Origin of the sequence: Pseudonocardia aurantiaca, assembly GCF_039526725.1 — a bacterium.
Taxonomy (GTDB): Bacteria; Actinomycetota; Actinomycetes; order Mycobacteriales; family Pseudonocardiaceae; genus Pseudonocardia; species Pseudonocardia aurantiaca.
This window is the reverse complement of the sequence record NZ_BAAAJG010000015.1, coordinates 1-55231: the sequence shown is the minus strand read 5'-3', so window position 1 is coordinate 55231 and position 55231 is coordinate 1. Positions and strand designations below refer to the sequence as shown.

The window sequence follows — 55231 nt, the reverse complement described above, 5'->3', positions numbered from 1 at the left end:
CGTTACTTGCTTCGGTTTGACACGAGGAGGTGCTCGTGCCGAGGACGGTCATCATCGGTGGCGGGGCGGCCGGTATCGGCGCCGCCGGCGGGGTGAAGGCCGTCGACAAGAACAACGAGGTGATCGTCTATACCGAGTTCGAGGACGTCGCCTACAGCCCGTGCGGCATCCCGTACGTACACGGCAAGGAGATCGACGACTTCCAGTCGCTGTTCCTGGCCGAGAAGGAGGCCTACGTCCGGGCCGGGATCGACATCCGCTACGAGACCCGGGTGAACGGGATCGACATCCACGACAAGGTCGTGCACGTCGAACGCGAGGGCACCGTGAGGTGGGACCGGCTGGTTCTCGCCACCGGGTTCGACTACGCCGACCCGGACGTGCCGGGCAGCGACCTGGACGGCCTGTACTACGTCAAGAACATCCGCCGCGCGATGGAGTGGGACAAGATCCTCGACACGGTCAAGCACGCCGTGGTCGTGCATGCCACCCCGCTGGGCGTGGAGATGGTCACGGCCCTGGCCCACCGCGGCATCGAGACCCATCTGATCGACCCCAACCCGTGGGCGCTCGCCGACGTCGCCGATCCCGACATCATGGCTCCGGTCGAGGAGTCCTGGCGCGAGATGGGCGCGACGCTGCACTTCAACACCGACCTCAAGGCCTTCCTCGGCGAGGGCCGGATCCGCGCCGTGCAGACCTCGGAGGGCGAGCTACCCGCCGACGTCGCGGTGATCGCCACGCACAAAGTCCCCAACAACGCCCTTGCCGCCGAGGCCGGGCTCGAACTCGGCTCGACCGGCGGCGTCGTCGTGGACCAGACGATGGCGACCTCGACGCCGGGGGTGTACGCCGCTGGCGACGTCGCCGAGCTGCCGCACGGGGTCAGCGGAATCGGCCTGCAAGGCCTGACCGGCAGCCACGCGTACGCCCAGGGGAAGGTCGCCGGGACGAACGCCGGCGGCGGCACGAAGAACTACCAACCGGTCTATATCCCGTGGGCCACCCCGGCAGGCAAGTGGATCATCGGCGGCGCTTCGTTCGGCGAGACGACGGCGACCGCACTGGGTATCCCGCACGTCGTGGGGCAGGCACAGGGGATCTCCCGGGCCCGCTACTTCCCGGGGGTCAAGCCGGTGAAGGTCAAGCTGATCGCCGAGCCGAAGTCGTTGAAACTGATCGGGGCGCAGATGGTCGGCGGCGAGGGAATCAAGGAGCGTGCCGACTTCCTGGCCACCGCGATCAAGTTCGGACTGACGATGCGCGACCTGGCCTCGATGGAGAACGTCTACTCCCCCGCGATCGGCGCGCTGAACGAGCCGATCGTGCTGGCGGCCACCAACGGTGTGGAAACCCACGGGACGGGCTGAGATGGCCTTCGCGCGGTGGCTGCGGACGAACTCCGAGCACTACCTGATGGTCTCCGCACAGGCCCGGGTCGCGCGGAAGCACGAGGGCGCCAACCGCCCGCGCACGGCGCACGGCCCGCGCGAGTGGTTCTGGCGGGGGCTCTTCGCGCCGATCTACCGGCTGCTGCCCTGGGCGCTTCGGCGCCGGATCATGGCGATGATGCCGGGCAGCCATCGCCGCTCCTGGCCGCCGCCCCCACGACCTACCCGCCCCGCGGTCTGACCCCGGCCGCGCAGGCCGGACGGGCTTCAAACCCTCCACTGAGGACAACATCAGAAGAGAAACCAGCGAGGTGAGCATCGATGCCGAAGACAATCACCACAGAGCTGCCCGCCGAAGGCGAGCGTCTGTTCGACGCAGAGGAGAAGATCTTCGAGGACATCAAGGCCACTCCTGGCGAGAAGGCCTTCGTCTTCATGCACACCGTGCCCTACGAGGGTTCGGTGGGCCTGGTCAACCTCCTGACGGCGACCCGGCTGATTCGCAAGGGCTTCGACGTATCGATCGTCCTGTACGGCCCCGGCGTGCTGATGGCGTCCGGGACCCGCGGTTACCCCGGCGTCGGCGACGAGGCCTTCCCCGGCCACCTGGCGATCAACAACCAGCTCAAGACGATCCTGAAGGAAGGCGGCCACGTCTACGCCTGTCGGTTCGCGATGGGTGCGCTGTACGGGTTCCGCGAGGACGACCTGATCCCGGGTGTGAAGGCGTTCAACCCGCTGGACGTGCTGGACGCCGCGCTCGCCGCGTGGCGGGCAGGCGCCTTCCAGCTCAACACCTGGACGGTCTGAAGCTGCGGCTCGTGGACGGCTGCCACTGCCACCGCAGTTGTCAGCCGTTCACAAGCCCCAGAGCCGGCGATGCTCGTGCGCCGCGCGGTCCCAGGTGAACCTGGGCAACAGGTCGCGGGCGGCCGACCGGAGCGACGCACGCAGCCCGGCGTCGGCCGCGACCCGCTCCAGCGCGCAGGCCAGGGCGACGTGGTCCCCGGCGGCCGGCAGCAACGCGGTCACGCCATCGGTGAGGTACTCGCGGAACACCGGCAGGTCGCTGGCGACGACGGGCAGGTCAGCACACATCGCCTCCAGCACCGCCATCCCCCAGCCCTCCTTGATCGACGGGAAGGCCAGGGCGTCGGCGGAGCGGTACCAGCCGTGCAGCTCGTCGTCGGAGACCGGGCCAAGGATGTGCACGTCGTCGCCCAGCCGCAGGCCGAGCTCGTCCAGCTCGGCGACCGCGGTGTCGCGGTAGGCGGTGTAGTCCTGGAACGACTCACCGCCGACCACGACCAGCACCGGCGACGGATCCATCCGCTCGCGCAGCCGCCCGAGGGCCCGGAACAGGTGCACCGAGCCTTTGCGCGGCTCGACGCCGCCGACCGACAGCAGCAGGAACCGGTCCGTTGCGCCGACGGTGTCCCGCAGCCGGGCGCGGCGCGCGGGATCGATCGGTCCGAACCGGGCCGGGTCGACGCCGTTGTGGATCACGGTCGCGTCCACGCGAAAGTCCGAGCGCAGGATGGAGCGCCATTGCTCGCTCACGACGACCAGCCCGTCCGGCTCGACGATCGCCTGATGTTGGCAGTTGATCAGGGCCGGCGTCGTGAAGTCGTCGACGTGGTGCACGGTGCGCAGCACGGTGATCGGCGCGCCGGCGTCACGCACTCGGGCCGCGGCGCGGCAGGAGATGCAGTCCTGGGTGTGCACGATGCGAAACCGCCGCGCGTTCTCGTCCAGCCAGTCCGCCATCGCGTCGATCGCGGCGAAGACCCGTTCCTCCAGCGTCTCGCCCCCCTGCGGGGCAGAGACGATCGTGTGCGGCACGTCGACCGGACGGAAGAACCCCTTCCCCGGATCACCGAGCGCAACGACGTGGACGCCGCAGCCCTGCCGGTGCAACGCCTGCGCCAGCGACAGCGTGTGCACGACCCCGCCGCGGGGCTTGGTCGAGTACGTCGTAAGGGCGACCCCGGGCTGCGGCCCCATTCCGCTCCCTCTATCACTCATCATGGATACTGCGTAAACTATAGTAGAAATACGAGGTTGCGGAGGTGGATATGGAGCGCAGGCGGGACGAGCAGCCGAACCTCGCATTCGCCCGCGTCCGCTGGCGCGCCGCCGAGGAGCGGATCTACCCGCTGGCGATGACCGACACCGACGCCTACATGGACGTTGTCGAGGCGGTCGGACGTGTGCTGGCCGCGCTGCGCACCCGATGCACCAGCGAGGCCGAGTTACTGCAGGCCGAGGCCGACGACGACGTGCTCGAGCTGGTCGGGACGGGATCCCGCGGGCCGCTGGCCGCCGACCGCACCAGCGTCGTCTCGGCGGCGTGCATGTTGCGCAGCGTCGAGCTCAAGGTCGGCAACTGAGGTTCGAACAGCGCTAGTGGTTCGAACAGCGCTGGCGGTTCCCACAGACGAGACGAGGTGGGCTGGACGTGACCAAGGCATTGGAGGAGCCACGCCGCGGCGCGGTTGACGGCGGCGCGCTGCCGCCCGGTGCGCTCGGCACGTTGGTGGCCGAGCTGCAGAGCGTCGGCTTGCGGGTCGAGGTTCCGATCGAGACCCGCCGCGGCGGCGCCGGCCCGTCGGACTCCGGGATGCTGTGGATCGACGGCGTGCCGGTCACCGTCCCGACCGAGGGCGCGCGGGCCGCCGAGTCGCCATATGTGCTGCGCGCCGAGGACGACTCGGACGGCATCTACCGCGACGGCGTCCGGCTGGCCACCGCGTCGCGCACCAAGCGCCCCCGCTACTACGACCTCCAGACCGCAGACGGCGTCCCCTACTGGAAGATCGCGCTGCTGCACCTGGACTCCCTGGCCAGCACCGTCGTGCAGACCTGCGCGTACTGGGGCAACGCCGACCAGTGCAAGTTCTGCGGCATCGAGGTCTCGTTGGCCTCCGGCCGCACGATCGTCCGCAAGACGCCGCAGCAGCTCGCCGAGGTCGCCGTTGCCGCCAAGGAGTTGGACAGCGCGGTCGACGCCACGCTGACCACCGGTAGTTCCAATGCCCCGGACCGCGGCGCCCGCTACGTCGCGCGCTGCGGCAACGCGATCAAAGAGGCGGCCGCGCTCCCGGTCGAGGTGCAGTTCGAGCCGCCGCGCGATCTGTCGGTGCTGGACGAGGTGCGCGACCTGGGCATCGACGCGGTCGGAATCCACGTCGAGACGTTCGACCCGGCGGTACTGGCGCACGTCGCGCCCGCAAAGGCGCGCACAGGCATCGACTACTACTTCCGCACATGGGAACGCGCCGTCGAGGTATTCGGGCGGGGCAAGGTGTCGACCTACGTCATCCTCGGCATGGGCGAGGACCCGGACCTGATCGTGCGCGGCTGCCGGCGGGCGATCGACATCGGCGTCTACCCGTTCGTGGTGCCGCTGCGCCCGGTCGCGGGCAGTCTGTTGGAGGATGCCGCGCCGCCCACCGGGGAGTACGCGGAGCGGATCTACCGCCGCGTCGTGCCGTACCTGGTCGCACGCGGGCTGGACGCGCGGGGCGCCGGCGCGGGCTGTGCCCGGTGCCAGGCCTGCTCGGCGATGAACCTGTTCAAGACACTGCAGATCGGCTCCCGGCCGCCGGACGCGGAGGGCACAGCATGAGATCGCAGCTGGCACTGGACATCGCGCACACCAGCATCCGGATCGCGGAATCCGACCTGGAGCTGGCCGAGCACCACCGGATCCGGCACGAGGTGTTCGTGCAGGAGCAGTGCATCTTTCCCGGCACCGACCTGGACGCCCGCGACGGGCAGCCAGGCGTGCTGCGGGTGCTCGGCTGCTACCGGGCGATTCCGGCCGGATCGGTGCGGTTGTACGAGCTCGACCCGGCCATCGGGCTGTGGCAGGGCGACCGGCTCGGGGTCCGGCCCGAGTTCCGCACGCACAACGTCGGCGCGCTGCTGGTCCGGTTCGCGGTCGCGACGGCGGGCGCTCGCGGCGGGTCGGAGATGGTCGCGCACATCCAGCCGCCGAACCTCCAGTTCTTCGAGCGCCTTGGCTGGCTGCGCGACGGCCCGGAGGAGAGCTACTGCGGGCACCCCCACGTTCCGGTGCGAATTTCCCTCTGAGGCTCCGACCACAAGGAGAGCCGATGGCGCCGACAGAAAAAGTTCGAGGCCAGGTAATCGACGCGCACAGCCATATCGGCGAGATGGAGGCGTGGAAGTTCTACAACCTCAGGGAACCGGTCAAGCCGACCGTCTACGAGTTCGCGAGCCCGAACGACTACATCAAGCACATGGACGGCGTCGGCGTCGAACGCGGACTCGTGCTGCCCAACTACGGCATCCCGGTCCAGGCGCAGCCGTTCTCGTTGAACGAGCTCGTGCTGGACGCCGTGCAGCACAGCGACCGGCTGGTCGGCGGGCTATGGGTGTCGTTCCTGCCGGTGAACGAGGAGCGCACGCTCCAGACGCTGAAACTGCTCGGCGAGCCCGGCATCGTCGCACTGAAGACGACGTTCCTGCTGGGCGGCAACCCCGACCCGAACACCTGGGACGAGGAGACCGAGCGGATCGCCGACGCGTGTTTCGACGCCGTCGAGCGCCACGACCTGGTGTTTCACTTCCACACCAGCGCGGGCGGCAACTCCGACATCAACAACTTCGTGCCGCTCATCGAGAAGTACGGCAAGCGCGTGAAGATCCACCTGGTGCACTTCGGCGGCGGGGTGAGCGGGCACATCAAGCTCGTCCCGCAGTTCCTGGACTGGGTGGAGCAGGGCTACAAGCTGTACTGCGACACAAGTTGGACGATCGGTTTCGGGCCGCGCTGGCTGATGACCGAGATCGAGCGGCGGGGTGTCGGCGCAGACCGGGTGCTGTTCGCCTCCGACGAGCCGTGGAGCGATTTCTGGGGGGAGTACTGGAAGATCTGGGGCGCCCCGGCGAGCGACGAACTCAAGGACCGGATCATGCACCGGAACTTCGAGGAGCTGTATCGGTCCTGAATCAGACCGCCACGAGTTGACCGGCACGCAACTCGAATCGGTAGGTCGGCGAGCACCCCAGGCTGGGCGAGAGCAGCAGGCTCAGCTCTGTCCGCCGGGCGGGAGTGTCACCGACGGTCAGCAGGCAGACCGCCCCGCGGCCGGTGAGCGGGTACCAGAACCACCCGCCCCGCTCCCCGACCAGCTCTCGGTCGACGTGCACCCACGCGCCGTCCACCTGCTCCTCGACGGTCAGGCGCACGCTCGCCGTCGGAATCGCGTCCTCGTCGGGCTCCCGGGTCGCGGTCACGGCCACCCGGAAGTCCCCCAGCCTCGCCTCGGCCATCTCACGCTCGTCGCCGCCGGCGACGACGGCCGACACCGGCTGCTGCGCGGTCCCGGCCTCCTCCGCGCGGCCGACTTCCCCCGCGAGCACGGACACCGTCGCCGCAGCAGCCACCAGTAGCCAAGCCAACACGCTGACCTTCACGGCGCACCCCCATGTGCCCTCGACCACCCGCCCCACGGGTGAGGTCGATAAGAACAGGACGCGCGAACCGCCAGGGGGTTGCGCCTAGGCCAGAGGGGATCCTCACTGCTGGGACTCGTCGTGGAAGGCCTGCTCGGCCCAGCTGGCAAAGGGGGTCCAGCCGATGTCGGGCAGCCGGCGACGCAGGGCCGCGAGGTTGACCTGACACGTAGGAACTCCCACATCGCCCGCATGTCAGCGCTGGTCCGATCGCGCTGATCGGGACCTCCTCGTGGCGGACCTCCCGGCCCACAGCGACAGTCAGCGCAGCCGCGGCAACCGCGACCACATCACGACCGGGATTTGGCCCTCCTTGGCCGGCGCCCGAACGGCTGTAATGCCCCGTTCACAGCTTCGACATCTTCTGTCCGGCGCGACGACAGGACGGTCCCGTATCGGGTCTGGAGGACATAGATCGAGAGTCGTCGACGCCACCAGGATTGAAGCCTCAGTCGGCTTCCTGGAGGTGCCATGGACGCAGGAACTCCTGCCTTGTCGGTCGATGGCCTCGGCAAGCAGTACGGGCGTCAACGGGTCCTCGAGAGCGTCTCGTTCAGCCTCCGCCGGGGCGAGGTGGCAGCGCTCCTCGGGGAGAACGGCGCCGGCAAATCCACCATGGCCAAGGTCCTCGCCGGAGCCATCTCCCCTGATCACGGCACTGTCGCCGTGGACGGGCGGCCGGTGACCTTCGCCAGTCCGCGATCGGCGCTCCTGCAGGGCATCTCCTTCATGCCCCAGGAGCTCATCTACGTTCCGCGCCTGACCGTGGCGGAGAACATCTGCCTGGGCCGGCTGCCGGGCCGGCTGGGGTCGACGAGTCCTCGCGCGATCCGGCGCCGGGCCCAGGACGAGGCCCAGACCTTCGACCTGGACCTGCCGCTGGACCGGTCGATGGACTCCCTCCCTCTCGCACAACAACAGCAGGTCGAGATCCTCAAGGCGCTGGCGCGGCGCTCCCGCATCCTGTTACTCGACGAGCCGACGGCCGCGCTGTCCTCACGCGACAGCGACCAGCTGCTGCAGCTCACGACGACACTCGCCGCCCGAGGCGTGGCGGTGCTCTACATCAGCCATCGGCTCGACGAGGTCTTCCGGGTCTGCGACACCGCGCACGTGTTGCGCAACGGGCGGCTCGTGTCGTCGTCACCGGTCCGCGACACCTCGCCCCGCGAGGTGATCGAGCACATGCTCGGCCGACCACCGGAGGAGATCGACTTCTCGAGCGAGGCACGACCCCAAAGCCGGCCCGTCCTTGAGCTCACCGGCTGGCATCGCGACCGGATCCCGGCCCTGCGGGACGTGTCTCTGGTCGTCGGCGAAGGAGAGATCGTCGGCCTGTACGGGGTCCGCGGTTCCGGCGCGGAGACGATCGCCGAGACGCTCGGTGGCCTGCACGCCGACGTCACCGGGGGCACCGTGGTCTCCGGACGTCCCCTGCGGCACCTCTCCACGCCGCTGGCAGCGCACCGCGCCGGCATCTCCTACGTCCCGGCCGATCGCAAGTCCCAGGGGCTGGTGGCCATCCTGCCCATCGTCCAGTCCCTGTCACTGGCGGTCCTGCGGTCCTTGACCCGGCTCGGCGTCGTCCGGCGACGACGGGAAGCAGCTGCCGCGGCGGGTCTCGCCGAGCAGGTGCAGCTTCGGGCCCGCAGCCTCACCCAGCCGGTGGGCGAGCTCTCTGGCGGCAACCAGCAGAAGGTGCTGGTCGGCAGCCGGTTGGCGGCCAAGCCGAAGGTACTCGTCCTCCAGGAGCCGACCCGGGGCGTGGACGTCGGTGCGCGCCTGGAGCTGCATCGCCTGCTGCGGGCGCTGGCCGACGAGGGCACCGGCCAGCTGCTCGTCACCTCCGACGTCGAGGAGGCCGTCGGCCTGAGCGACCGGCTACTGGTCGTCCGGGACGGCCGGATCGTGCACGAGATCACCCACCCCACCCATGCGTCCCAGCCCGAAGCGCTGCAGGCAGCAGGAGGTCCCGAATGAAGACCACGACCGGCGCACCGGTCGGCGACCCGGCTGTGGGCGCCCCCGGCGCGGGCCCTTCCCCACGCAGGCGGCTCGGGCTCAGCGAGGGCGCTCTGCAGACGCTGTTGCTGTTCGGCTTCCTCGTCCTGGTCGCCGCGTATTTCACCTCGCGGGACCCGGACTTCCTGACGTCGCGGAACGCGGTGAACATCCTCGTCAACGCCAGCGTCATCGGCATCGTGTCCCTCGGCCAGTTGTTCGCCCTCGTCTCGGGCGGCTTCGACCTGTCGGTGGGCGGCATCGTGCCGCTCGGCGGCGTCGGCTTCGCGCTGCTGGTGAACGCCGACTACGGCGTCCTCCCTGCTGTGGTGCTGGTCCTCGCCGCGGGCGGTGTCTGGGGGGTGGTCAACGGCCTGCTTATCGCCAAGGCCCGGATCAACCCGCTCATCGCGACGCTGGGCACGTTGTCGGTGACGGGCGGGCTCGCGCTCACCCTCGCCGACGGGGTGCAGGTCCCGTTCGTCGACGTCGCAGACGGCGTCCTCACCCGACGGCAGCTGTTCGACGTCAACAACCACGTGTGGATCTTCCTGGGCCTCGCCGTGGTCGTCTTCCTGGTCCTGCGCTACACCAGCTACGGCCGCCAGCTCTACGCCGTCGGCGGGAACAAGCAGGCCGCGCGGCTGGCCGGGATCCGGGTGGATGGCGTGACGGTGATCGTCTACGTCGTGTCCGGTGCCCTCGCCGCACTCGCCGGGGCGGTCCTGGCGAGCCAGCTGCTCACCGGGTCCGGTACGGCCGGGACCAACAGCGGGCTGCAGTCGATCACTGCGGTGATCTTGGGCGGCGCGGCGCTGTCCGGGGGCGTCGGCGGGGTCCCCGGCACTGTCATCGGCGTGCTCATCCTCGGTGCCCTGGCCAACGGTATGGCCATCCTCAGCGTCCCATCCTTCTACCAGACGATGGCCACCGGAGCCGTGCTCCTCGTCGCCGTTGGCATCAGCCAGTTCCGCAGCTCACGCCGCGCGGCGTCCTGACCGCTCGCGAGTACCGAGACCTCGTGTCCCTTCATCGAGAGGACCCCTGATGAGCCTGTCGACCCGCTTTCCCGCGGCTACCGCGGCTGCCGCGGCCGCCCTCCTGCTCCTAACCGCCTGCGGCGGCGGCTCCTCGGGAGCCGCCGGGCCGTCGGGTGACGCCTTCAAGATCAGCTTCGCCAACTTCACCGAAGCGGCGCCGCTGTTCCGCGTCATCCACACCAACCTGGACGACGTCATCTCCCGAGGCGACTCCGGCCTCGAACTCAAGTGGTACGACAATGCCGGCGACGCCGCGAAGATGTCGCAAAACGCGCAGCTCATGGTCCAGGACCAGCCGGACGCGATCGTCGTGTACCCGGTGTCCGCGGCGACCCAGGGCGTGTCCCAGATCCTGGCCGACGGAAGGATCCCCTGCGTGTCGGTCAACCTCGACACCGAGGCCTGCGACTTCCTCAACATCGACAACCGGGCGTTGGGCGAGCAGACCGCGGAGATCATCGGCCGGGCCGCCGCCGAGCGAGGATGGAACGCCTCGAACACGACCGTGCTCATCGGCCAGAACGCGGCGTCCGGTGAGCAGGTGAACGACTGCGTGCGGTACTTCTACTCGACCATCGCGCCGATCCTCGGCCTGGAGGAGGTCGACCCGACGACGATCACGCCCACCACGACGACGATCGGCGCGAACGCCATCCAGTTCGAGGGCGCCTCGACGCTGCAACCATCGTTCGAGGCCGTCACCAACCTGCTGCCCAGCATCCCGGCCGGCAACAACATCATCCTGTACACGGTCAACAACGACTCGACCACCGGCGCGCTGCGTGCTCTGGAGGACGCCGGCCGGGGTGGCGACGACGTCCTTCTCATCGGCGGGCTCGGCGGCGACGAGACCGGGATCACCGCGCTGCGCGAGGACCCGCGCTGGGTCGCCGAGGGCGACATCTTCGTCTCGTGGTGGGGCGCCTATGCCGCGGCGATGGCGAAGGCCGTGGCGGAGGGCGCCAAGCCGCCCGCCGACGTCACGCCCCTGCCGCAGATCGTGCTCGACAAGACGACCGTCGACGAGTACCACGCGCCGGGCAGCGCCGCGGTCTCGAAGCTGCCCCCTCTGGTGCCGGACAACGAGTTCCTCGACCAGAGTGGCGTCCTGCAGTACGTGCGTGGGGTGGCCGGCCTGTGATCGACGACGACCTGGCAGGGACGAAGGACGTCGTGGGGGCCATCGCCGAGCTCGCGGAGCGCTTCTCAGGACAGCTGGCGGTGTCGGCGGTGGACCTGTCCACGGGCGAGCGGGTGGACTGGCGACCGGACGTCGTGATGCCGACGGCGAGCGTGATCAAGGAGCCGATACTCCTCGCCCTGCTGCGGGCAGCGGAAGCGGGCCGGCTCGACCTCGACACCCGGGTCACGCTGCGGGAGAGTGAGCGCGTCGGGGGCTCGGGCGTCCTGAAGGTCTTCGGCGGCGGACTCCAGCCGACCGTCCGTGACGTCGCAACCCTGATGATCAACGTCAGCGACAACACCGCGACCAACAAGGTGCTCGACCTGCTCGGCGGCCCGGAACCGGTGAACGTCGCCATGGCGGAGTTGGGGCTGAACACGATCCGGCTGCACAACTTTGTGGACTTCGAGGTCATCGGCGAGGACGTGCGGCGCCTCGGTGAGGCCAGCGTCCGGGAACTCTGCGAACTGGGCCGGCTGATCGCCACCCGGCAGGCGTTCAGCCCGACGGTGAGCGCCACCGCCGAGGAGATCCTGTCCACCCAGCAGTACCTCGACCAGGCCATGCGGTACACGCTGGCCAACCCCTACGCGCGGGAGCTGGGACTGGCCGCGCCGCTCACGGTGGCGAGCAAGACCGGCTTCTTCACCGGTACGCGCGTCGACGCGGGCATCGTGCGGTTCGGCACAGGGGGCGGCTTCACCTACGCCATGGCCAACCACGAGGCCGCCGACACCTCGTTCCTCCCCGAGGCGGAGGGCTCGGTGCTGAACGGTCTGGTCGGCCGCCTCCTCGTCGAGCACTGGTGGCCGGCCGATGCCGGGCCGCCTCCGGTCGTGCCGACGGCGTACGAGGTCTTGCGGCAGGGGGCTCAGTGAGCACGCGGATCCTGTTCACCGGTGGCCTCCTGGTCGACGGAACGGGCGCCCCCGCCCGACCGGCCGACGTCCTCGTCGACGGGAGCCTGATCGCGCAGGTCACGGAGCCGGGCCGGCTCCGCGACGACGGCGCCACATCGCGCGAGCTTGGTGGCGCCGTGCTGTGCCCCGGTTTCATCGACGTGCACTCGCACGCCGACAACGCGCCACTGCTGGCCGAGGACGACCAGTCGAAGATCACCCAAGGCGTCACCACCGAGGTGGTCGGCAACTGCGGTTTCAGTCTCGCGCCGATCGACGACTCGCACCGCGAGGCCCTGCGCGGCCTCATGGGGCGCATCTTTCCGCCGGTGGATGCGCCCTGGAGCAGCCTGGCCGAGCTATTCGAGGCGACCGACGCCGCGGGCTACGTCACGAACTACGCACCGCTGGTGGGCCACCACGCGCTGCGCGTCGCTGCCATGGGAATGGCGGACGGCGCGCCGGACGATCAGCAGCTGGCCGCCATGCGCTACTCGGCCGAGGAGGCCTTCGGCGCGGGGGCTTTCGGGCTGTCGAGCGGGCTGATCTATCCACCCGGGCTGTTCGCCGAGGACGGCGAGATCCACGCGCTGGCGAAGACCCTTCCGCCCGGCAGCCCGTACGTGACGCACATGCGCGGCGAGGGACGCATGCTGCTGGACAGCGTCGCCGAGGCGATCCGGGTTGGCGAGGTCAGTGGCCGGCCGGTGCAGGTCTCCCATCTCAAGGCCGCCGGCCGGGCCGTCTGGGGCCGGATGGGTGAGGTCCTGCAACTGCTCGACGACGCCCGGGCGGGCGGCGTCGACGTGACCCACGACGTCTACCCCTACCTGGCCGGAAGCACGATGCTCACCGCGACCCTGCCCCCGTGGTTCCAGGAGGGCGGCAATCCCGCCCTGCTGCGTCGTCTGGGGGATCCGGCCGCGCTGTCGCAGTTGCGCCGCGACATCGAGTCCGATGACGGGACCTGGGAGAACCACGTTGCCGCCTGCGGCTGGGCCGGCATCGTCGTGGCATCGAGCCGCAGTCACGAGTACGACGGCAGGAGCCTGCAGCAGATCGCCGACGGGATGGGGGTGGAACCGTTCCAGGCGCTGGTCGACGTCCTCCGGGGCGAAGAGCTGGAAGCCAGCATGATCGTCTTCTCGATGCGCGAGGAGGACCTCGTGGAGGCCCTCCTGCACCCATTCACGATGATCGGCTCCGACGGCCTGCCGCCTGGCGGAGGCGGTCGCCCGCATCCCCGGATGTGGGGCACCTTCCCCCGGGTGCTGAGCCGGTACGTGCGGGAGACCGGCGTCCTCACCCTCGAGGAGGCGATCCGGAAGATGACGTCGCTTCCTGCCCGGCGGTTCGGGCTCGATGCGCGGGGCGAGGTGCGCCCGGGCGCGATCGCCGACCTGGTCGTGCTCGATCCGGGGACCGTCCACGACCAGGCCGACTACGACGACCCGATCCGCCCCGCAGTGGGGATTCTCGACGTGCTGGTCGGCGGCCGGCTGGTCGTCGACGGAGGAACCTACGTCGGAGAACGTGCCGGTGCCCGTCTGGTTCCGTCGCGGTGAGGACTGCCGGATCGGAGATCGCGGGGACGCTGGTCGACGGGGCGTCGCACGAAGCCGACGCGGCCGCCCGCGCGGCGGATGTGGAGATCCGCCCCGCCACTCTGGACGACATCGGCGGGGTACAGGACGTTCTCGCCAGCGTCTGGGGTCCGGCCCAGCGCGTGCAGGCCAACCTCCTGATGGCCATGGCGCACGCCGGGGCCACGGTGGCATCCGCCGTGCGCGACGGCCTCCCCGTCGGCGCCTGCGTGGGCTTCCTCGGCTGGAAGGGCGGCATGCACCTGCACTCGCACATGACCGCCGTCCGGCCCGGTGTCCGTGCATCAGGCGTGGGCTACGCACTCAAGCTGTGGCAGCGCGCCGTCTGTCTGGGCAACGGCATCGACGAGATCCGCTGGACCTACGACCCGCTCGTACGACGCAACGCCTACTTCAACCTCGCCAAGCTCGGGGCCAGGGTCGTGGACTACGGGCCCGACTTCTACGGGGAGATGGACGACATCGTCAACGCCGGGGACCGGAGCGACCGGTTCGAGGTGAGCTGGGCGCTCGGGTCCCCTACCGCTACCGCCGCTCTCGGCGGCCCCCCCGTGACCCCAGGCGCCGCCACCCGGTTCGTCCGCCTCCCGGAGGACTACGACAGGATGCGGCGGGAAGACCCGGCCGCGGCCGGGTCATGGCGCGAGCGGGTCCGCCGGGAGATCGCCGAGCTGTGGGACGCCGGGATGCGGCCGGTCTGGGCGAGTGGCGGCTATGCGTTCCAGCCGGAGACCGGCCCGCGCGGGGGCGAGAGTGACTGAACGCGCGCGGGCGGGCACCGACGAGCCCGGTGCCCTGCTCGATCATCTGGAGCGCCTGGTGATGGCCGAGTCGCCGAGCGAGGACCTGGCGCTCGTCCGGTCCTGCGCCGACGTCGTCGCCGACCTGGTGCGGGAGTTCCTGGGCGAGTCGCCGCAGCGCGTGGACGTCGAGGGACGCCCGCACCTGCTGCTGCGCTCGGGCGCGGAGCGCCCGGTGCTCCTGCTGGCGCACCTGGACACGGTCTGGCCGGCCGGGACCACGGCCCACTGGCCGTTCACCGTCGACGGCGACTGGGCCACCGGGCCCGGCGTCTTCGACATGAAGGCCGGGCTGCTACAGGGACTGCAGGCGATGCGCGCGTCCCGCGCCCGGGACGTCGATCTCCTCATCACTAGTGACGAGGAGATCGGCTCCCCCACGTCGCGTGGGCTCATCGAGCGCGAGGCAAGGCGGGCCCGGGCTGTCCTGGTGCTGGAGCCGAGCGCGGACGGCGCACCCAAGACCGCCCGCAAGGGCGTGTCGATGTACCGACTGCAGGTGCACGGTCGGGCCAGCCATGCCGGGCTCGAGCCGGAGGCCGGGATCAACGCGCTGGTGGAGCTCGCGGCGCAGGTCGCCGTCCTGGAGGGTCTCGCGGACCCCAGAGCCGGCACGACCGTGACCCCGACGGTGGCCCGGGCCGGGTCGACGGCCAACACCGTTCCCGCGGCTGCGGAGGTGGCCCTCGACGTCCGGGCCTGGAGCGCGGCGGAGCAGGACCGGGTGGACACCGCCCTGCGTTCCCTCACCCCGACACTCTCCGGTGCCACCCTCGACCTGCTCGGCGGGGTGAACCGACCGCCGCTGGAGGTCGCCGCATCGGCTTCTCTGATGGGCCTGGCGGCCCGATGCGCCGAGGAGTTGGGGTTCGCCCTGCCGGCGGGTCGCGCGGTCGGCGGCGCGTCGGACGGCAACTTCACCGCCGGTCTCGGCGTGCCGACCCTTGACGGGCTGGGCGCGGTCGGCCACGGGGCGCACGCACCCGGCGAGCGCGTTCTGGTGCCGGCGCTGGCGGAGCGGGCCGCGCTCGTCACCCGCCTGCTGGTGGTCCTGTCAGCGGCTGACGAACAGACGGAGGTCCACACGTGAAGATCGAGCTGGTCGAACTACGACGCATCGCCATACCTCTGGTCCGGCCGTTCCGCACCTCGTTCGGCACGCAGACCGAGCGGGACATCCTGCTGGTCCGCGTGGTGACCGACGTCGGTGAGGGTTGGGGCGAGTGCGTCGCGCTGTCGGACCCGGTGTACAGCAGCGAGTACGTGTCCGGTGCCCACCAGGTGTTGCGCGACTACCTGGTGCCCCAGGTGCTGACGGCACCGCTGAGCTCGACGCGGAGGCTGGCCGAGCGGACGTCCTCGGTAGTGGGCCACCGCATGGCGAAGGCGGCGCTGGAAACGGCCCTGCTCGACGCAGAGCTGCGGGCCGCCTCGATGTCCATGGCCACCTACCTCGGCGGCACCCGCGACCGCGTGGACTGCGGCGTGTCGGTCGGCATCGCGGCGTCGGTGCCCGCCCTGCTCGACGAGGTGCGCGGCTACGTCGAGGAGGGATACCGCAGGATCAAGTTGAAGGTCGAGCCGGGATGGGACATCGAGCCAGTGGCGGCCGTCCGTGCCGAGTTCGGCGAGGAACTGCTGCTGCAGGTCGACGCGAACACCGCCTACACCGCCGCCGACGTGCGACACCTGGCCCGCTTCGATGAGTTCGGCCTCCTGTTGATCGAGCAACCCTTCGACGAGGAGGACATCGAGTCGCACCGGGTGCTCGCCGAGGCGATCAGCACCCCGGTCTGCCTCGACGAGTCGGTGGTGTCTGCCGCCTCGGCCGCCGACGCCATCCGGCGCGGTGCCTGCACCGTGGTGAACATCAAGGCCGGGCGGGTCGGCGGTTACCTGGAGGCGGCGCGGGTGCACGACGTATGTGTGGCCCTGGCCGTCCCGGTCTGGTGCGGCGGCATGCTGGAGACCGGGCTCGGTCGTGCAGCCAATGTCGCCCTGGCGTCGTTGCCCGGCTTCACGCTTCCCGGCGACACGTCCGCGTCGAGCCGCTACTACCGGGAGGACATCACCGAGCCCTTCGTGCTGCAGGACGGCCGGCTCGCGGTGCCGCAGGGGCCGGGTATCGGTGTGCTGCCCCGGATGGACGTCCTGGACGCGGTGACGACGAGCCGGGAGGAACTCGCGGCGCGGTGAGCACTAGGTGGTCAGCGCGGTGGCAATGCCCGGAGCTGGATCGCCGCGACGATCCGCTCGGACGGGTCGGACAGGTCCAGGCCCACCCGCTCCTGCAGGCGGCGCAGCCGGTACCGGAACGTGTTCGGGTGGACGCCGAGGCGCGCGGCGGCGACGCGGACATCACCCAGGCAGTCGAGGTAGGCCGATAGGGTCGCGACCAGGTCGCCGCCACCGTCCGCCTCGACGAGGGCCTGGACCTTTCCTTCACGCAGTTCGACCCGCTCGCGCACCAGATCCACCAGGTCGAGCAGGGTGACCTGGCTGCGCACGTCGGCATGGGCGACCACGTGCCTCTCGACCATGCCGTGTCTGAGGACGCGCAACGCGCTGTCGGCCTGCCGCCGGGACACGACGATGTCCCGAGGGGTGGCAGCCAGGCATCCGACGGAGGCCAGCACTTGCAGCCCGGTCGCCCGCGCTGCGTGCCGGGCGGCGTCCGCCGCGATGCGCAGAGCGGTGGACACGTCGGGGGTACCGGGACCCGGGGCGGAGACGATGACGTACACCCGGGGCCCCTCCTCCACGACCACCACCCGGCGGCCGAGGGTGGCGCAGTAGGTCGTGACGGCACGGGCGAGACGGACGCGGGCGGGCACCGCCTCCTGCGCCTCCAGCACGATCACCCAGTGGGTGTCCTGCAGGCGGAGCCCGGCACTGGTCGCCAGCAGGTCCGCGGGCGTGCCCCCGGCGAGCAGCTCCCGACCCACGTCCTGGGTCCGCGACTGGTCGGCCTGCAGTTCCAGACGGTGGTACAGCAGGTGGAGGGCGGCCGTGCCCGCTGCCTCCTGGAGTATTGCTACGCAGTCCTCGCTGAGCGGGCCGCCGGATTCGGCCACCCAGAGCGAACCGAGGAACTCCCCCGCCGCTCGGATGCCCACGGTCCACCGCGGTCCCAGGCCCAGCTCGGGGACCGGTTCGGTCTTGACAACGTCGTCGGTGGACCGCAAGGCCTGCAGCACGCCGCGCTTCTGCAGCAGGCTCACGAACGAACGGGGCACCGCCCGGCCGAGGATCGTCTGCTTGCGGGGTTCGTCGACCTCGCCGTGGATGCTGGAGTACGCCAGCACCCGGTAGCTCGGGTCCTCGATGGTCACCGCGCCGCCCACTCGGACGGCGACGTCGGTCGCGAAGGCGAAGAGGTCGCCCAGGACCGGCCCGTCGGGGCGGGCGGAGGACGCCGGCCCACCGCTGACCACCGCGGCGCGCAGGATGGTCGCCAGGTGTACCCACGGGGTCGCCGGAGCAGCGAGCAGCGCCACATCCCACCCGTCGGCGCGCATCGCGAGAGCCGGGTCAAGACCGCGCGCGCCGCGCAGGACGACGCCCGGGAGATCGCGGCCGGCCGCGTACTCGACGACCAGGGCCACCGCTTCCGGGGTCGGCTCCACGCCCACCGCCAGCAGCAGCTCGCCGGGCCGGGAATCGGCTTCGATGACGTCGTCGTAGATGCAGACACCGGTGACGACGCGGGCCAGCGAGCCGGCCGAGGTGGTCAGCGGCCGGATCAGGCCCGGACCGACCCGGGCCAGGACGTGGCTGATCGTCATCCCGCCGGCCTGTACCGGCTGCACCCAGCCCGCTTCCTGGCCGGCAGGTGCCGCTTGCGGCGTCACGAACCGAATCATGCCAGGGGCAGATGCTGGACCTCATCCTCAGCGGCGGGACGGTGCTCGACGGCACCGGCAATCCCGGCTCCCGCGCCGCGGTGGGCGAGGCAGGACCTGCTTGACTTCGCGACGATGAACGCGGGCCTGGACGGCCGCAGCCGGGTTCTTGTTCAGCCGGGGGTCGGTCATGATCCGTCGATGAAGTCGTCCATCACCGTTGCGATGTTGTAGACCTTGCCGAGGCGGTCGTACAGCGTCGGGGGTTGATCGGGCTCCATCGCGCCCCGCCATGACATGCGATGGAGCCCGGATCACGTCAGCGCGACAAGAACTGAGCCCCGCCAAGTCTTCGCGGCCCGCATCACCGAGACAAGGCCCGACGGGCGGCTACGCCTCATCCTCGGTAGTGGAACGACGATGATCAGCTGTGTCCTCGGCAAACCGCGCAATCAGCTCAAGGCTTGACCGCATGTTCGAGCGGAGGTCGGCCTGCAGGTCGCGGACGCCGAACAGCACTCGCAACATCACATGCAGGCCTCGCGGTACCGGCCGTACGACCTCGTAGGACTCCACCACCATGGTGCCGTCCTGGTCGGGTTCGAACCGGTATCGCCACCGAATGCTGCCACCGCCACGTTCGGTCCGGCGGATCGCGAACTCCCGTCCCGGATCCGCGGTCTCGACAACCGGCGTGTTCGACCACGTGAACCAGCGCCGCTTGTTGCGGGCGACGAAGCGGGCCCCCACCGCCGCGCCTGATGCGCCGTCGAGCCACCGACACTCGATCACTTCCGGGCTCCAGTCGGGTGTCCGCGTGACGTCGGACACCAGGGCGTAGAGCAGCTGCGGGTCGGCAGCGACATGCCGGCGCACCTCGTCACGACTCAACCGCTGCATCGCTTCCCTCCCAGGGTGACCTTGTCCGCAGCCGGATCCCAATAGGCCATAGGATGACCTATATTCCATAGGCTTGTCTATGGTGTATTCATGCCTGACATCGAACGCGGACCAGCGACCGCCGGCCCAGAAGGACAGCACCGCCCGCCACTTGACGGGCCACGCGAGCGGCGCCGGCGGCAGACCCGCGAGGAAATCCTCGACGCTGCACTCGACGTCGTGACCGAGCAGGGTGTCGCAGCACTGAACCTGTCCGAGGTGGCCCGGCGGGTCGGCCTACGCCAGCCCTCCCTCTACCAGTACTTCGACTCGAGGCTGGCGGTCTACGACGCGCTGTTCGAGCGAGGCATGGCGCAGCACCTGGACCTCGTGCGCAGCGCGATCGCCGCGAACCCACCGGGGCTGGCCGCCCTGCGGGCGATCGCCGTCGGCACGGTGCGGTACTCGGTCGAGCATCCCGCATTCGCGCAGTTGATGTTCTTCCCGGCGATCCCCGGATTCGAACCCTCCGGGCAGGCCTATCAGCCAAGCCTGGAGGTGCAGAAGCTCACCACGGCTGCCGTCGCAGCCGCAGTGCAGCGCAGCGAACTACACCCAGCCGCGGCGACGGAGCAAGGCCTCGCCCTCTTCATCGCGCTCGCCGCCGGCATCGCGTCACTCCAGCTCGGCAACGACCGACACTCAGGCTTCGACGAAGGCCGATACAGCCCGCTCGTCGAACCCGCCCTGGACATGTTCGCCGCCTACTTCTCACCGAACAAACAACCGGACTGGAGGCCATCGAACCAGCACCAGACATAAATTCATCCAGGACTGGGTCCCGACGCTCTCGCGGTGAATACCGCCGACAGCCAGCGGGAACGCAACCAGCGCGGACGGCGGAAAGCGATCGGCATTCTGCTCGCGCGCCGGATCGGTGCTGTGCTCGTGACCGCATTGGCCGGGCCCGGGTCGACCCTCGCAAGAACGTCGACAGGTCGTCAGAGTGGGTGATCTGGAGGCTCCGGTTGTGGTCGAGGTAGCCCTGGGCATGCTGGTGACCCTGGAGTGCTCGGGCCCGTCGAGCACAGATGCCTCGCGGCCGACACGGGGCCCGAGCGGAAACCGAGCGGCTATTGCATAAGGGCAACACAGAGACCACCGGATGACGATCGCAAGATGGCTGCACCGAGCAGCCGCGGCCGCCGCCGTACATGCCGCAGGCGGATATGCTTCCCCGCGCGAGGGTCACCGCCACCGCCTTGACCGCGTCACGTCGCCGCCGACTTGACCTTGTTCTTGAACTGCTCCCACTTGTCCTTGTGCTCGGCCCGGCGCTGCTCGCGCAGCACCCGCCGGGCCTCGGCGTCGGCAGCATCCTGGGCGGCCTCGGCCGCCTGGATCTCGGCATAGACATCCGCTGCGGAGCGGCGGGTGACCGTGCCACCCAGCGGGGACATGGCGTCGTCGATGACCTCGATGGCCACCTCGCCGCCTCGGCGACGAGGACCGTGTGTCCGGGCTCGATCTGCTTGCTGATCGCGTCCAGCGCAACGTCTTGATCCTCCGCGCGGGTCGCCGCTCCGACGCCGCCGGCGAGCATGCCGGTGTAGCCGCCCAGCAACATGCCCAGCGGCCCGCCGAGCACCCCGATCAGCATGCCGATCAGGCTGCCGCCCGCGACTGCGACGCCGGAGGCGACGTCATCTCCTTCGGGCCGACGCACCGCGCCGTCGGGTCCCCGCTCCAGCAACGCGGCCGCCCGGACCTCCACCCGTCCCGCATCGCCCGCCTGCCGCAGCTGGCTCAGCGCCTGGTAGGCCTTGCTCTGGTCGGCGAAAGCGACGACCACGACGTTCTCATCCATCTCGATCTTCCTCTCGTGTGTGACGAGCAGGCTCGAGCCTCCGTGTGAGGAGTGAGCCTGTGGTTGTGAGGAGAAGCCTCGAGCGCGTCGCCGACCCACCGCGCCAGCCCGGCGTCAAGCACCCCTTAATCCGTACGCGCCGTGTGCCCCCGCGTTGGTCACGAGAGGTGTCGTGGCAGCCGCTCGGCACGGCCCGGTGCCAACGACGCTAGGGCGCGGCCGACGACATCGAATCCCCGAAATCCGTAGTCCACCACTCCACGTGATGTCCCCTCGCACGACCGCTGGCCGCGCCCAGGGCGTCTTCGGCTGGCGATGACGCGCGGAGCCAGGCTGGGGTCAGCGGTGTCCGCCGGGGAGCGGATGATCGGCGTCGGGGAGCGGGTGGAGGGCGCCGATGCCCTCGTTGACGACGCGGTGGGCGAGCTGGGTGCAGGAGCTCACCCCGAGCTTCCGGAACACCTTGCGCAGGTGGTATTCCACGGTGCTCGGGCTGACGAACAGCTGAGCGGCGATCTCCCGGTTCGCGTGTCCGCGGCTCGTCAGCGCGGCGATCTGCGCCTCCTGGAGGTGAGCCTCTCCGGGGTCCCGACCTCACGCTTACGGGCATGCTCACCGGTGGCACCAGCTCTAGGCCGGCCCGCTGGGCGAAGCAGCGGAGGCCCATCGCGTTGAACATCTCGAGGGCTGTACGCCGCACGAGCTGCGGACTCGCTGGACCGACCGCGTCGTCCTGGTCGATGACGACAACCCCGCAGATCCGCACCGCTTTCTACGCGTGTGAATTCGTGGCAGCACCGCAAACCCCCTACCCGCACGCCGACGACCTCTTCGCCCCGACGATCGAGAAGCTGCGCGCGGCGGGCTACGGAAGGTGGCTTTCGGTGCGGCGAACGTACCGAAAGCCACCTTCGGTACATCGGGGGCCGGCCGAGGACAATGCCCGCATGACCGCCATCGACGGGGTCACCCCTGCGCCGGCCGACACCGCCGCCGGACGCGACGACCCCACACCCTCCGGACACGTGATCGTCTACGGCGTGCGCGGCGTCGGGCTGCGCACCGTCGAGCACCTGCACGCCGTCGGCGTCGACACCGTCGCGGTCGCCGCCGGCCCCGACGACGCCGATCCCGTCGCGGACGCCCTCCTCACGCGCTGGGGTGTGCCGCAGGTGACCGGCCGCACGCGGGAGGCGCTCGCGGCCGCGCGGCTCGACACCGCCGCCGCGGTGATCTGTGTCCTCGACGACGACCTGCGCAGCATGGAGACCGCCCTGCTCGTCCGGCGGGTCCGGCCGGACGTGCGGCTGGTCGTCCGCATGGGCAACTCGGCCGTGGGTCGCGCGCTGGCCGAGGCCGCCGGGGAGGACAGCGTCCTCGACGTCGCCGCCCTCGCCGCACCCGCGGTCGTCGAGGCCTGCCGGGGCACCCGTCCCCGCCGGATGGTGCTGGCCGGGCAGACCTTTCTCGCCACGGACCTGATCGTCGACCGGCCCGCGACACTGCGCGAGCTCTTCGGCGAGCTGGCGCCGATCGCGGTGTCCCGGGACGGGACGGCGACGATCGTGTCGCCGGGTCGCGACACCGCCGTGCGGCCCGGTGACCGGGTGACGGCCATCGGCACACCCGCGGAGTTCGCGGCCCGGCACGTCCCCGACCTTCCGCCCGAGCCGGACGAGCGGGCCCGGCACGCCGCCGGCGCCCGCTCGGCCGGTGCAGCCCGCGCCGTCGAGCTGGAGCAGTACGGCGGGACCCCCAACCTCCGCACGCTGCTGCGCTCGCTGCGCGCCGAGGCCGACCGCCCGCTGCGGACGACGCTGCTGACGCTGCTGGGCCTGGTCGTGCTGTCGATCGTCGTGCTGCGGCTCGGGTACGTCAAGGCCGACGGCTCGCACATGACCGTGCTCGACGCCCTGTACTTCACCGTGGAGACGATCGCCACCGTCGGGTACGGCGACTTCTCCTTCGCCCAGCAGGCGACGTGGCTGCGCGCGTTCGCCATCGCGATGATGTTCTGCGGGGTCGGGCTGGTCGCCTGCCTGTTCGCGCTGTTCACCGACCTGCTGGTGAGCACCCGACTGACCCGGTCGTTCGGGCATCATCGGGCCGAGACGACCCAGGGCCACGTCATCGTCGTCGGGCTGGGGTCGATCGGGCTGCGGGTCGTCCACAACCTGCTGGACGACGGCAACCGCGTGGTCGTCGTCGAGCGCGACCCGGACAACCGCCACCTCGGCCAGGTCCGCGCCCGGGGCGTGCCCGTCGTGATCGGCCACGCCACCGACGCCGCCGTGCTCGCCGACCTCAACCTCGGCGCCGCGGTCGCCGTTGCCGTGCTCACGAGCAACGACCTGGTCAACATCGAGACCGGGCTGACGGTGCGCGACCAGCTCGGCGACCGTTGGCCGGACGTCCCGGTGGTGCTGCGGGTGTTCGACCGCGAGCTCGGCGCGGCGGTCCACGAAGGTTTCGGCTTCCGCTACGTGCGCTCGACGGAGGCGCTGGTGGCGCCGTGGTTCGTCGGCGCCGCGCTGGGCCTCGGTGTGCTCGGCACCTTCCACGTCGGCCAAGACGCCTTCCTCGTGGGCCGCCTGACCGTTGCCCCCGGCGGGGGCCTGGACGGGATTGCGATGCAGGCGCTGTCGGCCCGCACCCGCGTGATCGCGATCCGCCGCGCCCGCACCGGGGAGATCGAGAACCCGCCGCGCAGCGGCACCCGGTTCGCGGCGGGAGACGAGGCGTACCTCGTCGGGCCGTACGAGGAGCTGCTGGAGGTCTTGCGTCGCGACTAGAGCCTGTCCCGCGGATCATGGGACGGGGTCGTGGAGCCAGATCCTGATCGAGGCGGCGTCGATGGTTCCGCGGAACGTGTAGTCGCGTTTGTCGTAGCGGGTGGCCACCGCCCGGTGGGCTGAGCTTGTTGATGGCGCGTTCGACAACGTTGCGCTGCTTGTAGACCTCGCAGTCGAACCAGGTGGATGCCCACCCGGGGTACTCCATGTAGCGCACCTGCTCGCGGGGGGTGCCCGCGTCCTGCATCCAGCTGTCCCGGTACGGAAGGGCTCCGTCGTCGAGGTTGTGGATGCCGAGATCGCGGCTGGTGAAATCGGACTGTCCGACGGGCAGTGCCAACGGGTCGGGATCGCCCGGGCCCTGCTGGTACACTCCCGGGTTTGCTGCTCGACGAACCCACCGTCGGGCGCCCAGCCCACGGACACCGATATGATCATCCTGATACGGCATGCAGAGAAACCTCTGCACCCCTCCAGTAGCCCGCACGGCGTCAACCCTGACGGCCAGGAGGACCCGCACAGCCTCACCGTCACCGGCTGGATCCGCGCAGGTGCGCTTGTCGAGTTGTTCGTCCCCTCCCGCGGCGACTCACCCGCGGAGCTGAGAAAGCCCGACACCATCTACGCCTCTGCGCACGCCGGCGGTCACAGCAAACGCTCAATACAGACCGTCGGCCCGCTGGCGGCCCGCCTCGGCCTGGAGGTCGTCAAACGCTATGCCGTCGGTGACGAGGCCCACCTCGCAAAAGAGATCAGCACCCGCCCCGGCGTCACCCTTATCGCCTGGCACCACGAATCCCTCCACAGGATCGGCCACCACCTGGGCGAGGTGCACCCAAGCCCACCCGATTACTGGCCGCCCGACCGCTTCGACCTCATCTGGACCTTCACCCCCGACGGCCACGGGTGGCGCTTCGCCCAAATCCCGCAACTCCTGCTGCCCGGCGACCTGCCCTACCCCATCGCTGCCCGCCCGACCTTGGCCGAGACCTGACCACCGACACCAGATGAGCAGTGCACAACGTCCTACACACCGGCGCCTACCTCACCATGTTCGCCGGCACCGAGATCGTTCTCGACGGCGCGCTGCCCGCTCCGCGCGGTGCAGAAGCTGCTCAAGTGAGACGACCGCACCGTAGAGCTCGGCCGGGTCGACGGCGGCCTCCTCGGTGGGCGCACCTCCCACGGCCGCGGCGCGCGGGGGCCAGCGTGGCGAGGCGGAGTGGAGGATGCGCAGCGCGTGCGCGTCGTCGTCGGCGCGGTGGTCGGCGACGCCCGCGACCCGCGCGTGCAGGTCCCACCGGGTCGAACAGATCGGCCAGTGGGTTCGCCCGCTCCCAGCCGGTCTCGGTCAACGAGCTGTCGTCCTTGTTGCCCTGCGCGTCGACGCCCGGGTGGGAGCCATCCGGTTTCTCACCGTGCGGGATGACCATCACACGGGTGCCAGGGACACCGCCGGCCGACTCGGCCGGCGGCGACGGCGGGGGGGCCACCGGCGCAGCCGACCACCGCAGCCGACATGGCCAGCGCGACTAGTGCGACGACCGGCCGCAGCACCACCCGCCGTGCTCCTCGACCCGACGGGTCACACACCCTCCCGGACCTCATTCGTCTTCTGCAGTGGCGGCTGGATGACGCCATGCCCCGGCTGCAGCCGCACGTCGATGATCATGTGGCCTTCGATCAGGTCGATCTCGGTGATCTCCTGGTAGGCCACTCGCCCACCGAGCTTGCGCTCGAGCTCGGCTACCAGCGCCGCCTCGTTCGTGTACACCCCGTCGAGGTGAACGTCCATGCGCCTGGAGCGATCGCGCAGCGGCTTGCAGTCGACGCCGAGCACGACCAGCAACAACACGACGTTCATCGCCACGACCAACCCGCGGTCCTCCAAACCCAAACCGTTGAGCAGACCCAGAACCAGCGCGAGGAAGTAGTACCCCACCTCCTGCTGGCTCACGCGGCCCGCCTGCAGCCGAATGATCGAGAGGATCGCGAACAGGCCGAAGCCCACCGCGAGCTCTACCCGCACCTGGGTGAGCACCGACATCGTCACGAAGACGCCGATGTTCAGTGCGACGTAGGACAGGAGCAGGTCCGTGCGCCAATGGCGGCGGAAGTACAGGACGTAGGTCATCAGGAAGAGGGCCACCAGGTCGATAACGAGGGACGTCCCGATGCCGCCGTATCTGTTCAGTAGGTCCTGCATTGTCGACTCCCGAGGTAGGGTCCTTCACCCGCTGTAGAACCGGAGATCTGAGGGGCTGCTCCGCGCCATCTCCCTGGCCTGGCGTGATGCCCTGCGCGTACGCATCCGGCAGCCCTTGCCAGCTGGATCATTCGACCCTCGACCGACCGTCTTAGTGTTCTGCTTCATGTGTCGGAGTACCGTGTCAAAGGTGCTCCTGTGACATGTACACCTTCTCTCCCCCGTTTGAAAAGCGTGGGCCCGTCATTGACGGCGAGTTCAGGCAGCACGCGGTCGAGGTGGTGTTCCCACTCGGCGAAGGCGGCTGTGGCGGTCTCCCAGCCTGTGGGTGCCGAAAAACCATGTCACCGCCTCTCACCTCGGCTTCCGCCGCCCGTTCCGGACGCCGCGCGGTCCGCAGGCGAGCGAGTGAGCATGATCGGCTGTCATGGCGTTCCGTCTGATCTACCTGATGCTGGTGCGCGTGCTCGGCTTGTTCGTGCTGGTCACCCGATCAGACGCCACCAAGGACGTCGAGATCCTCGTACTCCGCCACGAGATCGCGGTCCTCCGCCGGCAGAGCGCGGCGCCGAAGCTCTCCTGGACCGACCGTGCCCTGCTCAGCGCATTGAGCAGGCTGCTGCCCGCCCAGTTGCGCCGGCTCCGGCTTGTCTCACCCCGAACCCTGCTGCGCTGGCACTCCCACCTCGTTCCACGACGATGAACCTATCCGCGACGACCAAGACGGCCACCGGTCCAGCAGAACGTCCGAACCGTGGTGCTGCGGATGGCGCGAGAGAACCCAACGTGGGGCTACCGACGCGTGCGCCGTGAGGCGCTGATTGTTCGAGTGGGGGTGAGAGACCTCGACCGCCGTCCTGTCGCAGCAGGTCGGTGTTCTCGGCACCCACACGGCAGACTTTCGGAGCCATGATGATCGCCAGACGGTCCACTCTAGATGTTTAGGGGGATCGTGTCCCCGGGGTCAGGAGCCCGGCCCCGGCCCCGGATGCGGCTCCCCGAGGCGACCGAACCGCCCGACGCCGACCCCCGCGATTCGCGCGCGCGCTCTTTTCCGGCGACTCGCGCTCACTTCTGCAGCGACTCGCGGGTGGTCGGCCGGCGGTGCTATCCGCGCGTTCTCGGGGATGCCTTCCATACTGAGCCCGTGTTCGGGCGAGGTTCGACGTCCGGAGCCCCGCCCGCTGGGCTTGCCTTGGACCGGGTCTTCGCGGCCAAGTTCCTGGTAGCGAGCGCGCCGTCACCGACCAGGTCCCACCCGCGTTCGCGCAGCCGTCTCACCTCGGGGCTGCGAGCGAGCTCGGCCGCCTGCCGTCGCAACGTCGTCAGCTGTCGGCGTCCCTCAGGTTGACCCGCGTAGTAGCCGATCCCGGCCGCGATCGCGTAGCCGATTATTCCCATGACGTTCCTCCTGGCTCCTGTACCGAGCTGAACTCGGTCGAAATCGACGCGGTCGGTGGAGCTGTCGGTGACGATCTGTGCATCGACGACCGCGCGGTGGTGGCCGCCCGGGTGCCGCGGCGACGCATGTCCGCGTTGCCGGAGGGCGGGTGGGCTAGTCGTCTCGTACCCGGCGTGTGCGGACCCACACGCGAACGTGGCAGAACCGTGGTGAGGTGTCGTTGCAGTTGGGCTGGGCAGCCCATGGGCTTCGGTGGCCGGACGAAGTCGCCCGCGCGGTGTGGCGACAAGCGGTGGGGCGGTCCGCGCCTCGCGCTCGTGCAGGAGTTCGGCGTGGAGGGGGAGTGGTCCCCCGGCGACGGGGCTTCCGATCCGCTGGGGTATCCGTCGTCGGTTCCGGGTGGCGGCCTGAAGGATCGGCCTAGGCAAGACGCGCTGGCGCCGTTTCGGCACAGCGCGGCCCGGTCGGGGGCGCAGCCGGGCGGCTCGCGCGTTCCTGTTACCGGCGGCTCAGGCCGGCCCTGCTCGGCTTGCTTCTGCCGGCACGGGCTGGATGGCTCCGAGATCGTCGGGCACCACGTCGTAGTCGGCGACGACCGCGATCACGGCCGCCGGGTCGAGGATCTCGTGCCGGTCGGTGCCGTCCACAGCGCCGGCGTGCCGGGCGGTGCGTCGTCGCCCGGAACGGGCCGGGCGTAGTAGGTCTGCAGGCCGGGATCCCACCCGACGAGCACCATCCCGATCGCCGGGTCGAGCGGGCGGAGGCTGTGCTGGCTCATCCCGTACCGCCCGCCGCCGCGCCGGGCGCTGCCGCACCGTCCATCATGGCGCCGTCCAGCACGGCACCGTCCAGCGCGGCTACGCCGGACAGCAGCCGGCCACCGGGAGTCGGCCGCAGCGGCCGAACGGTGGTCAGATCGCGGTCGGCGGACGCGGGGCGTCGGGCCAAGCGGGTGGCGGCGCCGGCATGAGCCTGTGGGTGCCCGGGTTCCGGACGTCGATGAGCTGCAAATCGGATTCCAGCCCGCGCAGCTCCGCGAGCTGCTCGATCGTGAGCCGGGAGCTGGCCTCGGCCAGCGGGCGGGCGGCCAGCGCCGCGGGCAGGTCGGCCAGCTGCCCGACCACCGCGTCGAAGCCGACCGGCCCAGCCGGACCGTGGCCTCCGCAGCGAGGTCGGGCTCGCCCACCAGCACGACGTCGCGATCCGGCGAGACAACATCGCCCGCCCACTCGGCGAAACGCCCCTGCAGCCCGATGTTCACCGCCCCGCGCAGGTGACCGGCGCCGAACTCCGCCGACTCGCGCGGATCGACCAACACAGCGCCAGCGGCGCGTCGAGCCAGCACCTCCTCCAAATCCAGCAGCGGGGAAGCCGCGTGCTCGTCCAACAGGGGATGCAGCTCGCGGTTGCGCCGGGCGTCGTAGGCAAATTACCCCGGGCGCACAGTGACCGGGCACGGCCCGCGCCGAGCCCCGGACGATGTCACGCTGCGTGACCGCCAACCGAACCTCAGCGGCGTGACTGTTGATCATAACCGAGTCCGACTACGCACCTCGTGTGCGAATTTTGTGCGAAGCCACGGATCTTGAAGGACGTTTCCCCAGGTCAGATGCCTGGGGCGGACGAGCTGGCCTGTAAGCCGGATCCTGTTCCCGGGCGCCTTGCGGCGCACCGTTCGGCGACCATCCATCTAGGCCTGCCGTCACCGGCAGGCTCGAGCGGTCTACCCGCAGGCTCGGACGGGCCGCCCTCGAACGCCTGCGCAGCTCCCGCCCCAGGGGACGGGAACCTCTTGACCTTGCTCCGGGTGGGGTTTACCAAGCCACCCCGGTCACCCGGGATGCTGGTGGTCTCTTACACCACCGTTTCACCCTTACCTCGCACTCGCGCGCGAGGCGGTCTGTTCTCTGTGGCACTTTCCCGCGGGTCGCCCCGGGTTGCCGTTGACAACCACCCTGCCCTACGGAGTCCGGACTTTCCTCGGCAGCGGTCCGTCCCCTCTTCCGGTAAGGACCGCCGACGCGGTCGCCCGGCCAGCTCGTCCGCGCCACCAGCCTACCGGCCGCCCACGCTGGTGATCCGGACGCGGTCACCAGTGGTGCGCCACGTCGATGACGATCCGCGAACCGGAACCCGGGCCCTCCAGCGTGAACACCCGGAACGGGAGGCGGGTGCGAGTGCCGACGCCGATCGTCGTGCCGCCCTCGAAGCTGCCGCCATAGATCACCGAACGCAGGGTTCGGAAGCCACTGACGTCGGCCAGCGGGCGCCCGGGGCTGACCGGCGGCGTGAGGGTGGCGTTGCCGCCATCGTCGTATGCCGGGTGGTGCAGCTGCACCCGCAGCTTCGCGCCGCCGGGCACCGGGAGGACATCGCCGGAGCCGTCCTGCTCGACCGTGTCCACGTACGCGACGCTGTAGCCGGCCGCCGGTCCGGGAAGGGTGAACACCACCCGGTCCCAGCAGCGGTCCGATCCCGTCCCAACGGCGGTGACCGGCGCGCGCCCAAGCACCCGCACGTCCTCAGGTGCGCTCCCCCACGATATCGAGCACACCGGCGCGGCAGCCGGGAGCACGGCAGGCACGAAGATCGCCGTCACCGGAAGGGCGACGCCGGCGAGCGCGAGCAGGACGGTCAGAGCACGACGCGCGGTGCTGGACACGGCGGCCTCCTCAGGGGGCGCGCCTTTTTCAAGGCGCATAACCTGAGGACGTCCGGGAAGCTCTCAGGTTGCGACGGCGCTCACACGTCGCGGTCGCGAGGATGCAGGTCAGCGCCGCAGCGCCAGCAGCAAGTGTCGCCCGCCGGGTCGCCCGCCGGCATCGCCCCGCACTCGGGGCACAGCCCGACGAGCCAGCACACCGGGTCGCCGCCGTCGGCGTTGTCGGACATCCCGCCATCCTGCCGTCGAGGTTGTGGGAGTGGCTGACACCATCAGGGGTGTTCCTCGCGGCCGTCTACGGGGGCTACTTCGGCGGGGCGCTCGGCGTGGTCCTCATCGCGACGCTGTCGCTCTTCGCCCACGACGGCTCGTGCGGCTCAACGCGCCAAGAGGCTGCTGTCGCTGGTGATCGCGACCGTCACCGTCGTGTTCTTCGCGTTGCGCGCCCCCGCGGACTGGCTCGCCGTGGCCGTGCTCGCTCGGCGCGCGGATCGCCCGGACGTCACCCGAGCCCGTGCTGCGCTGGTCCGTGGTGATCCTCGGCGTCACGGTCGGCGCGTACCTGATGGTGACCAACTGAGCGCGCCGTGCGCGCCCGCATGATCAGGGCGGCCACGTAGTAGGTGCACGGCGCGTCGGCCCGGTTGGCGTAGGCGTGCGTGGTGTCGGCGGGGAAATAGATCGAGTCGCCCGCCGCCAGGTCGTAGCCGGTATCGGCCAGGGTCAGGTGCAGCGTCCCGCAGAGCACCGTGACGAACTCGTGGGAACCGGGCGCGTAGGCGGGGTACTCGCCGGCGTCGCAGTGCGGCGGCAGCGTGGTGCGGATCCACTCGAAGTTCACGCCGGGCACGACCGGGGTCAGGATGGTCCGCTGCCATCCGCCGGGCTCGGCGACCGTGTCCTGCTCGCCGGCCCGTCGCATCACCACCCGGTCGGCCCCGACGGCGCTGATCAGGTGGGTGAGCGGCAGGTGCAGGCCGTCGGCGATCCGCGAGAGCACCACGACGGTCGGCGTCTTCTCTCCGCGCTCAATCGCCGACAGCATGCTGACGCTCACCCCGGCCTCGCGCGCGACGGCGCTGAGCGCGAGCCCCCGCTCCGTGCGGAGCGCGTGGAGGTGACGACCGAGTTCCCCGGGGTCGATCATTCCTCTATGGTAGTGATTGTGTGCTCTATAGAGGAAGCCTCTGTCCCCGACGCGGAGGAGGTCGCCCCGATCTTCGCGCACTACGCCACCACCAGTGTGGTCACGTTCGAGACCACCCCGCTGCCCGCCGAGTCGTGGGCGGAGCGGATCAGGTCGGTCCGCGCCGCAGGCCTGCCGTTCCTCGTGCTCGTGCGCGACGGTGAGGTTCGGGGGTTCGGCTACGCGGCGCCGTGGCGGCCGAAGCCCGCGTACCGGCACACCGTCGAGGTGACGATCTACCTCCACCCCGACGACACCGGCCGCGGCTACGGGCGACGCCTGCTGGCCGACCTTCTCGCCCGCTGCGCCGACGCCGGAGCCCGGCAGGCGATCGCAGTCATCGCCGACTCCGGCAGCCCGGCTTCCGAGCGGTTGCACCAGGCCGCGGGTTTCGCGGTGGTGGGGCGGCTGTCCCGGGTCGGCCACAAGCACGGCCGGTGGGTCGACACCATCCTCATGCAGCGCGAGCTGGCCGCCACCGGCTGAGCCCTCAGAGCGCCGCCGGATGGTGGCTGGTGTCGTTCACCAGGCGCACGCTCGCGCCGCCGTCCGGGTAGAAGTCCGCGATGGACAGCGCCGCCAGGTCCAGGTGCAGCCGGTACAGCACGCCGGGGCCGGCTTGCAGAGCATCGCGCAGCAGCATCTTGATCGGCGTCACGTGGCTGACCAGCACAACGGTCGCGCCGGGGTACTCACTCACCACGGCCGCTCGCTCCGCCTCCACACGCCTGCCGACCGCCGCGAAGCTCTCCCCGCCCGGCGGGGCGACCTCCTCCGAGCCCAGCCAGGCCGCGTGCAGCTCCGGGTCACGCGCCTTCGCCTCGGCGAAGGTCAGCCCCTCCCACGCGCCGAAGTCGGTCTCGATCAGGCCTTCCCGGACGGAGAGCGGGGCGCCGGTCGCCTCGGCGACGGCCTGCGCGGTCTCGCGGGCCCGCAGCAGCGGCGACGTCAGTACGGCCGCGATGCCGGGCATCCCCGCCAGCCGGGCGGCGGCGCCGACGGCCTGGGCGCGGCCCAGCGGCGTGAGCTCCGGGTCGCCGTGGCCGGAGTAGCGCCGCTCCACCGACAGCGGCGTCTGGCCGTGGCGCAGGAGCAGCAGCCGGGTCGGCGCGCCGACCTGCCCAGTCCAGCTCGCCGACGCGGGGGCGCCGGTCGTCACCGGGCCGCTTGCGCGTCCATCGCGCGGTTGGCCAGCGCGTCGGCGCGCGAGTTGCGCAGCCGCGGGATCCACTCGAACCGCACCGGCCCGATCTCCCGGACGAGCCGTCCCGCCTCCAGCGCCAGCGGCTGCATCGCCGGGTGCTTCACCTTCCAACGCCCCGACATCTGCTCTACGACGAGCTTGGAGTCCATCCGCACGTCCACCTCGGTGGCGCCCAGCTCGATCGCGGCCCGCAGCCCGGCGATGAGCCCTTGGTACTCGGCCACGTTGTTGGTGGTGACGCCGAGGCCCTCGGCGCGTTCGGCGAGCACCTCCTCGGTGGCCGGGTCGAGCACGACGGCGCCGTAACCCGCCGGCCCGGGGTTGCCCCGCGACCCACCGTCTGCCTCGACGACCACCTTCACAGACCCGACTCCTTCGTCCGCACGAGGATGACCCCGCACTCCTCGCAGTGCACCAGCTCGTCCGGCGCGGCCGCGCGCAGCTCCGCGATGGCCGTGCGGTCAAGCTCCAGCCGGCAGGCCTGGCAGCGCCGCTGCAGGAGCGGCGCCGCCCCGACCCCGCGCGACTCACGCCGCCGCTCGTACACGGTGAGGACGTCGGCGGGCACGGTCGCGACGACCTCCTCACGGGCCCGGCGGCGGCCCGCCTCGGCGGCGTCGATGTCGGCGATCGCGGTGTCGCGGCGCTCGGTGATCGCCGTGAGCTCCCGCTCGGCCGCGGCCAGCGCCCCCCGGGAGTGCTCGACGTCGACGCCGACGGCCTCCCGCTGCTCCATGATCTCGAGCTGCTCGTCCTCCAGCACGCTCTGCCGGCGGGCGAGGGTTTCCAGCTCGTGCTGGATGTCGGTGGCCTGCTTCGCGCCGATCCCGGCGCTGGCGAGCATCGTGTTGTCGCGCTCCGTGCGCGCCCGCACGCCCTCGACGTCGCGCTCGATGCGCCGGATGTCGCGGTCCAGGTCGCCCGCGGCCGTCTCCACCTCGACGAGCTTGTCCTTCCCGGCGCGCACGGCCGCCTCGGCCTCGGTGAGCGCGGCGTGCTCGGGCAGGGTGCGGCGGCGGTGGGCGAGCCGGGTCAGCTCGGCGTCAACCTCGGCCAGGTCGAGGAGCCGCCGCTGCACGGCTGGGTCGGCTTTCACTGGGTCATCCTTCTCAGGTCGGGCCTTGTCATGTGGCGAGCCTTCCGATGGTCGGTGCGACGCTCCACGGATCGGTGCGGCGGCCCGAAACGCGAACCTCGACGCTACCGCCCAGCGCCGCGCGCACAACGGCGGCCGCCTGCCCGCACCACGGCCACTCCGACGCCCAGTGCGCCACGTCTACGAGCGCAGGCGTCGGGCCGCCGACTGTGCCCGCAAGCAGGTGCTCGGCCGCGGGGTGGTGGCGCAGGTCCGCGGTGACGTACGCGTCGACCCCTGCCCCGATCGCCGCCCCCAGCGCGGAGTCACCCGCTCCCCCGCATACGGCGACCGTCGCGATCATTCGGTCGGGGTCACCCGCGGCCCGCACGCCCCACGTCGTCGGCGGGAGCGCCGCGGCCACCCGCTCGGCGAAAGCCGAGAGCGGTTCCGGTGCAGGCAGGCTCCCCACCCGGCCGAGGCCGGTGGTCGCGGGCAGGTCGGCGAGCTCCAGCACGTCGAACGCCGGTTCCTCGTACGGGTGCGCGGCCCGCAGCGCCGCCACCACGGCGGCCCGGCGCCCACGCGGGAGCACCATCTCCAGCCGCGTCTCGGCCACCCGCTCCAGCTTCCCGACCGTCCCGATCGTCGGGTTGGCGCCGGCCAGCGGCTTGAACTGCCCGGTGCCCGCGGTCGCGAACGAGCAGTGGCTGTAGTCGCCGATCGCCCCCGCTCCCGCCGCGGACAGGGCCTCGTGCACCTCCGTGATGGCGGGCCCGACCGGGATGAACGTGATGATCTTGTCGAGGGGTTCGGTGGTCGCGGGCACGAGCGGCCCGGTGACGTCGAGCCCGATCGCCTCGGCGAGCGCGTCGGAGACGCCGGGGTCAGCGGAGTCGGCGTTGGTGTGGGCCGTGTAGAGCGCGGTGCCGCCGCGGATCAGCCGGTGGAGCAGGGCGCCCTTCGGCGTGTCGGCCCCGACGCCGTGCACACCGCGCAGCAGCAGCGGGTGGTGCGTCACGAGCAGCTGCGCGGATCCGAGGGCCTCGTCGACGGTTTCGGGCACCGGGTCAACGGCGAAGAGCACCGACGACACCTGCTCGGCCGGGTCACCGCAGACCAGCCCCACCGCGTCCCAGTCGGCCGCGAGGGCAGGTGGGTAGGCGGCCTCCAGCGCGGCGATCACGTCCCCGAGGCTGGCCGTCATGCCGCCACCGCCGTGAGGGCGTCCGCGAGTGCCGCGACCAGCCTGGCCACCTGCAGCGCAGGCCGCACCGCCACCCGGACGTGGTCGGGCCCGAGCCCGGGGAAGGTGTCTCCCCTGCGGACCGCGATCCCGGCGTCCCGCAAGGCGGCCCGCACCGGGGCGCCGTGGCCGTCGGGCAGGCGAAGCAGCAGGTAGGGGGCCTGACCGGGCAGCACCGTGACGCCGGGGATGGCGGCGAGCCGTTCCGCCTGCTCGGCCCGGGCGAGCGCCAGCGCGTCGGCCGCAAGCCGCGACTCCTCGACGGCCGCCGGGGACGAGCAGGCGATGACGGCCTCCAGCGCGGGGGTGGAAACCGGCCACGGCGGGCGCGGCGCGGCGAGCCGGGCGAGCAGGTCCGGCGCGCCGAGGGCGTACCCGGCGCGCAGCCCGGCCAGCGCCCAGGTCTTGGTGAGGCTGCGGAACACCAGCAGCCCGGGCACGTCGGCGTCGCGGGCGAGCGTCTCCGGCTCGCCCGGTACCGCGTCGGCGAAGGCCTCGTCGACCACCAGGACGCGGCCCGGCGCGGCGAGCGCGCGGACGTCGGCGGCCGGGTGTAGTACGCCGGTGGGGTTGGTGGGGTTGCCGACGACCACGAGGTCGGCCGCCGCAGGCACCTCGTCTGGCCGCAGCCGGTGTCCGTCCGCCTCGCTGGTGAGGACCCGCACCACCGGGACGCCGGCGTCCCGCAGGGCAGCCTCGGGCTCGGTGAAGCCGGGATGCACGACGGCGGCGAGGCGCGGCTGCAGCGCCGGGAGCAGCGCGAACCCCTCGGCGCTCCCGGCGAGCACCAGCACCTCCTCGGGGCGTCGCCCGTGCCGTTCGGCAACGCCGTGGCGGGCACGGGCATCATGCGCGGCGGCCGGGTAGCGGCCGAGCCCATCGAGCGTGGCGACGAGCCGGTCCCGCAGCCAGGCGGGCGGCCCGCTCCCCTGCACGTTCACGGCGAAGTCCAGCAGGCCCGGCTCGGCATCGACGTCGCCGTGGTGGCGCAGCGAGTCCGCTTGATCCATGCGGAGAGCCTAGGACGTGGACAGAACGCGGACCCCGATCGCCACGACCCCGAGGGCCTCGCGTTCCGGCGGATAGATCCGCCGTAGGTTCGCGAGCTGCTCGTTCCGGCCTGTGGTGGGATCGAGCGCCGCGAACGACTCGTGGTCGACCAGCTCGGCGAAGGAGCGGTACCGGCGCACGGCTGTGACCTCGCTGTCCACCCGCAGCTCCGCGCAGCGGAACCGGATGGTGTCCCCGGCCGCGATCGCGTTCCGTTTCGCATCGGCCACGCGCACCTCCACCGTCTTGCGCCCGCTCGCGACGAGGTCGAAGTACCGCCGGAGGAACCGCATCTCGTGGACCGGCACGACCGCTCAGCCGGACGCGACGACCACGAGCAGCACGATGTGCACCACGACGCCGACCGTGAGCCCCGCGCACGCCACCACCAACCCGGCGATGGCCAGCCCGCGGTCGGAGACGAACCCGAGCTTCGCCAGTTCCAGGGCCTTCAGCGCGAGGACGACGCCGACGACGCCGCACGCGATCCCGGCGATCCCGAAGAGCGGCACCCACCCGAGCAGCAGCGCGATGAACCCGAAAGCGAACGCCGCCGGGCCGGTGTTCGTCACCGGCTTCCGCGGGTAGGGCCCGTAGACGGGCTGCGGCAGCTGGTAGGGCGGGTACTGCTGGTGGGGAGGCGGGTAGGCCGGGTGCTGGGGCGGATACGACTGGGCCGGGTAAGGCTGGGACGGGTAAGGCTGGGACGGATAGGGCTGCGTCGGGTACTGCGGAGGGGAGGCCGGACGGGTCGGCTCGTCGGGCTCGGTCATCTGGCTCCTCCAGGATCGGCGAGCGGCCCCGCAATCTCGGGTGATCACCGATCAGTGCCTCGCAGCCCCTGCCACGGCCGTTACCTGCAGCCGCCGGTACCCGGCGCGAATCGCGACCTCGCAAGGGGTCGGCCCCGCCGGGCGCGCGTTGGGAGGGGGGCATCGCGCGCCGGCGGCGCGGCCGACAGTATGCAAGACGCGATGATCAGGCTGAGCGTTACTCCAAATCGGACGATCCACGCAACGTGCCCCTGATCGCCCTGGCAGCGTCGGCGAGTTTCGCGGTCGAGCAAGGCCACGGGTCACGTGGTGTACCGCGCCCAGGGGTGGTGCACGCCCGGCAGCGACCGTTGCCGTCGGGCACGTGCGCGGCGGTGATGCGCTCGACGACATACGGCATGTCCGCGAGAGCCTGCGCGGCACCTGACCACTGGTCAGCCACGAGGCTCCTTTGACCCAGTTCGTCCCAGTGGATGCGCGCCGCTTCCAAGCGCTCGTCGAGGTGCTCGTCAGCTGGGTATGCGGTCAGGCCACAGAAGCACCACGGGGAGCCGTCAGCGGAGCGATAGAGCAGGTACCGGCCGTGTGGGCACAGTCGTAGCGGCTCGGCTAGAGGCACTCGACGATCGTCTCAAACGTCAACAAAGACAACAACGGAAGTATAGACAACAACATCAACAGAGAGTCACATCGGACTGCTTCGTCAACTACGGTCCGCTCATGGCCCTGCTGACGTCCGGACAGCTCGCGAAGGAGCTGGGCGTCACCCGTGCAGCCGTGAACAAATGGGCGCAGGAGGGCAAGATCACGCCCGAGGTGACGACTCCCGGCGGGCATCACCGGTGGGTGCTGGACGACGTGAAGCGGCAGCTGCGAGAGATGCAGCGGCGCGGCGGATGACCTCCGCGAGCAGGTGCCCTCGGTGCGGGCGTCCAGCCGTCGGTCAGACTGGTCCGGTGACCCCTGCCCACAAGAGGCTCACCGTCGTCTTCGTCTGCACCGGCAACATCTGCCGCTCCCCCATCGCGGAGAAGGTGTTCGTCCACGAGTTGGAGCACGCCGGCCTGGCCGATACCGTGCACGTCTCGAGCGCGGGCACCGGCGGCTGGCACATCGGTTCCCCCGCCGACGAACGCGCCGCCGCGCTGCTGCGGGCCGAGGGCTACCCGTTCGAGCACGCCGCCCGCCAGGTGGACGCCGAGCAGCTCGGTGCCGATCTCCTGGTGGCGCTCGACAACTCCCACCGCAGAGCGCTGAGGTCGATGGTCCCCGAGCCGGAGCGGGTGCGGCTGCTGCGCTCCTTCGACCCCGACTCCCCGCCCGGCGCCGAGGTGCCCGACCCCTACTACGGCAGCGACGACGGGTTCGCCGAGGTCCTGAAGATGATCCGGGCGGCAATACCGGGGATGCTCGAGTGGGTGCGTCAGAACCGGTGACGGTGCTCGGGCGTGTCGTCCGCACCAGCAGCGCGCTGGGCGGCGGCGCGGCCCGCGTCACGCTCGCGGACGGGCGCACGGTCGTCGTGAAGACCGGTGCGGAAGCCGCCCTCGCCGCGGAGGCGGCCGGGCTGCGCTGGCTGGGTGCGGCGGGCGGAACGCGCGTCCCGGCGGTGCTCGAACGGACCGCTGGGCGGCTCGTCACCGAGTTCGTACCGGGTGGCTCCCCCAGTACGGCCACAGCGGCGGAGCTGGGCCGCGGCCTGGCGCGGATGCACGCGGCGGGCGCGCCGGCGTTCGGCGCGCCGCCGCCCGACGGTCCCGCCGATGCCTTCATCGGCCGCGCCCCGATGCGCAACGCGACCGCCGCCGGCTGGCCCGAGTGGTACGCCGCGGACCGGCTGCTGCCCTACCTGCGCTCGGCTCGAGACGCCGGGAGCCTCACCGGCTCGGAGGCCGCCGCGATCGAGGCGGTCGCCGGGCGGATCGCGGATCTGGCCGGCCCGCCCGAGCCGCCCGCGCGGCTGCACGGCGACCTGTGGTCGGGCAACGTGCTCTGGTCGCCGGACGGCGCCGTGCTCATCGACCCGGCCGCGCACGGCGGGCACCGCGAGACCGACCTCGCGATGCTCTCGCTGTTCGGCTGCCCGCACCTCGGCGCCGTCCTCGACGCGTACACCGAGGCCGCGCCACTGGCGGACGGCTGGCGCGCCCGGGTCCCGTTGCATCAGCTGTTCCCGCTACTCGTGCACACGGTGCTGTTCGGCCGCGGGTACGCGGCGCAGGCCCTCGCCGCCGCGCGTGCCCTCTGATCCCGGCCGCAACTCGCACGCACTCACCCCGACTCGCGCGCACTCACACCCCGACTCGCGCGCACTCACACCCCGACTCGCGCGCTCTCAGGCCCCGACTCGCGGGGAAGGGCGGGGTCTTCCGCGAGTCGGGGGCTGAGTGCGCGCGAGTTGCTGTGGGTCAGCGCCAGTCGTCGAGCAGGCGGACGTCCTCGCGGTCGTAGCCGGGCTCGTTCGGGCGGTGCATCGTCACGCCGGGAGTCTCGGTGCGGAAGCCGACCGCGAGGAGCTGCCGGTAGGCCTCGTGGCGTGCGGTGTTCACCCCGAGCGTGAGCCGCGCGACACCGCGCTCCGCCGCGTAGCCGAGGCAGGCGTCGACCAGCGCGGCGAACGCGTCGGCGAGCCCGGGGCCCGGCCGGACCGCGGCGAACTTCACGTAGGCGATGCCGCCGCCGGCCTCCGTGCCCGGGCCGGCGTGGCACACGGCGAACCCGCGCGGGGCGTCCGGCTCACCGATCAGCACGACGTCACCGAGCCGCTGGTCCAGCACCGCCGCGATCTCGCCGCGCACGTCGAGACCCTCGTGGATCGTTCCGGTCACGTCCGCGCACGCGGCTACCAGCGCGGCCCGGTCGGCTGGGGCCGCGGCCGACATGCGCCACCCGAGGGCTGGTTCGGTGCCGGTGACCGAGCGGGACATGATCGCGGTGAGAAACCGCGGCCAGAACCCGAACCGCTGGTAGAGCCGGTGGTGCTGCGGGCTCTGGGCGAACGTGAAGAGACCCTGGTGGGCGGCGCCCCACCCGTCGAGGACGTCGACGGCCGCGGCCACCAGCCGCGCCCCCACGCCCGACCCCCACAGTTTCGGGACGACCGACAAGGGCCCGAAGTACGCGACGCTCCCCCACGACGCCATGAGGTTGGAACCCACGAGCTCCCCATCCGCGTACGCCGCAAGCGCCGTGGTGTGCGGGGCGAGGAGCCTGGTCGCGAGGAGCCGGGTGTCCGCCGGTAGGGCGACGCCGAGTACGGTGCCGAACGCCTCGCGGAAGACGCGGTCGGCCGCCGGGAGTTCGGACCCGTCGAGCCGCCGCACCTCGATCTCCATGCGCGGAGCATGCCCCGTGGCTGCTCCATACGGACGGCCGGGTTACCCCTTCCAGGGGTCGAGCCGCCCGGGCCGGGGTGACCAGTCAGGAGAGCTCCACCAGCTCCGCCAATGACTCACCCATCGCCTTGGCGAGCACATTGACGTCCGGCAGCGCGTCCCGGTCGGCGGTGAGCCCGTAGTGCACGCCCCCGTCGTATGAGGTGATCCCGACGGCGACCGCCTGCCCCCCGGCCAGCGGCACCACGGGGAACATGTCGAGCATCCGGCCGCCCATCGCGTAGAGCGGGCGCGGCGGCCCCGGCACGTTCGTGACGAGCACGTTGTAGAAGTTGCTCGAGTACTGGCTGGCCAGCCGCGCCCCGAGGCTGTGCACGAGCGGCGGCGCGAGGCCGACGAGCCCCACGAGGGCCCTCGCGCCGACCGCCTGCCCGCTGCGCTTGTGCACCTCCATCGCCTCGCGCACGGTTGCGAGCCGGACGATCGGGTCCTCCTCGGCGACGGGCAGGTCGACGAGGTAGGCGGAGATGGAGTTGCCGCTGCGCGTGCCGTTGCGTGCCCTGGCCCGCACACTCACCGGCACCATCGCCCGCACCGAGGTGTCGGTGGTCAGCGGCTCGCCGCAGCTGATGAGCCACTGCCTCAGTGCACCTGCGACGACCGCCAGGACCACGTCGTTGACGGTGCCGCCTTGCGTCTTGCGGACCGTCCGGTGGTCCGCGAGCGACGTGCGCAGCATCGCGTAGCGGCGCTGTTCGCCGGTGGCCGCGTTGAGCGGCTGCACCGGCCGCGTCATCGCCGCGCTGCGGCCGGCGGCGAGCACACCCTCGACCGTGCGGCTCACGGCCCCGGCGGCCTCGCGGATGTCGGCGAGCGCCCGCCCTGCCACGTCGAGCACCTCGCGCGGGCGGCACAGGGCGTGCGCCGCCGCCGACGCGGCGAGCTCCAGCCCGGACGGCTCCCTGGCCGGGTTCCACTCCTCGCCGGGTGTCTCCCGCGGCTCCGGGGCGAGGTCGAGCAGCACCGCGCCGATGTCCATCGACGCCAGCCCGTCGACCATCGCGTGGTGGGTCTTGGTGACCACCGCGAACCGGCCATCGGCCAGCCCTTCGACGATGTAGACCTCCCAGAGCGGGCGCGAGCGGTCGAGCTGCCGGGCCAGCAGCCTGCCCACCAGCTCCAGGAGCACCTCCTCGGTGCCGGGTGCCGGCAGCGCCGACCTGCGGACGTGGAAGGCCAGGTCGAAGTCCGGGTCGTCCACCCACACCGGCAGCCCGAGCCCCCCGGGCACCTCGCGGACCTTCTGCCGGTAGCGGGGCACCAGCGCAAGCCGGTGTCCGATGAGCTCCATGAAGGCGTCGGCGTCGAAGGGGGCGTCGGCGGGCGGTGCGAACGTCATGACCGCACCGACATGCATCGCGGCCGTCCGGTGCTCCGCGAACAGGAAGGAGGCATCGAGCGGCGAGAGACGGTCCGGCACAACCATCATTCTCTACCCGCGCCACCCCCGCAGCGGAAAGCCCGACGCGCCACGATCGGAGACCTTCACCCCTAGGACCTGGTGCAACTGGATGTTGTCGCGGTCGAACCCGAGCCGGCTCGCCGCCATGTAGAGCCGCCACACGCGCGCCCGCCCGACGCCGACCTCGGCGACGGCCTCAGTCCAGTGCTCCTCGAGGTTGGCGCACCACGCGGCGAGGGTGAGCGCGTAGTGCTCCCGGAGGTTCTCCTCGTGGCGGATCTCGAAGCCGGAGTCGTTCATCACGGAGATCAGGTGCCCGACCGGCTCGAGCTGCCCGTCCGGGAATACGTAGCGGGCGAAGAACGGGTCGAGCTCGCGGCGCCCCGGGGTGCGCGGCTGCGTGATGCAGTGGTTCAGCAGCCGCCCGCCCGGGCGCAGCCGCTCGGACAGGGACGCGAAGTAGTTCTGGAGCTGGTTCTTGCCGATGTGCTCGGTGAGCCCGATCGAGCTGATCGCGTCGAACTCCGACTCCGGCGCGTCGCGGTAGTCGAGGTGGCGCACCTCGGCGAGGTCGCCGAGGCCGCGGCGCTCGATCTCGGCCTGCGCCCACTCCGCCTGGTTGCGCGAGAGCGTCACCCCGAGCGCCTTCACCCCGTGCTCGGCCGCGGCGTGCATGACCATGCCGCCCCACCCGCACCCGACGTCGAGCAGCCGCATGCCGGGTTCAAGTCCGAGCTTCTGCGCCACCAGCTCGTGCTTGGCGGCCTGGGCTTCCTCCAGCGTGGCCGTGGCCGTCGGGTAGACGGCACACGTGTAGGCCATGGACGGGCCGAGGACCCACTCGTAGAACCGGTTGGAGACGTCGTAGTGGTGGGAGATCGCCTTCCGGTCTCGGGACTTGGAGTGCAGGCGGCCCGGCGGGCGGTACTCGAGGTCGGGGACGGGCTGCCGGTGGCGGAGCCAGACGGGCAGCAACCGGCGCGCCAGCCGGACCCGCTCGGGGCGGCTCAGGTCGTGCAGCGCCAGGTCGGCCATCGCGTGGAGCAGCTCGTAGACCTCGCCCTCGACCTCGATCTCGCCGGACACGTACGCCCTGGCGAGCCCCAGCGTGCCCGGCGCGGTGACGAGCCGGGCCAGCGCCCGCGGCGTGAGGACGCGCAGGGCTACCTCGGAGCTGTCCGGGCCCGCTTTGCTCCCGTCGTAGGCGACGACGCGGACCGGCACGTCTCGACCAAGAACGTCCGATATGAGCTGTGCGACATGCATCATGACCTCCCTGATCCGGTGACCTTGGTGAAGAGGTCGGGCAGCCGTCCGTGCGGGTCGTAACGCTCCTTGAGCGCACGGTAGGCAGGCCCGTTGTAGTGCTTCCAGAACTCACCCTCGTCGTAGTGAACCGTCGAGTACAGCGACTTGTGCCCGCCCAGGTCCGCCACCAGCTCCTCCACCCGGCGGTTGTTGGCGTCGGGGCCGCCCGGCTTCTCCGGGACCGTGCCCCAGAACCCGGCGTTGACGTACAGCTCGGCGGGTTCGAGCGGGTAGAGCGGCCAGCTCCGCTCGCCGCGCAGGCGCAGCGGGCAGAGCCAGATCGGGGCGAGCCCGATGTCGGTGTGGAAGGCGTCGAGGAACTCGGCAAGCCGCTCGACGGGGATCTCGACGTCCTGGATGACCGGCTCCTCCTGGGGGTTGCCGGTGAGGCGGCGGAGCCGGTTCGAGAACCCGTACCGCCGGTCGAGCGCGACGATCCGGCGGTAGACGTCCGAGCGCCGGTAGCGGCTCGGCCAGAACCTGCGCGTCAGCGGGTTCTGCACGCCGAGCGCGCGCGAGCACCAGAACCAGTCGGTGTCCCAGCGCCAGATGTAGTCGTGGACGGTCATGACGTCCTGCGTCCGCTCCCGGACGGACCGGTAGAAGATCTTCTGGCCGGTGTAGTCGCTGGGGCCGGGGCCGGGGTCGTCGGTGAACGTTCCCAGCGTCAGGTACTGCTCACCGGGCGCGAACACGACCCCGTCGACGAAGTCGGGGCCATCGGGGCCGCACACCTCGGTGATGACGGCCGCGAGCTGCGAGGTGGGCACCCGCCGGTGCTCCAGCCGCACGTAGGGGGCCACCGGCTGCAGCTCGATGCGCAGCCGCAGGGCGTAGCCCAGGCTGCCGTAGGAGTTCGGGAAGCCCGCGAACAGCTCGGCGTGCTCGCCGTCGGGGGTGGCCGTGACGACCTTTCCGTCGGGGGTGAGGACGTCCATCTCCAGCACCGACTCGTGCGGCAGGCCGTGGCGGAACGACGTGGACTCGATCCCGAGCCCGGTGACGGCCCCGCCGAGGGTGATCGTCTTGAGCTGCGGGACGACGAGCGGCATCAGACCGTGCGGGAGCGTCGCCGCGACGAGGTCCTCGTAGGTGGTCATCCCCTGGACGTCGGCGGTGCGGGCGCCCGCGTCCACGGAGATCACGCCGGTGAGCGCCGACGCGTCGATCCGCCCGGCATCGTCCCCGGGTGCGCTTCCGAACCGGAAGAGGTTGGACGTCGGCTTCGCGAGGCGGACGGGGGTGCCGGGGGGCACCGCGCGGTAGCGCGCCACCAGGTCCGTGACCGCTGCGGAATGCGCGGCCGGGGTCATGGTCATAGGCGGCGACGCTAGTCGGAGACCGGTGTACTGCCCAAGCATCAAGCGACAAACGTCCGTCACACGGCCCGGTCGGGGCATTCTGGTGTTACGCGGGGTTGCGGCCGGTTTCAGCCGTGGTCAGCGAGGAAGGCGTCGAGGGCGCACCAGGTGGTGGTGCGCGCGTCGCGACCCGTGAGCACGCCGAGGTGCCCGCCGGGGGCGGTGGCGAACCTCACCTCGGGGGCGCCGGTGAGCAGCCCCACCACCTTCTGGACGGCGGGCAGCGGCGCGATCACATCGCTGCGCCCGGCGACGACGAGCACCGGGCGGTCGACGGCCGACAGCGGGATGATCCGCCCGCCGAGCGCGAGCTTCCCGTCGGCGAGGTCGTTGCCCCGCAGCATCAGGTGGTAGATCTGTCCGAACACGCGTCCCGGGTAGCCGTGCATGTTGCCCATCAGGTGGTCGACGGCCTCGATCTGCGCGAGGGTGTCCCGGTTGTCCAGGCGCGAGAGCACCGTGAGCGGCTTGGTCACCAGCCGGTCCACGGCCGAGAGCTGGAACGCCGCGCTCACGACCGGTGCGGGGAAGCTCCCGATCGCCCGGTAGACCGAGGAGAGCGCGCGCCCGCCCGCCACGGCGGCGAGCGGGCGCAGCGGCGCCACGAAGGGCACCGCGGAGATGTCGACCGGGCTGCCGATCATGGTGAGGGTGCGCACCGGGAGCGGCTCGGCCGCGATGACGGCCCCGGCGACGGCGAGCGAGCAGAAGATCCCTGCGAGCGACCATCCGACGAGGTGGACGTCCGGCCCGGCGTCCTCGGCGGTGAGCCGGGTCGCCCACGGCACGACGTCGTCCACCCAGTGCTCCATGCCGAGCCTGCGGTCGGCGAACGACTTCGGCCCGTGGTCGACCAGGTAGACCGGGTGGCCCGTGGTCACGAGGTGCTCCACGAGCGAGCAGCCGCGGCGCAGGTCGTAGGCGAAGTCGGGGGCGCCGAGCGGCGGTACGAGCAGCACAGGCTCGCCCCCGGCAGGCGCGACCCCCTCCACCGGCCGATACCGGTAGAGCGTGCCGCACAAACCGTCGTCGATCAGGTCGCGTGGCATGCGGCGTAGGTCGGCGACGCCGCCGCGGACCATGTCCAGGAGGTTCACCGCGGCGGCGGACAAGTCCACGTCAGCGACCCTAGTGCGGCCCTCCCGGCCGATGTCGATCCGGCGGCGGACACGGACCGTAGTTACTCACCGGTATGTGAGGATGGCCGCATGGAGCGCGACATCTTCGACGCTGAGCACGACTCCTTCCGCGACCTCGCCCGCACGTTCATCGCGAAGGAGATCACGCCCTTCCACGGCCAGTGGGAGAAGGACGGTCAGGTCAGCCGGGACGTCTGGCGGGCGGCCGGGACGGCCGGGCTGCTCGGCACCGACGTGCCGGAGGAGTACGGGGGCGGCGGCGTCACCGACTTCCGCTACAACGCCGTGCTCACCGAGGAGCTCGCCCGCGCCGGTGCCAGCGGCGTCGGGTTCCCCCTGCAGAACGACGTGGTGGCGCCTTACCTGCTGCGCCTGGGCACCGACGAGCAGAAGTCCCGCTGGCTCCCCGGGTTCTGCTCGGGCGAGATCATCACCGCGATCGCGATGACCGAGCCCGGCACGGGCTCGGACCTGCAGGGCATCCAGACCTCCGCCCGCCGCGACGGGGACGACTGGGTGCTGGGCGGGAGCAAGACGTTCATCACCAATGGGGTCATGGCCGACCTGGTGATCGTCGTCGCCCGCACCGACCCCGACGCCGGAAGCCGCGGATTCAGCCTGCTCGTCGTCGAGCGCGGGATGCCCGGGTTCGAGCGCGGGCGGCGGCTGGAGAAGGTCGGGCTCAAGGCGCAGGACACCGCGGAGCTGTCGTTCACCGACGTGCGTGTGCCGGCGGCGAACGTGCTCGGCGAGCCGGGCACCGGGTTCGTCTCCCTCATGCAGAACCTCGCGCAGGAGCGGCTCTCGATCGCCGTCGGCTGTGCCGCGGGGGCGGCCGCTGCGCTCGACCTGACGCTCGCGTACACGAAGGAGCGCACGGCGTTCGGGCGTCCGGTGGCCGCGTTCCAGAACACCAGGTTCGAGCTCGCCGAGATCGACACTGAGGTGAGCGTGACCAGGGCGTTCGTCGACCGCTGCATCAGCGAGCACGTGGCGGGCCGGCTCTCGGTCACCGACGCCGCGAAGGCCAAGTGGTGGGCGAGCGACGTGCTCAAGCGGGTGGTGGACCGCTGCGTGCAGCTGCATGGCGGCTACGGCTACATGCTGGAGTACCCGATCGCGAAGGCCTTCGTCGACTCCCGCGTCCAGTCCATCTTCGGCGGCACCAACGAGATCATGAAGGAGATCATCGGTCGCACCCTCGTGGGCTGATCCGCGCGGGACACTAGGGCGTGTCCGGTGGATCTTGTTCGATGAGAGCCGTGATGCAGGTGGTTCCTGGCGGCGCCGCCGGATCGCCCTCATACCGGGCGTATCCGGGCGATCCGGCGGTGTCGACAGGGGCCGCCTGGGCGCGGCTATCGCGGACGAAGATCCGCCGGACACGCCCTAGTAGGCGACCGCTCAGATCACGAGGCTCGCGAGCCGCGCCCGTTCGGCGTCGACGTCGAAGTCCGGCTGGGGGAACTTCGGGTCCATCTCGGTCAGCGTCTCGTCCAGTAGCGCGGCCACCGCCCAGTTGCGGTACCACTTGCGGTCCGACGGCACCACGTACCAGGGCGCGGTGTCGGAGTCGCAGGCGCGCATCGCGTCGGCGTAGGCCTGCATGTACTCCCACCACTTCGCGCGGGCGTCCAGGTCGCCGGGGTTGTACTTCCAGCGTTTGGCCGGGTCGTCCAGCCGGGCGAGCAGCCGCTCCGCCTGCTCCTCGGGCGAGATGTGCAGCATGCACTTCAGCACGGTCACGCCCTTCTCGGTCAGCTCGGCCTCGAACGCGTTGATCTCGTCGTAGCGCCGCCGCCACACCTCCTCGGAAACCAGCGACTCGACCCGCGCGACGAGGACGTCTTCGTAGTGGGAGCGGTCGAAGATCCCGATGAAGCCGGGGCGGGGCACCTGGTTGCGAATGCGCCACAGGAAGTGGTGCGCGAGCTCTTCGGGGGTGGGCTTCTTGAAGGTTGCGATGTGCAGGCCCTGCGGGTTGACCAGGCCTCCGACGTGCCGGATCACGCCGCCCTTGCCGGACGTGTCCATGCCCTGCAGCACGAGCAGCACGGCGCGCCGCCCCCCGCCGGTGGCCTGGGCGTAGAGCGCCTCCTGGAGGTGGTCGAGCCGACTGCCGCGGTCGACCATGTCGTCGGCGGCCGCGGACTTGTCCTTCGGCCCGATCGGCCGGCCGCACGGGTCGATCGCCTTCAGGTCGGGCTCGGCGGGCACCCGGAACGTCTCGCGCACGGATTTCCCCATGCCGCGAGCCTAGGGCGGCGGGCCGGACCTGTCGTGAGGCGAGCGCGGCTCGTCAACCGGTCGGTTCGGAGCGCGGTCGGCGGCGATGGTCGCCAGGTCGAGCGCCAGCGTGAAGGGCTCCTCGATCCGCAGCACCGCGCCCTCGCCCGCGTGGGCGTACTCGTGGTACCGGCCGCCGATGATCATGTCGGCCACCGCGAACGGGACGTCGTGGTCGATCAGCAGCGAGTACGGGATGCGGCTGCGGGCGTAGAGCTGGGGCTTGAAGGTGCGGTCGACGGCCCCGTGGTCGGACCCGATGACCTCGACGACCATCAGCGCGGCCGCGGCGTCGAGCAGTTCCTCGGCCGGGCCGTCGCCTGCGCCGTCCGGTCCATCGGGTTTCGCCGACGTCACCACCAGGTCCGGCACGAGCACGCAGTCGGGCCCGAGGCGCAGGGGCACAGGGCCGATCACCCGGAGCCCCTTCGGCAGCGCCGCGTCGACGGCCGCGCGCACCCGCTGGATCACCCGGGCGCGGCGCTCCCCGGCCCCCGGCCCGACGAGCAGCGTGCCGTCGACGACCTCCACACGCCCGTCGTGGCGCAGCGCGAGGTAGGCGTCCTCGGCCCAGGGGCCGTCGTGACTCAACACGGCGCGGTCCACTGCTGCCGCCTCTCGTTCCGGGGTGCTCGCAGGCGACATGGTGACACGCCTGCATGCGAGCCCCTCAGGACGACCGGTGATGGCTTCCCACCGGCACCACCAAGGGGAGATCCAGGCGCGCCGGCGCTGCCCGCCCGACAGCTCGTCGACCGGCCGCTCGGCGAGGTCGGCGATGCCGGTCCACTCCAGCGCCCGCGCCACGGCCTCCTCGTCGTCGGCCGACCACTGCCGGTACCAGGCCTGGTGCGGGTGCCGTCCCCGCCGACGGGGCGGGGCGCCGGGCGCCTTTGCGCCGTGTCGCGCGGCCGACCGCGGCCGCCCGTGTTGGGATGGCGCGGTGCACGCGCTCCTGCCCCCGCCCGGCCCGCCTGCGGCGGAGTTGGACGACTCCATGCTCGCCGAGTTCTACGCCTACCCCGACGACCTCGCGGCGCCCTACGTTCGCGTCAACTTCGTGACGAGCGCCGACGGGGCCGCGAGCGTCGACGGCCGGTCGGCCGGGCTCGGGTCCGCGGCGGACCGCCGGGTGTTCCTCCTGCTGCGCGAACTGGCCGACGTCGTGCTGGCCGGCGCCGGGACCGTCCGCACCGAGGACTACCGGGGGGCACGCAAGGTCACCCGCGGTCGGGACACCCCGCCCCCGATCGCCGTCGTCACCGGCTCGGCCGACCTCGACCCCACCAGCAGGCTGTTCACCGACACGACGACCCCGCCGATCGTCCTCACCCTCGACTCGGCCCCGCAGGAGCGCCGCGACCGGCTCGCCGCCGCCGGCGCCGACGTCGTCGCGCTGGAGCGGCTCACCCCGGACCTGCTGCTGGCCGAGCTGGCCAGCCGCGGGCTGCACCGCGTGCTCTGCGAGGGCGGGCCGGTCCTCTTCGGCGACCTCGTGGCGGCCGACGCCGTCGACGAGCTGTGCCTCACGGTGGCCCCGCTGATCGCGGCGGGAACAGCGCCCCGCATCTGCGACGCCCGCCCCGGGACGCCCCCGCGTCCGCTGGAACTCGCCGGCGTCCTTCACGACGACGGGAACCTGCTGCTGCGCTACCGCCGCGCGGAAGCCGGTCCTACCCCTTTCGAGTGACTTCACGGGAGCATGGGACGGCAACGAACGTCCAACCCGCGGACACTCGAACCGCCACTCCGGATCGCGACGACGATCGATGACGACGGACGACCACGAAGGAGGGACCGTCGATGGCCGAGAGCACAGCAACACCGACGACCACCACGACCACCACGACCGCCGGCTCGCCTGCCCGGCTCGCCGACGACACCGCGCAGGGCAAGACGACGATCGCCGCCTCGGTGGTGCAGAAGATCGCCGGGATCGCCGCACGGGAGATCTCGGGGGTGCACTCGATGGGCGGCGGTGTGTCCCGCGCGTTCGGCGCGATCCGCGAGCGCATCCCCGGCGGCGGCACCGGCACCACCAATATCGCGGGCGTGCAGGTCGAAGTCGGTGAGAAGCAGGCGGCGATCGACCTGGACATCGTCGTCGAGTACGGCGCGTCGATCGTCGAGCTGGCGAGGGCCGTGCGCCGCAACGTCATCACCGCGGTGGAGCGGATGACCGGCCTCGAGGTGATCGAGGTCAACATCGCGGTCAACGACATCCACCTGCCCAACGCCGAGGGCGAGGAGGAGTTGCCGGTCATGCAGCCCCCGCGGGTCGAGTGACGGGAGAGAGGAACCAGCCGGGCCGAACGACGCAGGAGATCTCCGTGCCGACCGCGCCGCCCCGAACAGCGCCCCACGAGACGGCACCGCAGGAAACGGTGCCGCCCGGAACGGTGCCGCCCGGAACGGTGCCGCCCGGAACGGTGCCGCCCGGAACTGGGGCGCCCGCCACGGGGCCGAGCGCACCCCAGGCGGCCCCGGCCGACGACCCGGCCGCGCTCGCGGAGCGGGTCGCCGCCGCCGTGACGGCGCACCCGTCGGTGGCCCGGCTGCACGGTGGCCCCTTCGGGGTGATCGCCACGCACCTGCCCGGCCGCAGGCTCGTCGGCGTGCGGATCGGGGTCGGTGCCGAGCCCGTCGAGCTGGGTGTGGTGCTGCACGTGGACCGGCTGATCACGCAGGTCGTGCCCGTGCTGCGGCGTCAGGTCTCCCGCCTGTGCGGGGGCGCGGCCGTGGACATCACGGTCGCCGATCTCGAGCTCCCCGCCGAGCTCGCGGCCCTGCTGGAGCGGGCGCCGTGACCCGGGAGGAGCCGTGACCCCGGAGGAGCGGTCGGAGTTCCGTGCGTTCGTCCGCAAGCACCACCCGGACCGCGGCGGCGACCCGGAGGTGTTCGCGGCCGGGCTGGCCCGGTTCGGCATCGCGGACGCCGCAGTCCCACCTGCCGACACCCCTCGCCCCACGGATCCCGTGGATGTGGGCACGTTGCCGTTCCCGGTCCGGGTCGGCGTGGCCCTCATCCGCACCTGGCACCGCACCCGTTCCCGGCGGGTCGACCCGCCCGCGGACCATTCGTGAAGGAGAATCGGATGAACGCCACCCAGACCGGCCTGCTGGCGGGTCTCATCCTCGGCGTCGCCGGGGCGTTCGGCGGCTTCGGCGCGTTCCTCATCGTGCTCGTCCTCGGCGCGATCGGGCTCGTCGTCGGCCGGGTGCTCGACGGCCAGCTCGACATCAACGCCGTGCTCGGCAGGGGCCGGGACCGGTGAAGGGCCCACTGCGCGCCGCCGAGGACAGGGGCGTGCTGGACATCCACCCCTCGGTCCTCCGCAAGATCGTCGAGCACGCGGCGGACGAGGTGCCCGGCACGCTCCGCCACGAACGCCGCCTCGCAGGCATCGACGTGGGCGAGGCCGGGGCAAGCGCCCGCATCACCCTCGGCGCGGCGGACGCGGCCGCGCTCGACGTGCGGCTCGAGATCACCCTGCAGTACCCGGCGCCCGTCCGAAGCGTCGTCGAAGCGGTGCGGGAGCACGTGGGCGAGGAGCTCGTCCGCATCGCGGGGCACCGCGTGCGCACCCTGACCGTCACCGTGGCCGGCCTCCGCCCGGCCCGGCCCGCCGCCGTGGCCCGGCTCCACTAGCCGCGGCTCCCGTCCGACCGTCCGAGGAGGACCGACCGTGCGTGTGCTGCTCCGGGTGCTTGCCCCGCTGCTCGGCATCGCCCTCGCCGCCCTCGGCGTGCTCGTGGTGCTGGAGGTCGTCGCCGCTTGGGTGCAGCCCGGCCGGGCGCGCGGGCTCCTCGTGCCGTGGCCCGACTGGCGCCGCACCCTCGAGACGGTGACGTGGGCGCAGCCCCCCGTGGCCGGGATCGCGATCGGCGTCGCGGTGGCGGGACTGTTGCTCATGCTGGTCGGGCTGCTGGCCCGGCGCCCGGAGATCCCACTCACCGGGCCTGCGCCGGGGATCACGGTCACCACCTCACCGCGGGTGCTCGCCCGGTTCGTCGGGCGCCGGGTGCGCGGCACAGACGACATCGCCGGGGCGTCGGTCACCGCCTCGCGCCGCAGGGTCACGGTGACCGCACAGGCCTGGAACGACGCCGGCCCCGAGCTGCGCGACACGGTGCGGGCCCGCGTCGACGAGCTGCTCGACGACCTGCCGCTGCGCACCAAGCCCCGCGTGATCGTGACCGTTCAGGAGCGGAGGGGCCCGCGGTGACCACACCCACCACACCCACCACACCCACCACCGACGGCACCGGCAGGGAGGCCGGGTCGAAGGCGCTGGGCCGGCAGGCCAGAGCCGCGTTGGCTCGCTCCACGGCCGGCGACCGCTGGCTCGCGATTCTGCTCGGGCTCGTGCTGTTCGCCGCAGGCGCGCTCGTCGCGCTCCTGTCGTACGGCGTGTTCGGCACCGGGCGCGCCTCCCGCCCGCTGCTCGACCCCATGATTGTGGACGCGCTGCGGGCCGCCCCCGACCTCTTCAGGGGGATCGCGGTCGCGGTCGGGGTACTGCTCGTCATCGTCGGGCTGGCCTGGGCGGCGCATTCGGTGCGCCCGGAGGCGCGTCCGGACCTGGTGCTCCGGAGCGACCCGGACACCGCGATCGTCGTGAGCTCGAACGCCGCCGCGGAAGCCCTGAGCGGCCAGGCCACCGCGATCCCCGGGGTGCTGCGGGCCCGGGCCCGCATGGTCGGTGCCGACGACGCACCTGCCGTGCGCGTCACACTCTGGCTCGCAGACGACGCCGACGTCCGCGAGGTGCTCGCTCGTCTCGACGACGAGGTGCTCGCAACCGCACGCACGTCGCTCGGGATCGGCAGGCTGCCCGTGGCCGTGCGGCTGGAACTGGACCACTCCCCTACCGCACCCCGGGTTTCCTGACCTGTTCACTCCTTCCACACCGGCCGTGCGACAGGCTGGGAAGCGACCGGCCGCGAGTGCCGGTCGACAGGACGGGAGGGCACGTGGCACGAGCACCGCGGCACGCGGTCGTCGCCGCCCTGCTCTGCATGGCCGCCCTGCTCGGGGGCTGCACCGTCGGCCCGTCCGCGCGCCCGCCGGTGGCCGTGCGCGGCGAGAGCGTGCCTGCGCGCCCGACGCAGCAGCCGCTTCCCGAGCCGGCACCCGAGCTCCCGGCGCCGCAGAGCCAGCGGGCGACGATCCCGTTCTTCGAGTGCACCGAGGACACGCTCGTCACGCTGCCGACGCCGATCCCGCCCGACCGCACGATCCAGGTGCAGTGCGGGGAGCTCACGGTGCCGGCCGACCCCGACCAGCCGGGTCAGGGCGTCGTCACGCTCGGGGTGCTGCGGGTGAGCGCGGCGGGCGCGCCTGCGGACCGGCCGCCGCTGCTCGTGCTCGGCGACACCACCCGCGACCCGGCCGCCCGGCAGGCCGCGATACTGGCCGGGCAGGTGTCGCCCGCCCTGCTGGAGCACTACACGCTGATCGGGCTGGACCGCCGGGGCGCGGGCAGCGACATCCTCGACTGCGCCCCCGACGACGCACGAGCGGCGATCGTCGACGCCGACCCGGCGTCGGCGAGCGAGAGCGCCATGGGCGTGCTACTGGAGCAGGCCCGCGCGATCGTGCAGGAGTGCAATCTCACGCTCGACGGCGGGCTCGGCATCTACCGGACGGCCGCCACGGCGGCTGACGTCGACCTGCTGCGCGCGGCGCTCGGGGTGGATCGGCTCTCCGCGGTCGGGGTGGGCGACGGCGCGGCAGCGCTCGCGCAGTGGGCCCGCAGCGCGCCGCGGTCGGTCGGCAGGCTCGTGCTCGACGGCCCACCGAACCCGACCCTCGACGAGCCCGACCTCTCCGACTCCCGCGCGGCCGCCGCGGAGGCCACCTTCGGCGCGTTCAGCGTGGCCTGCACGGCCCAGCCGACCTGTCCACTGGGCGCCGACCCGCGCGCCGCCGTCACCGCGCTGGTCGCACAGCTGCGCGGCCGCCCGCTGGTGGGTGAGGACGGCACGCGGCTCACCGCGGGGGCGGCCCTGACGACGCTGCTCACGGGGCTCGGCGAGCCGCGCACCTGGCCGGCGCTCGCCTCGGCCCTCGCGGCGGCCGAGGCGGGTGACCCCGCACCGATGCTCACGCTGCTCGCCCCGGTCGTGGGCCCGCGGGGCCGCTACGACGGCATGCTCGCCACGAGCTGCAACGACACCCGGCGGCGGCTCGCCCCCGGTGAGATCGGCGCCCTCGCCCAGCGCTGGCGCACCTCGTACCCGATGTTCGGCGGCGTGTTCGCCGCGCGCCTGCTGGCCTGCGCCCCGTGGCCGACGGGCGGGCCGCCCCCGCCGTCGGGACAGGCTGATGGAGCGCCGCCGATCCTGGTGATCGGCACCGCGGCGGACCCGCGCGGTCCCCTCGACGGATCCCGCCGCACCGCCGATAGCCTCGCCACGGCGCGCTTCCTCAGCTGGCAGGGCGCAGGCACCGGCGCCTACCCGCGCACATCCTGTGTCAGCACCGTGGTGGAAGCGATGCTGATCGACGGGATGGTGCCCGAGTCGGGCACTCTCTGCCCGCCCTGACCGCCCACCCCGCACGTCAGCAGTAGTGCCGCTGGGCGAGTGACACGACCTTGGCCGCCTGGGCCCTCGTGAGGTCCGGCAGGACCGCGGGGAGCGTGCGGACCAGGGAGGTCTCGTCCGCGCCCTGGCCGAGCTGCTGGCAGATCGCCGCCGCGGCCTCGGTCTCGGCCTGCCCGCTGCGGCTGGTCGGGATGTCCGCGTCGCGCAGGGCGGTGAGGTAGGCGACGGCCTGCTCGCTGCGCGGGTCGACCGCAGCCGGTTGGGCCGGCTCAGCGGGCGAGACCGGGACGGCTGTGGTGGTCTCGGCGCTGCCGACGACGGCGGCGGGCGTGGGATCCTGCGCGGGAGCCGACCCGCCGGTGAGTGCCGCGACCAGCGCGACCACCGCCAGCGCGACCACCACGGCCACCGCCGCGAGCGCGGGCCGCGCTGGAAGGCGGGCGGCCCAGCCGACCGGCTCCCGGTCGTCGTCCTGGTCGCCGTCGTCGTCGAGGTGGTCCCGGCGGTCCTCGGGACTCTCGTCGTCCCCGGCATCCACCGGGCGGCGCACCCTCGTGGCGGCCGTGGCTTCGGCCGCGCCCGGCGACTGCTCACCCCCGGCGGGCTCGCGCAGCGCGTGCAGGCCGGTGAGCACCTCGGTGGAGTCGGCGTCGATCACCCCGGAGGCCTCGGCCGCGCGGCGGCGGGCGGCGCGCCCCCCGGCGACGGGCAGGCCGACCACGGTGGCGGCCTCGTCGGGAAGCCAGCCGCGCGGCGGGCCCTGCGGCCCGGGCGGGCCGGGCGGCCGGCGCCACGGGCCCGTGTGGCCGGTCGGGCCGGTGTGGCCGGGACCGGGTCCCTGGTGGCTCTGCTGGCCGTTCGGACCGTGCAGGCCGTTCGGACCGTGCAGGCCGTTCGGACCGTGCAGGCCGTTCGGACTGTGCTGGCCGTGCTGGCCGGTGCCATCGACCTCGGGCCAGGCCGCTCGGCGCGGGCCGGACGGCCATGGCCCCTGCGGCGGGCCTTGCCAGGGTGGCCCGGGATGTACCTGGCGGGCGTTGTACTGCGGGCCGATCTGCACCCGCGCGGTCTGCGCCGGACCCGGGCCGCCCGGCGAGCGTCCCTGACCCGACGGGGGCACCCGTCCGCCCGCGGCCGCCACGGCCCGCCGCTCCGCGTCCAGCGCGGCAGCGGCGTCCTCCGCGGCGCGAGCGGCGGCGTCGGCG

General features: G+C 71.9%; 59 protein-coding genes, 1 other RNA gene and 3 pseudogenes. 34 read left to right on the top strand and 29 right to left on the bottom strand.

What is annotated here, in order from left to right; translation table 11 throughout:
* Positions 1-35: 35 nt before the first annotated feature.
* From ABD143_RS22390 to ABD143_RS22380, 3 genes are all read left to right on the top strand, one after another.
* Positions 36-1370 (top strand): FAD-dependent oxidoreductase, encoded by a 1335-nt coding sequence (locus tag ABD143_RS22390; protein ID WP_343981718.1) that lies wholly within the window; start codon positions 36-38, stop codon positions 1368-1370.
* Between the two features lies 1 nt (position 1371).
* A complete protein-coding gene (locus ABD143_RS22385) occupies positions 1372-1632 on the top strand; it encodes a hypothetical protein (RefSeq protein ID WP_343981715.1) in 261 nt (86 codons plus the stop codon).
* Positions 1633-1712: 80 nt separating this feature from the next.
* A complete protein-coding gene (locus ABD143_RS22380; protein ID WP_343981712.1) occupies positions 1713-2201 on the top strand; it encodes an MSMEG_0572/Sll0783 family nitrogen starvation response protein in 489 nt (162 codons plus the stop codon).
* Between the two features lie 48 nt (positions 2202-2249).
* Here the strand turns inward: ABD143_RS22380 and ABD143_RS22375 are convergent, their stop codons facing one another.
* Positions 2250-3395, bottom strand: coding sequence for an MSMEG_0565 family glycosyltransferase (locus ABD143_RS22375; protein WP_343981709.1), 1146 nt, complete (start codon positions 3393-3395; stop codon positions 2250-2252).
* Positions 3396-3460: 65 nt separating this feature from the next.
* Between ABD143_RS22375 and ABD143_RS22370 the strand changes: the two genes are divergently transcribed.
* The 4 genes from ABD143_RS22370 to ABD143_RS22355 all read left to right on the top strand — a co-directional run bounded on the left by ABD143_RS22370 (position 3461) and on the right by ABD143_RS22355 (position 6367).
* Complete coding sequence (locus tag ABD143_RS22370) at positions 3461-3781, top strand: hypothetical protein (RefSeq protein ID WP_343981706.1); 321 nt, start codon at positions 3461-3463, stop codon at positions 3779-3781.
* 68 nt (positions 3782-3849) lie between these two features.
* Positions 3850-5019 (top strand): MSMEG_0568 family radical SAM protein, encoded by a 1170-nt coding sequence (locus tag ABD143_RS22365; protein ID WP_343981703.1) that lies wholly within the window; start codon positions 3850-3852, stop codon positions 5017-5019.
* Complete coding sequence (locus ABD143_RS22360) at positions 5016-5486, top strand: MSMEG_0567/Sll0786 family nitrogen starvation N-acetyltransferase (RefSeq protein WP_343981701.1); 471 nt, start codon at positions 5016-5018, stop codon at positions 5484-5486. The genes ABD143_RS22365 and ABD143_RS22360 overlap by 4 nt, the downstream gene beginning before the upstream one ends.
* A 23-nt stretch (positions 5487-5509) precedes the next feature.
* Complete coding sequence (locus tag ABD143_RS22355; protein WP_343981698.1) at positions 5510-6367, top strand: amidohydrolase family protein; 858 nt, start codon at positions 5510-5512, stop codon at positions 6365-6367.
* A 1-nt stretch (position 6368) separates the two neighbouring features.
* Here the strand turns inward: ABD143_RS22355 and ABD143_RS22350 are convergent, their stop codons facing one another.
* On the bottom strand, positions 6369-6836 hold the full coding sequence (locus ABD143_RS22350) for a hypothetical protein (protein WP_343981695.1): 468 nt from the start codon (positions 6834-6836) through the stop codon (positions 6369-6371).
* 510 nt (positions 6837-7346) lie between these two features.
* On the opposite strand from ABD143_RS22350, the gene ABD143_RS22345 reads away from it, so the two are divergent.
* The 8 genes from ABD143_RS22345 to menC are packed head-to-tail and all read left to right on the top strand — an operon-like array spanning position 7347 to position 16598.
* Entirely contained in the window at positions 7347-8855 is a 1509-nt protein-coding gene (locus ABD143_RS22345; protein WP_343981692.1) for a sugar ABC transporter ATP-binding protein, read from the top strand.
* On the top strand, positions 8852-9874 hold the full coding sequence (locus ABD143_RS22340) for an ABC transporter permease (protein ID WP_343981689.1): 1023 nt from the start codon (positions 8852-8854) through the stop codon (positions 9872-9874). The genes ABD143_RS22345 and ABD143_RS22340 overlap by 4 nt, the downstream gene beginning before the upstream one ends.
* A 49-nt stretch (positions 9875-9923) precedes the next feature.
* Positions 9924-11057 (top strand): sugar ABC transporter substrate-binding protein, encoded by a 1134-nt coding sequence (locus ABD143_RS22335; RefSeq protein WP_343981686.1) that lies wholly within the window; start codon positions 9924-9926, stop codon positions 11055-11057.
* Entirely contained in the window at positions 11054-11977 is a 924-nt protein-coding gene (locus ABD143_RS22330; RefSeq protein ID WP_343981683.1) for a serine hydrolase, read from the top strand. The genes ABD143_RS22335 and ABD143_RS22330 overlap by 4 nt, the downstream gene beginning before the upstream one ends.
* Positions 11974-13563, top strand: a complete 1590-nt coding sequence (locus tag ABD143_RS22325; protein WP_343981680.1) for an N-acyl-D-amino-acid deacylase family protein — start codon at positions 11974-11976, stop codon at positions 13561-13563. The genes ABD143_RS22330 and ABD143_RS22325 overlap by 4 nt, the downstream gene beginning before the upstream one ends.
* Positions 13560-14363: a GNAT family N-acetyltransferase gene (locus ABD143_RS22320; RefSeq protein ID WP_343981677.1), complete on the top strand. Its 804-nt coding sequence runs from the start codon at positions 13560-13562 to the stop codon at positions 14361-14363. Before ABD143_RS22325 ends, ABD143_RS22320 begins: the two co-directional genes overlap by 4 nt.
* Entirely contained in the window at positions 14356-15492 is a 1137-nt protein-coding gene (locus tag ABD143_RS22315) for a M20 family metallopeptidase (protein WP_343981674.1), read from the top strand. Before ABD143_RS22320 ends, ABD143_RS22315 begins: the two co-directional genes overlap by 8 nt.
* Positions 15489-16598, top strand: coding sequence for an o-succinylbenzoate synthase (menC, locus tag ABD143_RS22310; RefSeq protein ID WP_343981671.1), 1110 nt, complete (start codon positions 15489-15491; stop codon positions 16596-16598). The genes ABD143_RS22315 and menC overlap by 4 nt, the downstream gene beginning before the upstream one ends.
* Positions 16599-16609: 11 nt before the next feature.
* On the opposite strand, the gene ABD143_RS22305 is transcribed toward menC, so the two are convergent.
* Entirely contained in the window at positions 16610-18253 is a 1644-nt protein-coding gene (locus tag ABD143_RS22305) for a PucR family transcriptional regulator (protein ID WP_343981668.1), read from the bottom strand.
* Between the two features lie 381 nt (positions 18254-18634).
* A complete protein-coding gene (locus ABD143_RS22300) occupies positions 18635-19285 on the bottom strand; it encodes an SRPBCC family protein (RefSeq protein WP_343981665.1) in 651 nt (216 codons plus the stop codon).
* Between ABD143_RS22300 and ABD143_RS22295 the strand changes: the two genes are divergently transcribed.
* Complete coding sequence (locus ABD143_RS22295; RefSeq protein ID WP_343981661.1) at positions 19235-19945, top strand: TetR/AcrR family transcriptional regulator; 711 nt, start codon at positions 19235-19237, stop codon at positions 19943-19945. The two genes, ABD143_RS22300 and ABD143_RS22295, sit on opposite strands and share 51 nt — an antisense overlap.
* Positions 19946-20394: 449 nt before the next feature.
* On the opposite strand, the gene ABD143_RS22290 is transcribed toward ABD143_RS22295, so the two are convergent.
* Positions 20395-20610, bottom strand: a complete 216-nt coding sequence (locus tag ABD143_RS22290) for a hypothetical protein (protein WP_343981658.1) — start codon at positions 20608-20610, stop codon at positions 20395-20397.
* Positions 20611-20636: 26 nt separating this feature from the next.
* On the opposite strand from ABD143_RS22290, the gene ABD143_RS22285 reads away from it, so the two are divergent.
* The gene (locus ABD143_RS22285; RefSeq protein WP_343981655.1) at positions 20637-21038 is read left to right on the top strand and encodes a hypothetical protein; all 402 of its coding nucleotides are present in this window, start codon (positions 20637-20639) and stop codon (positions 21036-21038) included.
* A gap of 291 nt (positions 21039-21329) precedes the next feature.
* On the opposite strand, the gene ABD143_RS22280 is transcribed toward ABD143_RS22285, so the two are convergent.
* Positions 21330-21506, bottom strand: a complete 177-nt coding sequence (locus tag ABD143_RS22280; RefSeq protein WP_343982821.1) for a helix-turn-helix domain-containing protein — start codon at positions 21504-21506, stop codon at positions 21330-21332.
* A 431-nt stretch (positions 21507-21937) separates the two neighbouring features.
* Here ABD143_RS22280 and ABD143_RS22275 point away from each other — a divergent pair, with 431 nt between their 5' ends.
* Together ABD143_RS22275 and ABD143_RS22265 are read left to right on the top strand one after the other, a co-directional pair.
* Positions 21938-23782 carry a potassium channel family protein gene (locus ABD143_RS22275; protein ID WP_343981652.1) on the top strand — a complete coding sequence of 615 codons (1845 nt, stop codon included), beginning with the start codon at positions 21938-21940 and terminating at the stop codon, positions 23780-23782.
* Positions 23783-24068: 286 nt separating this feature from the next.
* The gene (locus tag ABD143_RS22265) at positions 24069-24776 is read left to right on the top strand and encodes a hypothetical protein (protein ID WP_343981649.1); all 708 of its coding nucleotides are present in this window, start codon (positions 24069-24071) and stop codon (positions 24774-24776) included.
* A 591-nt stretch (positions 24777-25367) separates the two neighbouring features.
* Here the strand turns inward: ABD143_RS22265 and ABD143_RS22260 are convergent.
* A complete protein-coding gene (locus tag ABD143_RS22260; protein WP_343981646.1) occupies positions 25368-25988 on the bottom strand; it encodes a DUF4956 domain-containing protein in 621 nt (206 codons plus the stop codon).
* A gap of 427 nt (positions 25989-26415) precedes the next feature.
* On the opposite strand from ABD143_RS22260, the gene ABD143_RS22255 reads away from it, so the two are divergent.
* Positions 26416-26691 (top strand): integrase, encoded by a 276-nt coding sequence (locus ABD143_RS22255; protein ID WP_343981643.1) that lies wholly within the window; start codon positions 26416-26418, stop codon positions 26689-26691.
* Positions 26692-27991: 1300 nt separating this feature from the next.
* Here the strand turns inward: ABD143_RS22255 and ABD143_RS22250 are convergent.
* The 7 genes and pseudogenes from ABD143_RS22250 to ABD143_RS22225 form a co-directional block, all read right to left on the bottom strand.
* Positions 27992-28168, bottom strand: a complete 177-nt coding sequence (locus ABD143_RS22250; protein ID WP_343981640.1) for a hypothetical protein — start codon at positions 28166-28168, stop codon at positions 27992-27994.
* Positions 28169-28301: 133 nt separating this feature from the next.
* Entirely contained in the window at positions 28302-28514 is a 213-nt protein-coding gene (locus ABD143_RS22245) for a rhodanese-like domain-containing protein (protein WP_343981637.1), read from the bottom strand.
* Positions 28515-28561: 47 nt separating this feature from the next.
* Positions 28562-28735: pseudogene (locus ABD143_RS38295) on the bottom strand (rhodanese-like domain-containing protein); the annotation flags it as partial.
* Between the two features lie 274 nt (positions 28736-29009).
* Positions 29010-29431, bottom strand: an RNA gene (gene rnpB, locus ABD143_RS22240) — RNase P RNA component class A.
* A gap of 48 nt (positions 29432-29479) precedes the next feature.
* Entirely contained in the window at positions 29480-30052 is a 573-nt protein-coding gene (locus tag ABD143_RS22235) for an AMIN-like domain-containing (lipo)protein (RefSeq protein WP_343981634.1), read from the bottom strand.
* An 80-nt stretch (positions 30053-30132) separates the two neighbouring features.
* On the bottom strand, positions 30133-30282 hold the full coding sequence (locus tag ABD143_RS22230) for a paraquat-inducible protein A (RefSeq protein ID WP_343981631.1): 150 nt from the start codon (positions 30280-30282) through the stop codon (positions 30133-30135).
* 272 nt (positions 30283-30554) lie between these two features.
* Positions 30555-31199, bottom strand: a complete 645-nt coding sequence (locus tag ABD143_RS22225) for a helix-turn-helix domain-containing protein (RefSeq protein ID WP_343981628.1) — start codon at positions 31197-31199, stop codon at positions 30555-30557.
* Positions 31200-31217: 18 nt separating this feature from the next.
* Between ABD143_RS22225 and ABD143_RS22220 the strand changes: the two genes are divergently transcribed.
* Positions 31218-31724: a GNAT family N-acetyltransferase gene (locus ABD143_RS22220; protein ID WP_343981625.1), complete on the top strand. Its 507-nt coding sequence runs from the start codon at positions 31218-31220 to the stop codon at positions 31722-31724.
* Positions 31725-31728: 4 nt separating this feature from the next.
* Here ABD143_RS22220 and ABD143_RS22215 read toward each other — a convergent pair.
* The 6 genes and pseudogenes from ABD143_RS22215 to ABD143_RS22190 form a co-directional block, all read right to left on the bottom strand.
* Positions 31729-32798: pseudogene (locus ABD143_RS22215) on the bottom strand (histidine phosphatase family protein).
* Between the two features lie 2 nt (positions 32799-32800).
* The gene (locus tag ABD143_RS22210; protein ID WP_343981622.1) at positions 32801-33538 is read right to left on the bottom strand and encodes a zinc ribbon domain-containing protein; all 738 of its coding nucleotides are present in this window, start codon (positions 33536-33538) and stop codon (positions 32801-32803) included.
* Between the two features lie 28 nt (positions 33539-33566).
* Positions 33567-34724 carry a Nif3-like dinuclear metal center hexameric protein gene (locus tag ABD143_RS22205; protein WP_343981620.1) on the bottom strand — a complete coding sequence of 386 codons (1158 nt, stop codon included), beginning with the start codon at positions 34722-34724 and terminating at the stop codon, positions 33567-33569.
* Complete coding sequence (gene cobC / locus ABD143_RS22200; protein WP_343981617.1) at positions 34721-35773, bottom strand: Rv2231c family histidinol phosphate aminotransferase CobC; 1053 nt, start codon at positions 35771-35773, stop codon at positions 34721-34723. The genes ABD143_RS22205 and cobC overlap by 4 nt, the downstream gene beginning before the upstream one ends.
* Positions 35774-35782: 9 nt before the next feature.
* Complete coding sequence (locus tag ABD143_RS22195; RefSeq protein ID WP_343981614.1) at positions 35783-36121, bottom strand: ASCH domain-containing protein; 339 nt, start codon at positions 36119-36121, stop codon at positions 35783-35785.
* 6 nt (positions 36122-36127) lie between these two features.
* Positions 36128-36586 carry a hypothetical protein gene (locus ABD143_RS22190; RefSeq protein ID WP_343981611.1) on the bottom strand — a complete coding sequence of 153 codons (459 nt, stop codon included), beginning with the start codon at positions 36584-36586 and terminating at the stop codon, positions 36128-36130.
* Between the two features lie 720 nt (positions 36587-37306).
* Between ABD143_RS22190 and ABD143_RS22185 the strand changes: the two genes are divergently transcribed.
* From ABD143_RS22185 to ABD143_RS22175, 3 genes are read left to right on the top strand one after another with little or no spacing between them, the layout of a single operon-like run.
* On the top strand, positions 37307-37486 hold the full coding sequence (locus tag ABD143_RS22185) for a MerR family DNA-binding transcriptional regulator (RefSeq protein WP_343981608.1): 180 nt from the start codon (positions 37307-37309) through the stop codon (positions 37484-37486).
* Between the two features lie 56 nt (positions 37487-37542).
* Positions 37543-38022 (top strand): low molecular weight protein-tyrosine-phosphatase, encoded by a 480-nt coding sequence (locus ABD143_RS22180; RefSeq protein ID WP_343981605.1) that lies wholly within the window; start codon positions 37543-37545, stop codon positions 38020-38022.
* Positions 38001-38834, top strand: a complete 834-nt coding sequence (locus ABD143_RS22175; RefSeq protein ID WP_379659695.1) for a fructosamine kinase family protein — start codon at positions 38001-38003, stop codon at positions 38832-38834. Before ABD143_RS22180 ends, ABD143_RS22175 begins: the two co-directional genes overlap by 22 nt.
* Before the next feature lie 160 nt (positions 38835-38994).
* On the opposite strand, the gene ABD143_RS22170 is transcribed toward ABD143_RS22175, so the two are convergent.
* The 5 genes from ABD143_RS22170 to ABD143_RS22150 all read right to left on the bottom strand — a co-directional run bounded on the left by ABD143_RS22170 (position 38995) and on the right by ABD143_RS22150 (position 45134).
* Positions 38995-39921 carry a GNAT family N-acetyltransferase gene (locus tag ABD143_RS22170; protein ID WP_343981603.1) on the bottom strand — a complete coding sequence of 309 codons (927 nt, stop codon included), beginning with the start codon at positions 39919-39921 and terminating at the stop codon, positions 38995-38997.
* A gap of 85 nt (positions 39922-40006) precedes the next feature.
* The gene (locus ABD143_RS22165; RefSeq protein WP_343981600.1) at positions 40007-41401 is read right to left on the bottom strand and encodes a WS/DGAT/MGAT family O-acyltransferase; all 1395 of its coding nucleotides are present in this window, start codon (positions 41399-41401) and stop codon (positions 40007-40009) included.
* 12 nt (positions 41402-41413) lie between these two features.
* A complete protein-coding gene (locus tag ABD143_RS22160) occupies positions 41414-42649 on the bottom strand; it encodes a class I SAM-dependent methyltransferase (RefSeq protein WP_343982817.1) in 1236 nt (411 codons plus the stop codon).
* The gene (locus ABD143_RS22155; protein WP_343981597.1) at positions 42649-44010 is read right to left on the bottom strand and encodes an FAD-binding oxidoreductase; all 1362 of its coding nucleotides are present in this window, start codon (positions 44008-44010) and stop codon (positions 42649-42651) included. The genes ABD143_RS22160 and ABD143_RS22155 overlap by 1 nt, the downstream gene beginning before the upstream one ends.
* A gap of 110 nt (positions 44011-44120) precedes the next feature.
* Entirely contained in the window at positions 44121-45134 is a 1014-nt protein-coding gene (locus tag ABD143_RS22150) for an alpha/beta hydrolase (protein ID WP_343982815.1), read from the bottom strand.
* 126 nt (positions 45135-45260) lie between these two features.
* Here ABD143_RS22150 and ABD143_RS22145 point away from each other — a divergent pair, with 126 nt between their 5' ends.
* A complete protein-coding gene (locus ABD143_RS22145; RefSeq protein WP_343981595.1) occupies positions 45261-46403 on the top strand; it encodes an acyl-CoA dehydrogenase family protein in 1143 nt (380 codons plus the stop codon).
* 192 nt (positions 46404-46595) lie between these two features.
* On the opposite strand, the gene ABD143_RS22140 is transcribed toward ABD143_RS22145, so the two are convergent.
* The 3 genes and pseudogenes from ABD143_RS22140 to ABD143_RS22130 form a co-directional block, all read right to left on the bottom strand.
* On the bottom strand, positions 46596-47438 hold the full coding sequence (locus ABD143_RS22140; RefSeq protein ID WP_343981592.1) for a PPK2 family polyphosphate kinase: 843 nt from the start codon (positions 47436-47438) through the stop codon (positions 46596-46598).
* 9 nt (positions 47439-47447) lie between these two features.
* Positions 47448-48122, bottom strand: a complete 675-nt coding sequence (locus ABD143_RS22135; protein ID WP_343982813.1) for a Uma2 family endonuclease — start codon at positions 48120-48122, stop codon at positions 47448-47450.
* A 66-nt stretch (positions 48123-48188) separates the two neighbouring features.
* A pseudogene (locus ABD143_RS22130) lies at positions 48189-48344 on the bottom strand (ABC transporter ATP-binding protein); the annotation flags it as partial.
* A 76-nt stretch (positions 48345-48420) separates the two neighbouring features.
* Between ABD143_RS22130 and ABD143_RS22125 the strand changes: the two are divergent.
* From ABD143_RS22125 to ABD143_RS22085, 9 genes are all read left to right on the top strand, one after another.
* Entirely contained in the window at positions 48421-49167 is a 747-nt protein-coding gene (locus tag ABD143_RS22125) for a pyrimidine reductase family protein (RefSeq protein WP_343981589.1), read from the top strand.
* Between the two features lie 113 nt (positions 49168-49280).
* Positions 49281-49763, top strand: a complete 483-nt coding sequence (locus ABD143_RS22120) for an Asp23/Gls24 family envelope stress response protein (protein WP_343981586.1) — start codon at positions 49281-49283, stop codon at positions 49761-49763.
* Positions 49764-49807: 44 nt separating this feature from the next.
* Positions 49808-50284, top strand: a complete 477-nt coding sequence (locus tag ABD143_RS22115) for a hypothetical protein (RefSeq protein WP_343981583.1) — start codon at positions 49808-49810, stop codon at positions 50282-50284.
* A 13-nt stretch (positions 50285-50297) separates the two neighbouring features.
* Positions 50298-50561 carry a hypothetical protein gene (locus ABD143_RS22110; protein ID WP_343981581.1) on the top strand — a complete coding sequence of 88 codons (264 nt, stop codon included), beginning with the start codon at positions 50298-50300 and terminating at the stop codon, positions 50559-50561.
* An 11-nt stretch (positions 50562-50572) separates the two neighbouring features.
* Positions 50573-50752, top strand: a complete 180-nt coding sequence (locus ABD143_RS22105) for a hypothetical protein (RefSeq protein ID WP_343981578.1) — start codon at positions 50573-50575, stop codon at positions 50750-50752.
* Complete coding sequence (locus tag ABD143_RS22100; protein ID WP_343981574.1) at positions 50749-51126, top strand: Asp23/Gls24 family envelope stress response protein; 378 nt, start codon at positions 50749-50751, stop codon at positions 51124-51126. Before ABD143_RS22105 ends, ABD143_RS22100 begins: the two co-directional genes overlap by 4 nt.
* 37 nt (positions 51127-51163) lie before the next feature.
* Positions 51164-51703, top strand: a complete 540-nt coding sequence (locus ABD143_RS22095) for a DUF6286 domain-containing protein (RefSeq protein WP_343981571.1) — start codon at positions 51164-51166, stop codon at positions 51701-51703.
* Positions 51700-52368, top strand: a complete 669-nt coding sequence (locus ABD143_RS22090) for an Asp23/Gls24 family envelope stress response protein (RefSeq protein WP_343981568.1) — start codon at positions 51700-51702, stop codon at positions 52366-52368. Before ABD143_RS22095 ends, ABD143_RS22090 begins: the two co-directional genes overlap by 4 nt.
* A gap of 83 nt (positions 52369-52451) precedes the next feature.
* Positions 52452-54026: an alpha/beta fold hydrolase gene (locus ABD143_RS22085; protein ID WP_343981565.1), complete on the top strand. Its 1575-nt coding sequence runs from the start codon at positions 52452-52454 to the stop codon at positions 54024-54026.
* A 16-nt stretch (positions 54027-54042) separates the two neighbouring features.
* Here ABD143_RS22085 and ABD143_RS22080 read toward each other — a convergent pair.
* On the bottom strand, positions 54043-55231 hold a 1189-nt coding region (locus ABD143_RS22080), incomplete at its 5' end, for a DUF732 domain-containing protein (protein WP_343981563.1).

Excerpts from the sequence above, each read along its gene's own strand:
- ABD143_RS22230 (WP_343981631.1), bottom strand. The coding sequence starts at position 30,282 with ATGTCCGACAACGCCGACGGCGGCGACCCGGTGTGCTGGCTCGTCGGG.
- ABD143_RS22135 (WP_343982813.1), bottom strand. The coding sequence starts at position 48,122 with ATGTCGCCTGCGAGCACCCCGGAACGAGAGGCGGCAGCAGTGGACCGC.
- ABD143_RS22190 (WP_343981611.1), bottom strand. The coding sequence starts at position 36,586 with ATGACCGAGCCCGACGAGCCGACCCGTCCGGCCTCCCCTCCGCAGTAC.
- ABD143_RS22255 (WP_343981643.1), top strand. The coding sequence starts at position 26,416 with ATGGCGTTCCGTCTGATCTACCTGATGCTGGTGCGCGTGCTCGGCTTG.
- ABD143_RS22355 (WP_343981698.1), top strand. The coding sequence starts at position 5,510 with ATGGCGCCGACAGAAAAAGTTCGAGGCCAGGTAATCGACGCGCACAGC.
- ABD143_RS22295 (WP_343981661.1), top strand. The coding sequence starts at position 19,235 with ATGCCTGACATCGAACGCGGACCAGCGACCGCCGGCCCAGAAGGACAG.
- ABD143_RS22375 (WP_343981709.1), bottom strand. The coding sequence starts at position 3,395 with ATGGGGCCGCAGCCCGGGGTCGCCCTTACGACGTACTCGACCAAGCCC.
- ABD143_RS22380 (WP_343981712.1), top strand. The coding sequence starts at position 1,713 with ATGCCGAAGACAATCACCACAGAGCTGCCCGCCGAAGGCGAGCGTCTG.
- ABD143_RS22205 (WP_343981620.1), bottom strand. The coding sequence starts at position 34,724 with ATGACGGCCAGCCTCGGGGACGTGATCGCCGCGCTGGAGGCCGCCTAC.
- ABD143_RS22160 (WP_343982817.1), bottom strand. The coding sequence starts at position 42,649 with ATGCATGTCGCACAGCTCATATCGGACGTTCTTGGTCGAGACGTGCCG.
- ABD143_RS22340 (WP_343981689.1), top strand. The coding sequence starts at position 8,852 with ATGAAGACCACGACCGGCGCACCGGTCGGCGACCCGGCTGTGGGCGCC.
- cobC (WP_343981617.1), bottom strand. The coding sequence starts at position 35,773 with ATGGATCAAGCGGACTCGCTGCGCCACCACGGCGACGTCGATGCCGAG.
- ABD143_RS22360 (WP_343981701.1), top strand. The coding sequence starts at position 5,016 with ATGAGATCGCAGCTGGCACTGGACATCGCGCACACCAGCATCCGGATC.
- ABD143_RS22385 (WP_343981715.1), top strand. The coding sequence starts at position 1,372 with ATGGCCTTCGCGCGGTGGCTGCGGACGAACTCCGAGCACTACCTGATG.
- ABD143_RS22185 (WP_343981608.1), top strand. The coding sequence starts at position 37,307 with ATGGCCCTGCTGACGTCCGGACAGCTCGCGAAGGAGCTGGGCGTCACC.
- ABD143_RS22155 (WP_343981597.1), bottom strand. The coding sequence starts at position 44,010 with ATGACCATGACCCCGGCCGCGCATTCCGCAGCGGTCACGGACCTGGTG.
- ABD143_RS22335 (WP_343981686.1), top strand. The coding sequence starts at position 9,924 with ATGAGCCTGTCGACCCGCTTTCCCGCGGCTACCGCGGCTGCCGCGGCC.
- ABD143_RS22145 (WP_343981595.1), top strand. The coding sequence starts at position 45,261 with ATGGAGCGCGACATCTTCGACGCTGAGCACGACTCCTTCCGCGACCTC.
- ABD143_RS22150 (WP_343982815.1), bottom strand. The coding sequence starts at position 45,134 with ATGGTCCGCGGCGGCGTCGCCGACCTACGCCGCATGCCACGCGACCTG.
- ABD143_RS22105 (WP_343981578.1), top strand. The coding sequence starts at position 50,573 with ATGAACGCCACCCAGACCGGCCTGCTGGCGGGTCTCATCCTCGGCGTC.
- ABD143_RS22260 (WP_343981646.1), bottom strand. The coding sequence starts at position 25,988 with ATGCAGGACCTACTGAACAGATACGGCGGCATCGGGACGTCCCTCGTT.
- ABD143_RS22345 (WP_343981692.1), top strand. The coding sequence starts at position 7,347 with ATGGACGCAGGAACTCCTGCCTTGTCGGTCGATGGCCTCGGCAAGCAG.
- ABD143_RS22120 (WP_343981586.1), top strand. The coding sequence starts at position 49,281 with ATGGCCGAGAGCACAGCAACACCGACGACCACCACGACCACCACGACC.
- ABD143_RS22140 (WP_343981592.1), bottom strand. The coding sequence starts at position 47,438 with ATGGGGAAATCCGTGCGCGAGACGTTCCGGGTGCCCGCCGAGCCCGAC.
- ABD143_RS22170 (WP_343981603.1), bottom strand. The coding sequence starts at position 39,921 with ATGGAGATCGAGGTGCGGCGGCTCGACGGGTCCGAACTCCCGGCGGCC.
- ABD143_RS22250 (WP_343981640.1), bottom strand. The coding sequence starts at position 28,168 with ATGAGCCAGCACAGCCTCCGCCCGCTCGACCCGGCGATCGGGATGGTG.
- ABD143_RS22275 (WP_343981652.1), top strand. The coding sequence starts at position 21,938 with ATGACCGCCATCGACGGGGTCACCCCTGCGCCGGCCGACACCGCCGCC.
- ABD143_RS22225 (WP_343981628.1), bottom strand. The coding sequence starts at position 31,199 with ATGATCGACCCCGGGGAACTCGGTCGTCACCTCCACGCGCTCCGCACG.